This is a genomic window from Corynebacterium sp. BD556, from assembly GCF_038452275.1.
Lineage (GTDB): Bacteria > Actinomycetota > Actinomycetes > Mycobacteriales > Mycobacteriaceae > Corynebacterium > Corynebacterium mayonis.
The window spans coordinates 1,723,004-1,780,674 of record NZ_CP141643.1 but is presented as its reverse complement, the minus strand read 5'-3'; the positions used below and the strand labels follow the sequence as shown (position 1 = coordinate 1,780,674).

At 59.3% G+C, this 57,671-nt stretch carries 41 protein-coding genes and 2 pseudogenes (2 of these 43 running past the window's edge); 27 read left to right on the top strand and 16 right to left on the bottom strand.

Features of this window, described 5'->3' with window-relative positions; all coding sequences use genetic code 11:
- The 5 genes from VLL26_RS08235 to VLL26_RS08215 all read left to right on the top strand — a co-directional run.
- Positions 1 to 591, top strand: the 3' portion of a protein-coding gene (locus tag VLL26_RS08235; RefSeq protein WP_342318617.1) for a DUF5926 family protein. It extends 324 nt beyond the left edge of the window; the window shows 591 of its 915 coding nt (coding positions 325–915); its start codon lies beyond the left edge, outside the window; the stop codon is at positions 589 to 591.
- Positions 592 to 682: 91 nt separating this feature from the next.
- The gene (locus VLL26_RS08230) at positions 683 to 1,627 is read left to right on the top strand and encodes a carbohydrate ABC transporter permease (RefSeq protein ID WP_342320185.1); all 945 of its coding nucleotides are present in this window, start codon (positions 683 to 685) and stop codon (positions 1,625 to 1,627) included.
- The gene (locus tag VLL26_RS08225; protein ID WP_342318616.1) at positions 1,628 to 2,485 is read left to right on the top strand and encodes a carbohydrate ABC transporter permease; all 858 of its coding nucleotides are present in this window, start codon (positions 1,628 to 1,630) and stop codon (positions 2,483 to 2,485) included.
- Positions 2,486 to 2,517: 32 nt separating this feature from the next.
- Positions 2,518 to 3,819: an ABC transporter substrate-binding protein gene (locus tag VLL26_RS08220; RefSeq protein WP_342318615.1), complete on the top strand. Its 1,302-nt coding sequence runs from the start codon at positions 2,518 to 2,520 to the stop codon at positions 3,817 to 3,819.
- A gap of 44 nt (positions 3,820 to 3,863) precedes the next feature.
- Entirely contained in the window at positions 3,864 to 4,949 is a 1,086-nt protein-coding gene (locus VLL26_RS08215) for an ABC transporter ATP-binding protein (RefSeq protein WP_342318614.1), read from the top strand.
- Positions 4,950 to 5,043: 94 nt separating this feature from the next.
- On the opposite strand, the gene hutI is transcribed toward VLL26_RS08215, so the two are convergent.
- The 3 genes from hutI to hutH form a co-directional block, all read right to left on the bottom strand.
- Positions 5,044 to 6,231, bottom strand: coding sequence for an imidazolonepropionase (gene hutI, locus VLL26_RS08210; protein ID WP_342318613.1), 1,188 nt, complete (start codon positions 6,229 to 6,231; stop codon positions 5,044 to 5,046).
- A gap of 47 nt (positions 6,232 to 6,278) precedes the next feature.
- Positions 6,279 to 7,973, bottom strand: a complete 1,695-nt coding sequence (locus VLL26_RS08205) for a urocanate hydratase (protein WP_342318612.1) — start codon at positions 7,971 to 7,973, stop codon at positions 6,279 to 6,281.
- A 171-nt stretch (positions 7,974 to 8,144) separates the two neighbouring features.
- Entirely contained in the window at positions 8,145 to 9,698 is a 1,554-nt protein-coding gene (hutH, locus tag VLL26_RS08200) for a histidine ammonia-lyase (protein WP_342318611.1), read from the bottom strand.
- Positions 9,699 to 10,263: 565 nt separating this feature from the next.
- Between hutH and VLL26_RS08195 the strand changes: the two genes are divergently transcribed.
- The 3 genes and pseudogenes from VLL26_RS08195 to VLL26_RS08185 form a co-directional block, all read left to right on the top strand.
- Positions 10,264 to 10,560 (top strand): Abi family protein, encoded by a 297-nt coding sequence (locus tag VLL26_RS08195; protein ID WP_342318610.1) that lies wholly within the window; start codon positions 10,264 to 10,266, stop codon positions 10,558 to 10,560.
- Positions 10,561 to 10,832: 272 nt separating this feature from the next.
- Positions 10,833 to 12,060, top strand: a pseudogene (locus VLL26_RS08190) (IS110 family transposase).
- Positions 12,061 to 12,076: 16 nt separating this feature from the next.
- Positions 12,077 to 12,604 (top strand): annotated as a pseudogene (locus VLL26_RS08185) (Abi family protein); the annotation flags it as partial.
- Between the two features lie 131 nt (positions 12,605 to 12,735).
- Here the strand turns inward: VLL26_RS08185 and VLL26_RS08180 are convergent.
- The 4 genes from VLL26_RS08180 to VLL26_RS08165 all read right to left on the bottom strand — a co-directional run bounded on the left by VLL26_RS08180 (position 12,736) and on the right by VLL26_RS08165 (position 20,027).
- A complete protein-coding gene (locus VLL26_RS08180) occupies positions 12,736 to 15,930 on the bottom strand; it encodes a type I restriction endonuclease subunit R (RefSeq protein WP_342318609.1) in 3,195 nt (1,064 codons plus the stop codon).
- 2 nt (positions 15,931 to 15,932) lie between these two features.
- Positions 15,933 to 17,132, bottom strand: coding sequence for a restriction endonuclease subunit S (locus VLL26_RS08175; RefSeq protein ID WP_342318608.1), 1,200 nt, complete (start codon positions 17,130 to 17,132; stop codon positions 15,933 to 15,935).
- A complete protein-coding gene (locus VLL26_RS08170; protein WP_342318607.1) occupies positions 17,129 to 19,063 on the bottom strand; it encodes a type I restriction-modification system subunit M in 1,935 nt (644 codons plus the stop codon). The genes VLL26_RS08175 and VLL26_RS08170 overlap by 4 nt, the downstream gene beginning before the upstream one ends.
- Before the next feature lie 223 nt (positions 19,064 to 19,286).
- Positions 19,287 to 20,027, bottom strand: a complete 741-nt coding sequence (locus VLL26_RS08165; protein WP_342318606.1) for an IclR family transcriptional regulator — start codon at positions 20,025 to 20,027, stop codon at positions 19,287 to 19,289.
- Positions 20,028 to 20,124: 97 nt separating this feature from the next.
- On the opposite strand from VLL26_RS08165, the gene VLL26_RS08160 reads away from it, so the two are divergent.
- From VLL26_RS08160 to VLL26_RS08105, 12 genes are all read left to right on the top strand, one after another.
- Positions 20,125 to 21,543, top strand: a complete 1,419-nt coding sequence (locus VLL26_RS08160; protein WP_342318605.1) for an amino acid permease — start codon at positions 20,125 to 20,127, stop codon at positions 21,541 to 21,543.
- 14 nt (positions 21,544 to 21,557) lie between these two features.
- Positions 21,558 to 22,502 (top strand): formimidoylglutamase, encoded by a 945-nt coding sequence (hutG, locus tag VLL26_RS08155; RefSeq protein ID WP_342318604.1) that lies wholly within the window; start codon positions 21,558 to 21,560, stop codon positions 22,500 to 22,502.
- 131 nt (positions 22,503 to 22,633) lie between these two features.
- Entirely contained in the window at positions 22,634 to 24,214 is a 1,581-nt protein-coding gene (locus VLL26_RS08150; protein WP_342318603.1) for an alanine/glycine:cation symporter family protein, read from the top strand.
- 465 nt (positions 24,215 to 24,679) lie between these two features.
- Positions 24,680 to 24,955, top strand: a complete 276-nt coding sequence (locus VLL26_RS08145; protein WP_342318602.1) for a hypothetical protein — start codon at positions 24,680 to 24,682, stop codon at positions 24,953 to 24,955.
- 22 nt (positions 24,956 to 24,977) lie between these two features.
- Positions 24,978 to 27,554, top strand: coding sequence for a vWA domain-containing protein (locus tag VLL26_RS08140; RefSeq protein ID WP_342318601.1), 2,577 nt, complete (start codon positions 24,978 to 24,980; stop codon positions 27,552 to 27,554).
- Between the two features lie 28 nt (positions 27,555 to 27,582).
- Positions 27,583 to 31,275 carry a tubulin-like doman-containing protein gene (locus tag VLL26_RS08135; RefSeq protein ID WP_342318600.1) on the top strand — a complete coding sequence of 1,231 codons (3,693 nt, stop codon included), beginning with the start codon at positions 27,583 to 27,585 and terminating at the stop codon, positions 31,273 to 31,275.
- Positions 31,276 to 31,302: 27 nt separating this feature from the next.
- On the top strand, positions 31,303 to 33,930 hold the full coding sequence (locus VLL26_RS08130; protein WP_342318599.1) for a hypothetical protein: 2,628 nt from the start codon (positions 31,303 to 31,305) through the stop codon (positions 33,928 to 33,930).
- Positions 33,931 to 36,114, top strand: a complete 2,184-nt coding sequence (locus tag VLL26_RS08125) for a hypothetical protein (protein WP_342318598.1) — start codon at positions 33,931 to 33,933, stop codon at positions 36,112 to 36,114.
- Between the two features lie 7 nt (positions 36,115 to 36,121).
- On the top strand, positions 36,122 to 37,831 hold the full coding sequence (locus tag VLL26_RS08120; protein WP_342318597.1) for a hypothetical protein: 1,710 nt from the start codon (positions 36,122 to 36,124) through the stop codon (positions 37,829 to 37,831).
- Between the two features lie 13 nt (positions 37,832 to 37,844).
- The gene (locus VLL26_RS08115) at positions 37,845 to 38,822 is read left to right on the top strand and encodes a hypothetical protein (protein ID WP_342318596.1); all 978 of its coding nucleotides are present in this window, start codon (positions 37,845 to 37,847) and stop codon (positions 38,820 to 38,822) included.
- A gap of 3 nt (positions 38,823 to 38,825) precedes the next feature.
- On the top strand, positions 38,826 to 39,890 hold the full coding sequence (locus VLL26_RS08110; protein WP_342318595.1) for a TRAFAC clade GTPase domain-containing protein: 1,065 nt from the start codon (positions 38,826 to 38,828) through the stop codon (positions 39,888 to 39,890).
- A gap of 27 nt (positions 39,891 to 39,917) precedes the next feature.
- Positions 39,918 to 40,148, top strand: a complete 231-nt coding sequence (locus VLL26_RS08105; protein ID WP_342318594.1) for a hypothetical protein — start codon at positions 39,918 to 39,920, stop codon at positions 40,146 to 40,148.
- A gap of 17 nt (positions 40,149 to 40,165) precedes the next feature.
- Here VLL26_RS08105 and VLL26_RS08100 read toward each other — a convergent pair whose 3' ends face one another.
- The 5 genes from VLL26_RS08100 to VLL26_RS08080 all read right to left on the bottom strand — a co-directional run bounded on the left by VLL26_RS08100 (position 40,166) and on the right by VLL26_RS08080 (position 46,482).
- Positions 40,166 to 41,776: an Hsp70 family protein gene (locus tag VLL26_RS08100; RefSeq protein WP_342318593.1), complete on the bottom strand. Its 1,611-nt coding sequence runs from the start codon at positions 41,774 to 41,776 to the stop codon at positions 40,166 to 40,168.
- Between the two features lie 26 nt (positions 41,777 to 41,802).
- A complete protein-coding gene (grpE, locus tag VLL26_RS08095; RefSeq protein WP_342320184.1) occupies positions 41,803 to 42,414 on the bottom strand; it encodes a nucleotide exchange factor GrpE in 612 nt (203 codons plus the stop codon).
- 75 nt (positions 42,415 to 42,489) lie between these two features.
- Positions 42,490 to 44,448: a hypothetical protein gene (locus VLL26_RS08090; protein ID WP_342318592.1), complete on the bottom strand. Its 1,959-nt coding sequence runs from the start codon at positions 44,446 to 44,448 to the stop codon at positions 42,490 to 42,492.
- Between the two features lie 123 nt (positions 44,449 to 44,571).
- Complete coding sequence (locus VLL26_RS08085) at positions 44,572 to 45,738, bottom strand: LCP family protein (RefSeq protein ID WP_342318591.1); 1,167 nt, start codon at positions 45,736 to 45,738, stop codon at positions 44,572 to 44,574.
- Between the two features lie 36 nt (positions 45,739 to 45,774).
- Positions 45,775 to 46,482: a CPBP family intramembrane glutamic endopeptidase gene (locus VLL26_RS08080; RefSeq protein WP_342318590.1), complete on the bottom strand. Its 708-nt coding sequence runs from the start codon at positions 46,480 to 46,482 to the stop codon at positions 45,775 to 45,777.
- A gap of 16 nt (positions 46,483 to 46,498) precedes the next feature.
- Between VLL26_RS08080 and pheA the strand changes: the two genes are divergently transcribed.
- Positions 46,499 to 47,398, top strand: a complete 900-nt coding sequence (gene pheA, locus VLL26_RS08075; protein ID WP_342318589.1) for a prephenate dehydratase — start codon at positions 46,499 to 46,501, stop codon at positions 47,396 to 47,398.
- A complete protein-coding gene (locus tag VLL26_RS08070) occupies positions 47,399 to 48,001 on the top strand; it encodes a histidine phosphatase family protein (RefSeq protein ID WP_342318588.1) in 603 nt (200 codons plus the stop codon). It begins immediately after the preceding gene.
- Here the strand turns inward: VLL26_RS08070 and VLL26_RS08065 are convergent.
- From VLL26_RS08065 to VLL26_RS08055, 3 genes are read right to left on the bottom strand one after another with little or no spacing between them, the layout of a single operon-like run.
- Positions 47,998 to 48,345 (bottom strand): metallopeptidase family protein, encoded by a 348-nt coding sequence (locus VLL26_RS08065; RefSeq protein WP_342320183.1) that lies wholly within the window; start codon positions 48,343 to 48,345, stop codon positions 47,998 to 48,000. The genes VLL26_RS08070 and VLL26_RS08065 overlap by 4 nt on opposite strands.
- A complete protein-coding gene (locus tag VLL26_RS08060; RefSeq protein ID WP_342318587.1) occupies positions 48,345 to 49,376 on the bottom strand; it encodes a septum formation family protein in 1,032 nt (343 codons plus the stop codon). Before VLL26_RS08060 ends, VLL26_RS08065 begins: the two co-directional genes overlap by 1 nt.
- A 47-nt stretch (positions 49,377 to 49,423) precedes the next feature.
- Positions 49,424 to 50,152, bottom strand: a complete 729-nt coding sequence (locus VLL26_RS08055) for a GntR family transcriptional regulator (protein ID WP_342318586.1) — start codon at positions 50,150 to 50,152, stop codon at positions 49,424 to 49,426.
- A 67-nt stretch (positions 50,153 to 50,219) separates the two neighbouring features.
- Here VLL26_RS08055 and serS point away from each other — a divergent pair, with 67 nt between their 5' ends.
- Genes serS through glpK form a run of 4 tightly spaced genes read left to right on the top strand, consistent with a single transcriptional unit; the run spans position 50,220 to position 54,682 of the window.
- Complete coding sequence (gene serS / locus VLL26_RS08050) at positions 50,220 to 51,476, top strand: serine--tRNA ligase (RefSeq protein ID WP_342318585.1); 1,257 nt, start codon at positions 50,220 to 50,222, stop codon at positions 51,474 to 51,476.
- A complete protein-coding gene (locus VLL26_RS08045) occupies positions 51,473 to 52,345 on the top strand; it encodes a lysophospholipid acyltransferase family protein (RefSeq protein WP_342318584.1) in 873 nt (290 codons plus the stop codon). The genes serS and VLL26_RS08045 overlap by 4 nt, the downstream gene beginning before the upstream one ends.
- Positions 52,346 to 52,348: 3 nt before the next feature.
- Entirely contained in the window at positions 52,349 to 53,179 is an 831-nt protein-coding gene (locus VLL26_RS08040; protein ID WP_342318583.1) for a Cof-type HAD-IIB family hydrolase, read from the top strand.
- A gap of 30 nt (positions 53,180 to 53,209) precedes the next feature.
- Positions 53,210 to 54,682, top strand: coding sequence for a glycerol kinase GlpK (gene glpK, locus VLL26_RS08035; RefSeq protein WP_342318582.1), 1,473 nt, complete (start codon positions 53,210 to 53,212; stop codon positions 54,680 to 54,682).
- 6 nt (positions 54,683 to 54,688) lie between these two features.
- On the opposite strand, the gene VLL26_RS08030 is transcribed toward glpK, so the two are convergent.
- Positions 54,689 to 56,506 (bottom strand): N-acetylmuramoyl-L-alanine amidase, encoded by a 1,818-nt coding sequence (locus VLL26_RS08030; RefSeq protein ID WP_342318581.1) that lies wholly within the window; start codon positions 56,504 to 56,506, stop codon positions 54,689 to 54,691.
- A gap of 187 nt (positions 56,507 to 56,693) precedes the next feature.
- Between VLL26_RS08030 and glf the strand changes: the two genes are divergently transcribed.
- Positions 56,694 to 57,671 carry the 5' portion of a UDP-galactopyranose mutase gene (glf, locus tag VLL26_RS08025; protein ID WP_342318580.1) on the top strand. It continues 201 nt past the right edge of the window, so only the first 978 of its 1,179 coding nucleotides appear in the window; it begins with the start codon at positions 56,694 to 56,696; its stop codon lies off the right edge, out of view.

Here is a 57,671-nt window from a genome sequence, read left to right as displayed (position 1 = left end):
GACCTCGCCTATGCCCTGAACTGGGTGCTAAACGCAGCGCCGGGTGAGACTTTGCAATCCACCGTCGCCGACGGCAATCAGCCTGAGCTGTCCACGCTCATCAGCACCACCGCGACTCTCGACATCACCTCCCACCATGACTTTTCGTGGTGGTTTCCCGAGGGCACGCAGGTCCCACCCGAGATTCAACAGGCACTCGGGCGCGCCAACGAGGCCGTCATCCCCTCCCATCAGGTCGAGGCCGACGTGCCTGGCTCCGTGTGGTGGGTCAACCCGGGCGGCGGTAAGGCACACATCCGGTGGGTGCGCCCGGAGGAAAACGAAAACCAGATGCTTTCCGCCTTGGCCCGCATCGCAGCACGCGGCAATTTGCACCTCGGTGAGGGCACCAAATTCGCCGGAGCCTTCCGCACCCACGGCGTTGTCGTGCCGGTGTGGGACCTGGACCCGGCTGTAGACTTTGCCACCTACGAGGAAGCCCTCGTGGAGCTGAACAAACAGATTGAGGCTGAGTATTCCAATCCGGAGCAGCTCACCGCCGAGGAACGCAAGCAGCTCGACAACATCAAGTCCCGCCAGGTCACCATCTAAGGGATATTCGCCTGCAATTTTCCGGGGGGACTTTTTGCCTTCACCGGGTGTTCATGAAAACTGTTTAGCCTGATTTTTTATGAGCACGTCGATGGGTGGGCAGAGGATCCCCGCGGTCAACGCCCCGCTGAGCGTCCCCACCGGGACCCTCCGCTCATCCACGCGCACCCAGTGGCGCGACGTCGGCCTGGCAGCGCTGCTGGTTGGGCCGAACCTGCTCCTTCTGGGCCTGTTCACCTACCGCCCGTTGGTGGACAATATCCGGATCTCCTTTTTCAACTGGAACATCTCCTCGCCGACAATGACATTTATCGGCCTGGACAACTACATTTCCTGGTTCCAGGCCCCGGAAACGTCGCGGGTGGTGTTTAACACCGTCGTGTTTACGGCCGCCGCCGTCATCGGCTCCATGGTCATCGGGCTGGCGCTGGCCGTACTCCTTGACCGTAAACTTTTCGGCCGCGCCGCGGTGCGCTCCATCGCTTTTGCCCCCTACGTCATCGCAGGTGCGGCGATCGGCGTGGCCTTCCAATTCGTCTTCGACCCCAAGTACGGACTCATCCAGTACTTCCTTGGCCTGGTCGGACTTGATTCGCCGAACTTCTACCAGAACCAGAACTGGGCGTTGTTCATGATCACCACAACCTATGTGTGGAAAAGCGTCGGCTACGTCTTTGTCATTTACCTGGCCGCCCTTCAGGCCCGCCGCACAGACCTCGACGAAGCATCAGAGATTGACGGCACACCGCCGGCGCGCCACTTCTTCCGAGTGATCCTGCCGCAACTACGAGGCACGACCTTCTTCCTGCTGATCACCGTCCTGCTCAACTCCTTTCAAGTCTTCGACATGATTAAGGCGATGACCAACGGCGGGCCCTTCGGCTACGGCACATCCACCATGGTTTTCCAGGTGTACCAGGAAACCTTCGTCAACGGTCGCGCTGGTTACGGAGCCGCAGTAGCCACCATCATGTTTCTGGTGGTGCTCATTTTCACGGTGGCCCAGCTCAAACTGCAAGAAAGGCTGGAGAAGTAAATGGCGCAGCGGAAAAACCGGGGCGGGGTGAAAGGGGCGTCGACAAGCGCGAACGTGCTCGGCTACCTTGCGCTGGCCCTGACGGTGGCCGTCATCATGGTGCCGATGTACTTCATCGTGATCACATCCCTCAAGACCTACCAAGACGTCTACTCGGACCCGATCTCATTTTGGCCGCGCCCCCTGGTGCCCGAGAACTACTCCTACGTGTGGCAGACCTCCAGCTTCTCCAGTTACCTGCGCAACTCGGTAATCATCACCCTCATTCTCACCGTGGTCAAAGTCGTCCTCGGCGTCCTCTCAGCCTACGCTTTCGCCTTCCTGCGCTTCCCCGGACGCGACCTACTTTTCCTGCTCGTCGTTTCGGCGCTGATGGTGCCCAACCAAATCACCATCATTTCCAACTACGCCTTAGTTGCCTCGATGGGATGGCGCAACACCTACATCGGCGTCATCCTGCCGCTGGCCGGTGTCGCCTTCGGCACCTTCCTCATGCGCAACCACTTCCGCTCGCTGCCCGCAGAGATCCTCGAAGCGGCGCGCATGGACGGAGCAGGCTTTTTCAGCACCCTGTTCCGCGTTGTGCTGCCCATGTCGTGGCCCACCCTTTCAGCGTTCACGCTGATCACAGTGGTCAACGAGTGGAACGAATACCTCTGGCCCTTCCTCATCACCGACACCCCGCGAGCGGCGACGCTGCCGGTGGGTCTGACCCGCCTGCAAGACGCCGAGGGCCTGACCAACTGGGCGCCGGTGATGGCAGGAACCGTCCTGACTACCTTGCCCATGATCATCGTTTTCCTGCTCCTGCAAAAACCGATGATCAAGGGCTTGACCGCTGGCGCCGTCAAAGGTTAGCCATTTCCTACCCCCTCATCCAAGGAGAAACCATGAAGCTTTCCCGCCCGATTGCCCTTACCCTGGCAACCGTCACTGCTGCCGCGACCCTAACCGCCTGCGCAGGTGGATCGACCAACACCGCTGGCAGCGGCGAATCCGCCGGAGACGAAACCACCATCACTTTCTGGTCCAACCACCCAGGCAAATCACGCGACCTCGAACTGGAACTTATCAGCCGCTTCGAGGAGCAGAACCCAGAACTCAAGGTCGAACTTGTCGACGCCGGAGCCAACTACGAGGAGCTTGCCCAGAAATTCAACGCCGCACTGGCGGGCGGCGACCTCCCAGACGTCATCGTCGCCTCCGACGTCACCTGGTTCAACTTCGCCCTCAACGGAGCCACCACCCCGCTCGATGAGTTGTGGGACAAGTACAACATTGACACCTCCACCTACGTGGACACCCTCAAAGGTGACTACAAGTACAAAGACAAGCACTACGGGGTGCCCTACTCTCGCTCCACCAACCTGATGTACCTCAACACCGACGACCTGGCGGCTGCTGGCCTGCCCACCGACCGCGGCCCCGAGACGTGGGAGGAGTTCGACGAGTGGGCCGTCAAACTGAAAGAAGAAACCGGCAAGCCCGCTTTGACCATCCCGGATGGCTCCAACTACCTGGACTGGTACTTCGAGGGCATGAACTGGGCACACGGCGGCAGCTACTCCAACGAGTGGGAACCGAACTTCACCTCACCGGAAACAATCAAAGCTGGCGAGTTCCTCCAAGATCAGGTGCGCAAGGGCCACATCGAAATCTCCACGGACCCAACCGTCGCCTTCGGCAACGGCAACGCCTCCGGTTTGCTCCAATCCACCGGGTCGCTCGGTGGGCTGACTGAGTCGGCGACCATTCCGTTTATCACCACCTACCTTCCCGGCCCTGGACCTTCCGCCGCCACAGGTGGCGCGGGCCTGGCCGTGCCCAACGGCATTTCCGACAAGCGCAAGGAAAACGCGGTGAAGTTCATCGACTTCATCACCAACACCGAAAACACCATCTTCTTCTCCCAGAAGACCGGGTACATGCCGGTGCGCAAAGACGCCCTGGAAAACCCGGCCGAGCGCGCCTTCCTGGACGAAAACCCGAACGCGGAGACAGCCATCAAGCAGCTCAACGAGAACACGAAGCCGCAGGACTATGCTCGCGTGTTCGTGCCCGGTGGCGGCCAGCGAATCGGTGCTGCCCTTGACCGCATCACGGTTGGTGACGAGGACGTAGCCACCGTCTTTGCGGAGTTGCAGAAGGAAACCGAAGACGTGATCAAGCGCGACATCGAGCCGAAGCTCTAAGCGCCCGACCACGACCCGGAGAAGGCCCGAAAAGGACAGTACCCATGGCCACCGTTGAATTCCGCCACGCCTCACGCTTCTACGACAACGCCGACAACCCGGCGGTCAACCGCATCTGCCTCAACATCGCCGACGGCGAGTTCCTGGTGCTGGTCGGCCCGTCGGGCTGCGGCAAATCCACCACGCTGCGCATGTTGGCTGGTTTGGAGCCGGTGGACGAGGGACAGGTCTTCATCGACGGCGTCGACGTCAGCGAGACGCGCGCCCGCGAGCGCGACGTGGCCATGGTGTTTCAGTCCTATGCTCTGTACCCCAACATGACGGCGCGCAAGAACATGGCGTTTGCGCTGCAAAACGCGAAGGTGGACAAGGCGGTTATCGCCGAGCGCGTCGCCTTCGCCGCCAAGATGCTGGAGCTGGAGGACCTGCTGGAAAAGAAGCCCGCCGCGATGTCGGGCGGGCAGCGCCAGCGCGTGGCCATGGGGCGCGCTATCGTGCGCCAACCGAAGGTGTTCCTCATGGACGAGCCGTTGAGTAACCTCGACGCGAAGCTGAGGACGTCGACACGCGCGCAGATCCTGCAGTTGCAGCGCGAGCTGGGCACCACCACCGTCTACGTCACCCACGACCAGACGGAGGCGATGACGCTCGGCGACCGCGTCTGTGTGCTCGACCGCGGCGTGATCCAGCAGGTGGACACCCCGCGCACGCTTTACACCAACCCCGGTAACACTTTCGTTGCGAGTTTCATCGGCACCCCCGCCATCACGCTTATCGACGCCCTCCCCAGCTCGGCCGGCACCGCCACCCTCGGCCCGGTCGAGGTGGCGCTGCCCGCCAACGTGGCCGAGGACCGGGTGATCATGGGCGTGCGGCCGGAGAACTGGGACATCGTCGGCCCAGGTGAGGGCCTGCCGGTGGAGGTCAGCATCGTCGAGCACCTGGGTGCCGAGCAGTACGCCTACGGCACCTGCGCCGCCGACGCAGTGAACGTGCGCGGTGAACGCATCACCGTGAAGGTGCCGCGCGGCGTGGAGGCCGAGGCGGGCCAGGTGCTGCACTTGCGCCCGCGTGAGGCCGGTGCGCTGTTCTTCCACCCCGACACCGAGATCAACTACGCCTACCTTTAGGCTGCGCTGCCCTCCCGGGGCCCGGCGAGCAGGAGGAGGACGAACGGGACAGCGAGGTTCTTCCTGGCCAGGGCAGCGTCCTTTCCGTTGAAGTCTACGCCGAGAAGACCTTCTCGCCGGCCACCCAGGTCTGCCACGTGATGGGCATGCCGGGGCGGTAGGCCAGGTTGATGGCGTTGGCGGCGTCGAGCACGTGCAGGTCGGCAGCCGCGCCGGGCACGAGGGTGCCCTTGGCAGGCCGGCCCTGCGGGTCTTTACCGGCGCCCACGTTGTGGCGTCGCAAAGCCTTTGCCCCGCCGGTGGTGGCGGCGGCGATGGCCTCGTCGAGGGTGAGGTGCTGCTGCAGCACCGCGGTGGTGACGCAGAAGTTCATCGAGCTGGTGAAAGACGTGCCCGGGTTGAGGTTGGAGGCGATGGCGACGGTGGCGCCGGCGTCGATCAGCTTACGGCCCGGGGCGAGCGCCTGGCGGGTGGACAAATCGCAGGCCGGCAGGAGCGTGGCCACGGTATCCGAGCCGGCGAGCAGCTCGATGTCGGCGTCGGAGAGGTAGTTGACGTGGTCGACGCTGGCTGCGCCCATCTCCACCGCGAGGCGCACGCCCGGGCCTTCGCCCAGCTGGTTGCCGTGCACCCGCACGCCCAGGCCAGCGCTCTTCCCGGCCTCCAGCACGCGGCGCGACTGCTCCTCGGTGAACGCGCCGCGCTCACAGAACACGTCGATCCACTGCACGTGCTCCTTCACGGCGTCCAGCATCGGGCCGACGACCTCATCGACGTAGGCCTCGGCGTCTGCGCCCGGCGGGACGAGGTGGGCGCCTAAGAAGGTCACCTCGTCGACGTGGGCGGCGGCGACGCGGGCGGCCTGCGCCTCAGAGGCAACGTTGAGGCCGTAGCCGGTCTTCGTCTCAAAAGTCGTAGTGCCACCGGCGTGGCCTGCGGCGACACGCTCCGCGACAAGCCGGTGGAGGCGCTCGACAGACGCCGAGCGGGTCGCCTCCATAGTCACGGCGATGCCGCCGGCGGCGTAGGACTCGCCGGCCATGCGGGCCTCGAACTCCGCGGCGCGGTCGCCGTCAAAAACCATGTGGGTGTGCGAATCGACCCAGCCGGGCAATACGGCGCGCCCGCCCAGGTCCACCGTGTCGCCCACACCCGTCGGGGCGTCGGCGGCGGCGCCTGCCCACTCGATGACGCCGTCGTTTATCAGCAGCGCGGCGTTTTTGATGGTGCCGAGCTCGGAGACGGTGCGCAGCTCGGAGATACCGGTCAACAAGGTGCTCATGGGTGCCTTTCTACCTGGGGGTTGGGTGGGCGTCGTCAAGCGTGCGCTTAATCGCGCGCCTTAAACGGCATGGGGATGCGCACGCCGCGCTCCTTCGCCACCTCCCAGGCGCGGGTGTATCCGGCGTCGACGTGGCGGATGACGCCCATGCCAGGGTCGTTGGTGAGCACGGCCTTGAGTTTGGCTTCCGCTAGCTCGGTGCCGTCGGCGACCGTGACCTGGCCGGTGTGGATGGAGCGGCCCATGCCCACGCCGCCGCCGTGGTGAATCGACACCCAGGTCGCGCCGCCGGAAACAGCGGTCATCGCGTTGAGCAGCGGCCAGTCCGCCACCGCGTCGGTGCCGTCGAGCATGGACTCAGTCTCGCGGTAGGGCGAGGCGACCGAGCCGGAGTCGAGATGGTCGCGGCCGATAACAATCGGGGCCTTGACCTTGCCTTCTTTGACCAGGTTGTTGAAAATCACGCCGGCCTTGGCGCGCTCGCCGTAGCCGAGCCAACAGATGCGCGCCGGCAGGCCCTCAAACTCGACGTACTCGGCGGCGGAGTCGAGCCAGTGGTGCAGGTGCTCATTGTCCGGGAAGGCTTCCTTGATGGCTTGGTCGGTGACCTTGATGTCCTCCGGGTCGCCGGACAGCGCAACCCAGCGGAAGGGGCCAAGACCTTCGCAAAACAGCGGGCGGATGTAGGCGGGCACGAAACCCGGAAACTCGAAGGCCCGAGTGTAGCCCGCTTTGCGGGCCTCGTCGCGGATGCAGTTGCCGTAGTCGAAGACCTCGGCACCCTCATCCTGGAACTCGACCATCGCCTGGACCTGGGCGGCCATCGATTCGCGGGCTTTCTTGGTAAAGGTCACCGGGTCGGCGGAGGCCTCGGTGCGCCACTCGTCGACGCTAATCTCGGTGGGCAGGTAGGCCAGCGGGTCGTGGGCGGAGGTCTGGTCGGTGACAATGTCGACGGCGACCTCGCCGGCGCGGTGGCGGCGCAGCATCTCCGGGAAAACCTCGGCGGCGTTGCCGACCAAGCCGACGGACAGCGGCTCCTTCTTCTCCTTGGCTGCGGAAACCAAGCGGATAGCCTCGTCCAAATCGGTGGTGACCTTATCGAGGTAGCGCTTGGCCTGGCGTCGCTTCAAACGAGACTCGTCCACATCGACGATCAGGCAGGCGCCGCCGTTAAGGGTGACGGACAACGGCTGGGCGCCGCCCATGCCGCCGCAGCCGCCGGTCAAAGTCAGGGTGCCGGCGAGCGTGCCGCCGAAGCGCTTCTTTGCCACGGCGTAGAAAGTTTCAAAGGTGCCCTGCAAGATGCCCTGGGTGGCGATGTAGATCCAGGAGCCGGCCGTCATCTGGCCATACATCATCAGCCCCTCGTCCTCGAGCTGGCGGAAGTGCTCCCAGTTGGCCCAGTCGCCGACGAGGTTGGAGTTGGCAATGAGCACCCGCGGGGCCCACTCGTTGGTCTTCCACACGCCGACCGGCTTGCCGGACTGGACCAGCAGGGTCTCGTCGGCCTCGAGGTCTTTGAGCGTGTCGATGATCGCGTCGAAAGCCTCCCAGCTGCGGGTGGCGCGGCCGGTGCCGCCGTAGACCACGAGGGTGTCGGGGTGCTCAGCAACCTCGGGGTCAAGGTTGTTGTGCAGCATGCGCAGCGGCGCCTCGGTCTGCCAGGACTTGGCGGAAATCTCGGTGCCGCGCGGTGCGCGGACTTCGCGGGCGCCTTCGCTCCAATTCTTTTTGGTCATAGTTGTGTCCTTCACTCTTTGCGTTGCACTCCCGCGCTTCGGGCCGGTTTGACGGGGCTGTCCCCTCCGCGGCGAGATGTTCACGGCTGATGCTAAAGGTGGGGCAATGCGCTGGGAGACGAAAAAGAAGCAAGGTGTCTCGAATACGAGACACCAGAACATAAGTAGTGCTTAATGAAGATTCCCAACAAGCTTTTCGACGGCCTTCACATACGCACCGTCTTTTACCAGCGACACCGAATGCTCAATCTCCGGGGAGAGAAAACGGTCCGTGCCCGGGCCCTCGACCACACCGCGCAAAACATCGATCACCGCTTGCGTGCCGGGCGCCGCAGCGAGCTCACGCATGTCGATGGCGCGCGCCGCAGTGAGAATCTCGATGCCCAGCACGCGCTGCAGCCCGTCGACGCTGCGGCGCAGCTTACGCGCTGCCGACCAGCCGAGCGAGACATGATCTTCCTGCATCGCCGACGACGGAATCGAGTCCGCCGACGCCGGGTTGGCGTTGCGTTTCAGCTCGCTGACGATACCGGCCTGCGTGTACTGCGCGATCATGTGGCCGGAGTCCACGCCCGGGTCGTCGGCAAGAAAGGCGTTGAGGCCTCGGTTGCGCGCCGGGTCCAGGAAGCGGTCGGTGCGACGCTCGCTTATCGACGCCATATCAGCCACCACGATGGCAAGGAAGTCAAGCACATAAGCCACGGGCGCCCCGTGGAAATTACCGTTAGAGGCAACCCGTCCATCCTTAGCCACCACGGGGTTGTCCACCGCCGAGGCCAACTCGCGATTCGCAACTAGCTCGGCGTGGGCAACTGTGTCGCGGAAACCTCCCGCGACCTGCGGTGAGCAGCGCACCGAATACGCATCTTGGACCTGTTTTTTCTTAAAATCCTCCGCGGCCGCGGCGAGGATCTCAGAGCCCTCGGCAATGCTGCGAATGTTCGCTGCAGCAACCGCCTGACCCGGGTGCGGACGCAACTGCTGCAGGTCGTCGGCGAAAACAGTCAGCGTGCCTAGCAGCCCCTCCACGGTCATGGCGGTGGCGATGTCGGCCACCTTCGCGGCCTCGCGCAGGTCGACAATTGCAAGACAGAGCTGGCCCAACATCCCGTCGGTGCCGTTGATCAAAGCCAGGCCCTCTTTTTCCTGCAAAGACAGCGGTTGAATACCGGCGGCGGCCAGCGCGTCGGCGGAAGCGACAATATCGCCACCATTCACGCGCACCTCACCCTCACCGAGCATGGCCAGCGCACAGTGCGCCAGCGGCGCGAGATCGCCGGAGCAACCCAGCGAGCCGTACTCACGTACCACCGGGGTAATGCGGGCGTTGAGCACGTCCGCATACGTCTGGGCGACAACCGGGCGCACACCGGTGCGGCCCGTGCACAGCGTGGACAAACGCAGCAGCATCAGCGCGCGGATGACCTCCTCCTCGACCTCCGGGCCGGAGCCAGCAGCATGGGAGCGGACCAAGGAAAGCTGAAGCTGAGCGCGCATTGCTTCCGGAATGTGACGCCGCGCAAGCGCACCGAAGCCCGTGGAAATGCCGTAAACAGGAGTCGGGTCGCTCGCCAGCTCCTCGACGCGCCGCCGGGTCGCGGCGACCTCGTCGAGCGCCGCCGAGTCGATCTCGACGGTTGCGCCATGGCGGGCGACCGCGACAACCTCCTCGATGCTAAGCGCGCCAATACCGACGGAGACTGCGGAGGGGTAGGTGGTGGTCATAGCTGTCCTTTCTGCGGGATGCATGCGTGAACAGAGCCCTACAGGGCTCGAGTGGTTGCAGCGCGCGACAGCCAGACGCGACGAGGACTAAGTGTAGCGGGTAGGTGCGGTGGGGCGCTACGGGTGGGGTGGTGCGAGCCTTTGCGGCCCCGGACGTCGCCAAAAATCCGCCCGGGGAGCACTCGCCACACCCGGCAGTCGTCGAACCTCCGCCCGAGCGCTGTGGCTGTGTCCCAGCCATTCAAAACGACTTATCGCTGCTGCTTAAATGGTTGAACCGAGCCGAAAGTATCTTAATTTGTCAAAGACCAACGGGATTGACAACCGCACCCGAAGGCTATAGGTTGAGCGAGCCTGAACTTATGACGTAAGCTGATTAACAACATGACCGGTTCCGCTACCCATCAAGGTGGGAGTCCAGGGCCGGTCTTTGTTTATTGATAGGCCGATCACGGAGTCTAGCCGGGGGCACAGCCCAAACAATTCAAAACGTACCCAGAACAGGTCGATCTGCTGCGGTCACGCGGTATGAGCATCACTGACCGAGCGTACGCCGAACAAGTGCTTGCTCAGCTCAATTACTACCGGCTCTCCGGATACTGGCACCCTATGCTCGGTTGACGGATTCGTCGCTGGCCAAGCGCGCGATAAATTCGTCAACGGAGCATCAATCGAGCTAGTCGTTTCACTCTATGAGTTCGATGAACGTCTGCGCCACACGGTCTTTATGGAGCTCGACCGAATCGAGATGGCGGTCAAAACCATGCTGGGCCATGAACTTGGGCGCATTGACCCTATGATCCATCTCAACCCGGAACAACTGGGGCCCCGCGCTCGTCAACACAGCAAAAACGGACACTGATAATGGGAGTGCGGGACAAGAACCATCCGGAATGACCCACTAACGGACTGGCCACAATCTGATTGTGTGCCTTCGTTGCGATCTGTCTTCCGGGCTGGTTCTCGCCCCGCACCGCGATCCGGCGATTCGGTCATGACCTCATAGGAGCGTGACCTCTCACCGTGAGCACCCCGGCAGGTGCCATAGTAGTAGTCCCATCAGTGTCCTGTCTGCTCGAACCCTCGGATCAGCGGCTACCTTCATCACTTCCCTATGCGAAAGCGTTGACAGCCATGACCACAGACATCGACCTCTCCGCAAGCCCCGTCGCCGGGGTCGACACCCACACCGACACCCACACCGTCGCCGCGGTGACCCCAACCGGCCGGCACCTGACCACCGAAACCTTCCCCACCACTAGGCCCGGCTACACACCTCGCCGAGTTCCTCAGCAAGCACGGTGTCGGCGCCGTCGGAGTAGAAGGAACCAACTCCTTCGGTGCCGGATTAACCCGGCACCTCATAGACCGTGGCTACACGGTCGTTGAAGTCCTGCGCCCGGCCCGCAGCATTCGACGCCGGGATGGGAAATCAGATCCGGTGGATGCCCTTGCCGCCGCGCGACAGGTCCTGACCGGGGAAGGGCTGAGCACGCCTAAAGATTCCACGGGCCCGGTGGAGTCGTTACGAGCGTTACAGATCACCCGGAAACAGCTGGTGTCCACCACCGCGAAACTCATCACAACGATGAAGTCGTTGCTGGTCACAGCCCCTGATGACATCCGCACCCGCTACGCCACGATGACCAACCACGCTCTGGTCAACGCGTTGGTGTACTGCCGACCGTCGTCGGATGGTACTGATCCGCGAAATGGTGTGCTGACCAGCCTGAAGATTCTGGCCACGACCTACCGCGCATTGCGGGTGCAGTGCGATGAGCTGGAAACCCGGATCGCTGCCCTGGTGTCAGTGATCAATCCCCATGTCAGCAACATCGTGGGATGTGGGGCTCTTGTTTCCGCTGATCTGCTGATCAGCATCGGCGATAATCCGGAGCGCATCCACTCCGAAGCAGCGCTGGCGCACTTATGTGGAGCGGCTCCACTGCCGGCAAGCTCTGGGCGAACCAACCGGCACCGGCTCAATCGTGGTGGTGACCGGCGGGCGAACTCAGCGTTGTACCGAATCGCTATGGTGAGGATGAAGTGTGACCAGCGCACCAGGGAGTACGTCGCCCGGCGTACCGAGGAGGGGTTGTCGAAAAGGGAGATTATTCGCTGCCTGAAGCGCGCGATCGTCCGGGAGATCTACCGGGTCATATGCACCAGGCGCAGTACGCCACAGCCCAGGGATCTTCGTCGGGATGAGTTGAAAGAACTGCGTATCGCGAAGCATCTCACCCAGGTGGTTGTAGCGAAGCATTTGGGGTGTGCCCCGGCGAGGATCAGTGACATCGAGACTGGAAAACGTCCGTTGACGGAATTAGCATCGGCCTACGAAAAATTTCTGAAAAGCGCTTGACACAATATAGGAGCATCGCCCCGTGTACGAGAACTGGCTGGCGAAATACACGTCCGCGGTGAATAACTCGAAGGAGGACTTCGTCGCCCACCACCAACAAAAGTACGGCGGTGCTATGCCAATCTGGGCTTCCGTGGAAGTCATGGACTGGGGCATGCTGTCGTACCTTTACGGAATGTCACCGACCCCGGTGCGCAACCGCATCGCCGACCACTGCGCGCTGAGCGCTGCCCAACTTGAGTCCTGGCTCAAGTCACTGAATATTCTGCGCAACTTCGCCGCTCACCACGCCCGCATGTTCAACCGTGTCTATCACATCAAACCCAAACTCAATAAAGACCCCCGGCTAGTGGCTGTGGCCGGGCAGATGAACCGCGCTTTCGGTCAACTCTCGCTCGTGCAATACCTTCACCGCCAACTGGGATTATCCCCCGCCGATAAGCTACCCAGACTATTCGACACCTACCCGCACAATCCCACCGTTTCGCTCTCGCGCACCGGAGCACCCGCTGACTGGCAAGACCTTGATCTTTGGCGCAGCTAACCCGCGCGGTCCCAGGCCAGAGTTCACCTCGACGCAGGCGGTAGTGGCTTTCTGGGGCATCGAAGTTGCGCTGAGAGGGTTCCCCGCATCGACTCGGGGAAGGTGGTGTGCTTGATCGTTAGCGGGAGCGGCTACCGGGGCAGGGAGCGATCGTTCACCACAACCGTGTGAATTGGGTACGGGAGCTCCCCCTCCACAAGTGTGTGGTGGCTGGCTGCATCCTGTTCCGCGGCGACAACCATCCGCGCCAAGGCCTGAAGGAATGTGTCGAGGTTATCTGGATCGGCGGTGACGGCCTCGAAGACTTCCTCAGACTTCCGTGCGGCGGTGACGATTGCCCCAAGGCCTTTAGTCTTGAACAGGTTCGTGCCCGCGACCTGGGAAGCGTCGTTTTCTCGCGCGAGCGCCTGCACCAACTCATCCTCGACGAGTATCCCGTAGCTGGCGCGGATGGCGGCTCCCGCCGCTTCGGATGCTCCTTCAATTCCTAGGGCGGCCATGAGCTGGTTAACCTGATCCACTGCCTCGTCAAAGGCGGCCTGGACCGGGGAGTGTTCACCCACCGGGCGGCCGTCGAAGCCGGGAAGTTCTAGCTTGCTGCTAGTCTCCTGACCCGCTAGCTCGAGATCGGTGGCGTTGCTGATCGGCTCCACGGCAACCCCGACCAGCTCGATGCCGGTGGTGTAGTCGTCGTCATCGTCTTGGCGCTCGAGGTTGAGGTTTTTCGACAACAGGCCGGCCACGATCGCCCGCTTGTGGAGCAAAGCGTCCTGGAAGTCGACAATCTGGCTGAGGAACTCCCAGGCGTGGGCGTATTTGATGAGGTTGGACCGGAAGGACTCCCCTTCTTCGTAGGCCTCCTTGTTCATTGTCATGCGCGCGTTACGCATGTGGGCGTTCCAGCGGGCACGCATGGGTGAAACCAAGCTCTGAAGCGCTTCGCTGTCTGCCCGGGCGATGTAGGCATCTGCAAGCTCGTTAAGCTCTTCCAGTGTGTAGAACCCGGAAGCGTCGAGGAGATCTCCCAGGTCGGCCAACGCGTTGGCCGGAATTTCATCTTCGATGTGAGCGTCGCGGTAGTAGGGAGTGAATGCCTCGAGGATCGCTGAAGGCTCATTGATGAAGTCCACGACCATCGGCTTGGGCTTGTTGGGAAAGACCCGGTTCAGCCTTGAGAGCGTTTGCACTGCTTGAACGCCGGAGAGTTTGCGGTCAACGTACATCGCGCACAGGCGGGGCTCATCGAAACCGGTCTGGAACTTGTTGGCCACGATCAGCACCTTGGCCTCGTTGTGCTCTCGGAAGTGCACAGCGGTGTCGCGGACACTGTTCATGGAAGCCTCGGTGACCTCAATGACTTCTTCGCCTTCGCCGTACGTCAGCGACCCAGAGAAGGCCACGAGGGTTGTCATGTCGCCGTAGCCGCGTTTCGCGATGTACTCGTTCATCTTGTGAGACCACGTCACCGCTGATCTCCTGTTGGTGGCGACGACCATGGCTTTAGCGGTTCCGTCCAGGTGGTGCATGACGTTGCGGCGGAAGTGCTCGACCGTGACTTCGACCTTTTGGGCGATCGAGGTGGGGTGCATCCGGACAAAGCGCACCATGTCGGTCACGGCTTTGCCGAAGTCGACGGTGTCTTCGCGGCCGAGCTCGTCGCGGATGCGGGCGAACATGGCGTAAGTGGAGTAGTTGGACAAAACGTCGAGGATGAAGCCTTCCTCGATGGCCTGGCTCATCTGGTAAGTGTCAAAGGCCACCCGGCGGTCGGGATTCTCGGGGTCCACGGAGCCGTACGCTGCTAGGGTCTTGGCTTTGGGGGTGGCGGTCAGGGCGATGAAGCTTAAGTTCGACGCGTTCGCTACGGCTTTGTCCATCGCGAGCAGCATGTCGTCTGCTGAGATGTCTTCGTCCTCTGCCGCAGAGGTGTCTACATCGACAAGGATCTCGCGCAGGCGGGTGGCGGCCTCGCCGTGCTGGGAGGAGTGGGCCTCGTCCATGATGACGCAGTAGTTGCGTCCGTGCAGCGCGGGGGATGTCTCCATCATCTTCGCCAGGGCGGGGAAGGTCTGGATGGTGCACGAGATGATGTGCCCGCCTTTAGTCAGCGCCGACTCCAGGGTCTTGGATTTGGACCCCAGTTTGTTGTCGACGTTGACAACCAAACCTTCGGAGGCCCGGAGGAGGTCGAGGCCCTCCTTGACGTTGTCGTCGAGGGCGGTTCGGTCGGTGACCACGATGACCGAATCGAACACGGGCTTGCCCGCGGGGTCAATGAAGCGTCCCGCCCGGTGGGCCAGCCACGCGATGGTCTTGGTCTTTCCGGAGCCGGCGGAGTGCTGGATCAGGTATCGCCCGCCCGCGCCGCTGCCGGTGTTACGGGCACGCTCGTCGATGTCGCTAATGACCTTCTCGGTGGCCCGCAGCTGGTGGTAGCGGGGGAAAACAAGCCGCCCGGCATTGCCCTTGGAGGCCGGCTCCCACAGAGCGTAGTCCCGCAGGATGCGCAGAAACAATTCCGGCTCGAGCACCTCGCGCCACAGGTAAGCGGTGTCGGAACCGTTCGGGTTGACCGGGTTGCCGGCGTGGCCGTCGTTGCCCTTGTTAAAAGGCAGGAAGAACGTATCTACACCTGCCAGGGCGGTGGTCATGTAGACTTCCTGGTTGGACACGGCGAAGTGAACCAGTGCCCGGCTGGGCTGCAGCAGGGGGCGGTTCTTGGTCGGCTTGCGGTCGACCTTGTACTGCTTGATGGCGTCGCGCACCGCCTGGGTGTTGTCCGTCTTGAGCTCGAGGGTGGCCACCGGGATGCCGTTGACGGTGAGCATTAGGTCCAGGGTGTCGGTGCCGGTGACGTCGAAAGGTACCTGGCGCATCACGCGAAGTCGGTTTTTCTGTGCGTCCTCGACCGCGCTGGTGTAGAGCGGGTTTTCCGGGTAGAAGGCCACCATGTTGGGGAAGGTGGCCTTCATCTGGCCGCGCTGGGCGTGGGAGAAGCCGCTTCGCAGCGTTCCCAGCAACCCGTGCTGGACTTTCTTGGTCCGCGCGTTGAGGATCGGGGCCTTGTCCAGCATCTGGGCAAGCCTGTCGAGCAGCTTGGAGACGTACACCTCGCGCTGCACGTCGGCCGCCCCCTCGGGCACCGCCTTTGCGTACTCCTCCGGGTACTGGGTTTCCAGCCAGTGCAGCACGTCGGGGACGTAGAGCGCCCGGGCCTTGTCCCACCCGGGATTGGTGGTGTCGGTGTCGTGCAGCCACCCGGAGCCGATCAGGTGGTTGACAATAGCGTCCTCGAACGCCTTCTCCATCGTGGACTGAATACCCATGACTACACCTTCTTCCGGCCGGTGACGACCTCAGTGATAAGAACGGAACGACGCTTCAGGAGGAGGTCGCGGAGCTTAGTGGACTCGGAGATGAGGGAGTCGAGTGTGGCAGTCTCGCGGTCGATAGTGTCTGAGAAGCGAACCTGGTCCGCCAGAGAGCAAACAGGTATACGAAAACGAGACAGTTTTTCTGCTGTGAAATGCGGAATGGTAGCGGTGTCGGTAGCAAGGTCGATGGAACCGTTCTGCAGAGCTCTCATTAGCATGTAGTTGACAAAGCGGGGGTCGGCTTTGCTTGGTTTGACCCGGAGCCGGTTAATTGAGTTTTGAAATCCCCAGTTTGGCAGATCGGTATCAAGAATGGCGCTTCGGCCGAATCCAGCACCACCCTCCACTACGACAACGTCGCCTTTCAACAAGTTTAGGCGATAAGCTTCGGAAGCCGAGAAGTACATTCGTCTTTCAGGTGCCGAGAAGTCTAGGCGGCCACCAGGCTGCACATGTGCAGCTCGAAGGTAGTTTTGTAAGACGCCATCGTCTTGCGCTTTTGTGGATACCATTTTTCCCAGCGTTACGTTCGCAAGGAGTCCTATTGGACACATCTCGTAACTTGCCTCGACTAAGCGACGCTCAACAATGCTAATCCTTCGCAGAGAGAGTAGCTCCACATACCTATCCAGGTCGGCCACGGCAGCGTCGATCTCGGCGGTCTCCCGGTCCAGGTAGTCGGCGATGCGCTTCTGGTTAGGGATACCTGTCTCGACCACCTTGTAACTGCCAAGGTAACTAGAGGAGATGCGCTGCAGACCACCGACTCCATGAACAGCACCGCGCGCGCGATCTAGGAACTGACTTGAGAGGAGGTTATAGGTAATCCACCGTGCGTCAGCGCCATTCTTAGGGCGGAGAACATGAACCTCCGAGGTGGCGAGTCCAACTTCTGTCTCCGTTTCGGCAATCATTGAGCGACCGTGAAAGACAGTAGGGGTAACCTTTGGTACCAAAATATCTCCGCGTCGGAATTGTGTATAGCTGGTGTCCGTGTTTTTCCATGCTTTGGTCTGCGAATAGTCTGCAGACCCGGATGGCCAAATATTTTCAAGCGGAAGAAACGCTAGTGACTCCCCCTCAGCTACTTCCTTGAACTCGTTGGTGCGGGGATTGACGTCTGCATAGTGTCTGAGACTGACTGTGCGATTCACTCCTTCACCTCCTGAAAGCGCGCACGAATGGACTCGAGAACGCTCTCGATCTCCGCATCGAGCTCCTCCAGCGTGGGCATTTCCTCCGGCTTGTAGAACATCCGGGTCATGGGGATTTCATAGCCGACCTTTGCTTCGGTCATGTCCCAGATGAGATCGGGGGCGAAGGGCAGGACCTCACGGTCCATGTGCTCGTCGATGTCTTCGGTGAGGGGGATGCGCTCGGTGATCTTCGATGCCTTATCGATCACCTTGTTGCCTTTGTGGTCGACGGCTTCCGGTGCGTTGTCATCCTGAACCGCCACCGAGGCCATGATGTGGCCGAGCAGGGGTGCCCCCATCTTGAGGCCGGCTGCCTTGGCCGCCTCTTTCAGGTGTGCGGGAAGGTCGTTCCAGGTCACACCCTCGCAGGAGCGGATGACGGCTTCATGCCCGGTCAGCGCCTGCTTGTGGCTCATGGCCGCAGCGACGGTCTCATCGGCGATGCGAGTGGAGTAACGCATGATCCGGTACATCGGGACATCGGTAAAACCCAGCTCATCAGGGGCGACAACCTTAGAGTACTCTGGGTCGGCATCTTCGAAGGCGTTGTAGATATCCAGGATGAACTTACGATCGGCATCGGAGAATTCGCGGCGTTTGTTGCCCATGCTCTTGCGCATCGGGGAGAAGGTCCCGGTGGCGTCGATAAGCTGGATTGTGCCCTTGCGCCTAGGTTCCTTGTTCTTGTCCAGGATCCACACGTAGGTTGCGATGCCGGTGTTGTAGAACATGTCCGTCGGCAGGGCGATGATCGCGTCGATCACGTCGCTGTTGATCAGCCAGTTACGGATCTGGTCCGGGCCGGAACCGGGGCCGCCGGTAAAAAGGGGCGAGCCGTTGGTGACCACACCAGCTCGACCGCCCTTGGTGGTGCCGTGCTCCTTGTCCTTCAGCTTGTGAACCACATGGCTGAGAAACAGCATCTGCCCGTCAGAGACCGGGGGAAGCCCATGGCTAAAGCGGGAGCCCTCGATGTTGGCTTCGCGGGTGACAGCGTCTTTGGAACGCTTCCAGTCAGACCCGTAGGGCGGATTGGACAGCACGTAGTCGTACTGCTCGCCTTCGTAGCGGTCGTTGGCCAGGGTGTCGCCGTCGCGGATAGCGTCCGGCGAGATGCCGGAAACGATCAGGTCGGACTTGCCCAGAGCCAGCGACTCCGCCATCATTTCCTGCCCGTAGACGGAGACCTCGATCTTTGGGTTGAGCTCCTCCATCGCGCGCTTGCCCACCAGCAGCATGCCGCCGGTGCCGGCCGCTGGGTCGTAGATCGTTCGCGCCGGGGCCTGGCCGTAGAGGCCGTCGTCGTCGCTGGAGAGCAAGACATCAACCATGAGACGAATGGCGTCGCGCGGGGTGTAGAACTCACCGGCGACCTGTCCATTTTCGGAAAACGAGCGGTACATCAGATTCTCAAAGAGATCCGCCATGGCGTTTTCCTCGAGCGCCTCATCGGACAAGTCGATCTCCGAGAAGTGCTTGACCACACCCCATAGGACGTTGTTCTCCTCGAGCTTGGTCAGAAGTTGCGGGAAGTTGAAGGCAGCCCACACGTCGCGCACGTTGTCCGAGAAGGCGTCGAGGTACGTGAGCATGCCCTTGCGGACGTGGTCGTCGCTACCGCCGATCGTGGCCAGGGACAACTCGGAGGTGTTGTAGAACGACAAGTTGTGCGTGGACTGAATGATCGCACTCCACATCGACTCGGGAAAGGTGGTGTGCTTGATCGTCCGCAGCACATCGTCCTTGGTGGGCTCGAGGAGACACTCGAGCCGACGCAGCACGGTGAAAGGGAGTATGTAATCGCCGTAATTCTGCCGGGGCACGACGCCGCGCAGGTACGTGTCCGCTGTTTGCCACACGGCCTTGTCGAGTGAGGCGGATGAAGCCATGGAGTGGTGTCTCTTTCGTTCTTTGTTAAGTGCCGAGGCGGTGCCCCGGCTGGCGGGTGTGCGCCAGACGTAGATAACCCTAATCGTCCTTAACTATTCTTCTGCCGAACTCTGCCTGACTAATCCGACATGATGTTGCGGGGCTTCGAAAGGGAAGACGGCTGCAGCGTGAAACGACCATTTATGGGGGTCTGCGCCCGGCAATCGGCCACAGAACAGCGGCCTACGGACCGAAAAACTTCCCCGCCACCCGCCGCGCGGCAGTGGACAGGCGGCTGATCACCTCGGCCCGCTGGGCGTCGTCAAGGCTGCCGGCCTCGAAGGTGGCAGCAAGCGCTGCGGCGGGGCGGCCGAGGTGGTCGACGAGCGCGACGGCGACGGATTCCTGGCCGCGGGAGACCTCCTCGGTTTCGCTATCCCAGCCGCGTTCGCGGGCGAGCGCCAGGTGCGCCTTGACAGTACGGTAAGCGCGTTGCTCGCCGGAAGCGGAAAAGATGGCCTTGACCTCGGGTTCAGGTAAATGTGCCACCATGATGCGCCCGGAAGCCGTCGATAAGGCGGGAAGGCGCACGCCGACCTCGGTGACGAGGGAGACCGCGCGGGGCGCGCGGGCCTCGTGCAAATAGACGATCTCGGAGCCCGCCAATCGCGACAGGTGTGTGGAGCCGCCGACGAAGGAGGCAATCGCCTTCAAATCCTTCGCTGCGAGACGCACCAGTGGCTGCTGTGTCGTGTAGGACGCCGCTATCTGATAAGCCGCCAAGCCCAGCCCGTAGGTGCCGGGGCTGGGCAGATGCACAACGAAACCAGAATCCTCCAACTCCCGCAGCAGGTGATAGGTGGTTGAGCGCGGCAGGTCAAGCTCACGCTGGATGCGGGCGGCGGAGATCGGGGCGTCGGTCGTTGACAGCAACGCAAGAATACGCAGCACGTTATTGGCCGCGGGAACCTGACGCTTCTTCATACGGACCTCCTTTCCAGGTGCCGCGCGCTTACATGAAAGACTAAGGTCCGATCACCTGATGATTAAGCACCGGTGCGTGAACTCGGAAAGGAATCGGATGGTTAAGAAACTTCCTGCACTGCCGGAAGCGAAAACTCGTGGCGGTTTTTCCGCCAGGCACCTGCATTTTATTGCGTTGGGCTCAGCCGTTGGTACGGGCCTTTTCTATGGTTCAGCGGGAGCTATCCAGGCGGCGGGACCTTCGGTGCTTTTGGTTTACCTCCTGGGCGGCGCCGTGGTGTATTTCATGTTGCGCGCCTTGGGGGAAATGGCGGTGCACCATCCGGTAACTGGTTCCTTCGCTGAGTACACCCGCGCTCACCTGGGCGGTGCGGCAGGGTACCTGACCGGGTGGATGTTCGCTTTTGAAATGGTCATTGTGGCCTTGGCGGATCTCACAGCCATTGGCATTTATATGGGTTTTTGGTTCCCTGACGTTTCGCGGTGGGTGTGGATCCTCGTTGCGCTTCTCATCGTGGGAGCGGCGAACTTGATGTCAGCGAAGGTTTTCGGAGAGTTGGAGTTTTGGTTCACCGTTGTCAAGGTCGCAGCGGTCATCGCCATGATTGTGGCGGGGGCAGCGGTGCTTGCCTTTGGGTTGTCAGGTTTGGACAGCACAGGGCCACAAAACCTGGTCAATGACGGTGGTTTCTTCCCCAACGGGGTCGGCGGGATGGTCAGTTCCTTCATTTTGGTGCTTTTTGCCTTCGGCGGCACGGAAATCATCGGCGTGGTGGGCACGGAGGCGCGGGAGCCGGATAAGGCGGTGCCGAAAGCTATCAACACTGTTCCGGTGCGTATTTTACTTTTTTACGTGTTATCTATCCTGGTGATTTTGATGATCAATCCGTGGCGCACTGTGACGGGTGAGGAGTCGCCTTTTGTGCAGATTTTTTCGGCCCTCGGTGTGAATTGGGCGGCGGGCTTGCTCAATGTTGTGGTCATCACGGCTGCCCTATCCGCGATCAACGCCGATGTTTTCGCTGCGGGTCGCATCCTGACCGGGCTAGCTAAGCAGCAGTTGGCCCCTAAGATCATGGCTCGCACCGTCCGCGGCGTGCCCGCGATGTCCACTGTGATTTTGCTTGCGGTGCTTACCGTCGGGCTGGTGCTCAACGTGGTCATCCCGGAGTCAGTGTTTGAGCTGGTCGCGTCTCTTGCGACTTTTGCCACCATTTTTGTGTGGTTGATGATTCTGCTGGCACATATTGCTTCGCGCCGCCGGATGAGCGATGCGCAGGTTCAGCAGATGTCTTATACGGTGACGCTGTGGCCTTATGGTCAGTACTTCGCCGTGGCGTTTATTTTGTTTACGTTTGGCATCATGGCTTGGCAACCGGCCTTCCGTCCGGCGTTGGCCGTGGGTGTGATCTTCAGTGTGGTGTGCGTGGTTTTGTACTACCTCACTGGCCGCAACAAGGTTGAAGCTGGCACGGTCGCGGAGCTGGGTTCGCCCCCGGTGAAAGCTGATGAGTAGGTAGGCTGACCGCCATGAATACAGTGATAGGCGATCTTTTTACCTGCCCTGCTGCGTGGTCGGGCCGTGATGACGGCCCTGGCGCCGAGCACGCCCGTTGGCACAGCGTGATTGGCACAGGCGAGGCTCGTGACGCCGTGGCGGTGCTTGGATTCGCTACCGATGAGGGGGTTCGGCGCAACGGTGGGCGTCAAGGGGCAGCGAAGGGTCCGGAGGCGCTGCGCGGTGCGTTGGGCAGCCTGGCTGTGCACCATAACTACACGCTTGTCGACGCTGGAACCGTCGTCACCCAGGGAGAGGACCTGGAGCAAGCGCAGAGAGAGCTAAGTGATCGCGTCCGCGCTCAGGCTGCGGCGGGCAACCTTGTGGTGGTGCTCGGGGGTGGGCACGAGACATCTTTCGCCTCTCACCGTGGCGCCTACGAGGCCCTCGGGGCGATGCATGTGATCAACTTCGACGCCCATTTCGACCTGCGGGCTGCCGCCCAGCCGACCTCTGGGACCCCATTTCGCAACATTGCGGAGCTTGTGGGCGATGAATTCGATTATTCGGTGTTTGGTATCTCGCGACCAAATAACACGAAGGTACTGTTCGACGCCGCCCGGAAGCTCAACGTCCGGACCGTGCTCGACACTGAGCTTGCGGAATTGAGCCCGCACCAAGCGGCGAAGCTGGCGGTGGCAGCGGTAGACGGGGACCTACCGATCCACGTGAGCATCGATTTGGATGTTCTACCGGCCGCTGTCGCGCCGGGCGTGTCCGCGCCGGCGGGGTTGGGTGTGGCGTTAGAGCATATTCACGCGATGGTCACTGCTGTTGCCGCCACCGGCCGGGTCGCGCTTTTTGATGTTGTTGAGCTCAATCCGGTTTTCGATGTGGATAACCGCACCGCGAGAACGGCGGCACGGCTAATCAACGATTTCGTCGACGCGCATGTCGCTGCCGTCAGCCGCGGTTAGTGGTCCTGCCCTCCCACACGGGTGGGTGACATAGGACACAATTTATTCTTCAAAACGGGTACGTAACAGTATTCTCCTGAATATCTTTGACATCACGTGAAAGAATTCACCCGTCTTTTGAAGGAGGACCCGTGGAAGGGTTTATCTCAACAGTCAACAGCATTGTCTGGTCAAATTGGTTGGTGTATCTATGCCTCGGCGCGGGTGCCTACTTCACCGTTGCCACCTTGTTCCTGCAAATCCGTTGCATCCCCGACATGTTGCGGCAAATCACCAAAGGTGAGAAGTCGGATTCCGGCATTTCCTCCTTTCAGTCTTTGATGATGTCCCTTGCAGGCCGCGTGGGCGTGGGCAACATTGCAGGCGTGTCCACCGCCATCGCTTTCGGAGGCCCGGGCGCGGTGTTTTGGATGTGGACCGTGGCTACACTCGGCTCCGCTACTTCTTTCGTGGAATGCACCCTGGCCCAGGTGTATAAGGAAAGAGACCGTGACACCGGCGAATACCGCGGCGGCCCGGCTTATTACATCGAGAAAGCATTCCGCCACACCGCGGCGCGGCCATTCATGTTGGCCTACGCTATTGTCTTTGCCATCTCGATGATTCTGGCCACCTCCTACTTCCTCCCGGGCATCCAGGCAAACGGCGTTTCCGCCGCGGTTGAAAATGCGTGGAACATTCCGCCGATGACTACCGCAGTGGTGCTGGCGGGCCTTCTCGCAGTCATCATCATCGGCGGCGTCAAGCGCATCGCCACTTTCACGTCCTTCGTGGTGCCGGTGATGGCGTTGATCTACGTCGTCATTGCGCTTTTGGTCCTGTTCGCCAACGCCTCCCAGATCCCGGAAGTCTTTGGCCTGATTTTCCGCTCCGCCTTTGACAAGGAAGCAGCATTCTCCGGCATGTTAGGTGCCGCCATTATGTGGGGCGTTAAGCGTGGCATCTACTCCAACGAGGCCGGCCAGGGCACTGGGCCGCAGTCCGCAGCGGCTACTGAGGTGTCCCACCCGGCGAAGCAGGGCTTCGTCCAGGCTTTCGCTGTCTACATTGACACCCTGTTTATCTGCTCCGCAACTGCGTTCATCATCATCGCGACCGATATGTATAAGGTCTTTGAGGGCGAGTCTGAGGACGGTATGGTGCGCTACTCCGGCGCGCTTCCCGACGGCATCCCCGTCGGCCCCGGTTTCGTCCAGGCTGGACTGGACTCCTACGCGGCGGGTATTGGTCCGAGTTTCGTCGCGCTAGCCATCGCTTTCTTCGCCTTCACCACGGTGCTGGCTTACTACTACATGTCTGAGGTGAACTTCACCTACCTGAACCGCTGGGTGCGCAACGAGGTTGTGCGCCGCGCGGTGATTTGGATTCTGCGCGTGCTGATCGTCGTCTCCGTCTTCATCGGCGCAACCAGCACTCCGGGTGCCGCCTGGGACCTGGGCGACATCGGCGTCGGTGTCACCGCGTGGCTTAACATCGTGGCCATCCTGTTCCTGCAGGGCCCGGCCTTGAAATGCCTGTGGGACTACCGCCGCCAGAAGAAGGCGGGCCTGGAGCCACAGTTCGACCCGGAGGCCTTGGGCATCAAAAACGCTGACTTCTGGGTGGAGCGCAAGGCCGCGATGGTCGCTAACGGCACCTGGAACGTGCCGCTCGGCGTCGACGACTCCGTCATCGCCACCCCGCCTGAGGTCACCGGATCATCCGAGGGCTGACGGCGCCTAGCCGACGCGGAATGGAGCTTTCGCGGCTCGGTGGCCTGGTGTCCGCCCAGCCGCGGGGTGAGGGTTGCTTCCACAGACTTCCTGCAGGTTTTTCCAATATGCCTTATAGTTCTAGGGTCAATACCTGAAGCCTGTTTCCCATCCGCCTGCTAGCTTTCGATTAGGTGGAGCAGCACCGAGAGGAGCGTCGCATTGTCCAGCCAGCTTCCACCGTGGCAGCAGAATCAGCCGCAGCAGCAGCCGAGCGGCCAGCAACCCGGGACTCCTCCATGGCAGCGAGGTGGAACTACACCTGCGGCGCCTTCACCAGCTCCGGCTCCGTCGAATTATTCCGTGCAGCCCCGACCACAGCAACAGGCATTGCGAGCATCCCAGACTCAACTCCCCGTTCCCGCGGCAGCGGAGGGAAATTCAGCGCCCATTTTGAGACTGATCCCGAGCCTTGTTCTCGGCGTTGTGAGTGTGGCGTTGTCTCTGTATTTGTTCCTTTCAGCTACGTCTGCAGTTGAGTCTTCCTACATTGGTGTAGCGATGACAGCATGGGTGCTGGCGGGAATTGTCGGGATTGGCGTCCTCAGCCTCTACTTTGTCGCTGATGCGAAGGCGCGAGCTCGCGGCTTCTACTCCACGGCAGGGTGGCAGGAATTTCTCTACTGGGGCACTCTTGTGGCCTTGGGAGCTGGTGTGGCACTCTCCGCGATCCATATTGGTCTCTGGTTTGGCAAGCTCTAAGGCAACACAGGGGATCCAAGAGATGAAACTAAACACAATGTTCCGTGTCACCGCATTCGCCGCCACGCTATCTTTAGCAGTGTCTTCCGGAGCCTTAGGATTTAGCGTTTCCCAGGCGCAAGGCATCCAGCCCGGACTCGCTCGACTTGGTGCCTGCATTGCCGAACAAGAAGTACTTGATGTGGTGCTGCTCATGGATGAATCCGGCAGCCTCGCCTATGAGGTGAAGGATGGAGTTTCAAACAGGGGAAAGCCCGGAGCAGACCCCGACGCCAATCGTGTCGATGCTGCACAGCGCTTCATTGACGAGCTTGTCGCGCAACAGGAAGCAACGGGATTGAAATCCAATGTCAAGATCGTCGGTTTCGGTCAGGACTACAAGTCAAACGCGACTCATCCGGATGCGTACGGCGACTGGATTGCGCTCAACGCTTCGACAGCCAAAGATGCAAAGGACGAAATTTCGAAATTCGTCGACCGGACTGAGGAGGACTACACCAACTACTCCAATGCGCTCACTGGTGCTTACAACGACTTGACCCGCTCCGGTTCTGAACACCCTTGCCGCATGGTTGTGACTTTTACAGACGGCGAACTTACCTCAAATCCGGCACAGGAGCCGGTTGATCAAGTTAAACATGAGCTGTGTCGCCCGCGGGGCGTCACAGACCGTCTCCGTGGTGCTGGAATTACCAACGTGGGCATTGGCCTTTCGGCACCACACGTGCCCAGCAATTTTGCCCTGTTACGAGGCGTAACAGAAGGCGGCGGAGAAAACTGTGGCTCCGCCGAGCCCAACGGTGCCTTCTTTGAAGCGCAAAACGTTGGCGGCCTATTTGCATCCTTCCGCCGTGCGCTGTCAACCGGCAACGACGTTCAACAGAACACAACAGCAGATCAAGCGATGAGAGTCGTCCTCGATGACTCCATTACCAAGCTTCGTATGTCGGTGGTCGCGGAAGACAATCTTGGCCCAGACGCATTCGTCCTCTTGACTGCGCCTACGGGCGAGACGCTTGAGCTAAAACAGTCGGGTGAGCAGGGTTTGGGCGGAGCGGATGTGTCGTGGCAATCGACTTCCGCGCCGGCAGCTACAGCGGAGGTCACCATGACGCTGCGACAGGGATCCTCTTGGGAGGGGCCATGGACTGTTCAGTTCAGCGGCTACGACGAATCTAGGTCGCAGGGGAAGGTTTTTTCGCTTATCCAACTTCAACCTGGATTGAAAATCACCGTCTCGGGGTCTGATTCAACAGATGGTGGGCGCTTGGCGGTCACTGACGAACAAGACATCACTTTGAAGCTGAGTGACGGTTCTGGTGAGCAACGCGCCGTCTATGGAGAGGCGATCACCAATGTCTCCTTCCACCCCGAGGGCGGTCAGCCGCAAGTTCTCGCTGAAAACCTTGATATTTCTTCCGGATCGGCCACGATTCCGGCGACGGCTATCACTAATCTGCCTGTAGCGGGTCGCCTGGAAACGGTAACAACCATCACGACCAAGGGTGAGCCCGGAACGACACTCAGCCCGTTTACCAACTCCACCGAACTTTCCGTCTCATTGCAGAATTTGCCCCACGTTGCGAGCTCAGTCTCGTATTCGACGACTGAGGAAACTGCAACTGTCGCCTTGGAAGTCGCGGGCCCGGGGCGAGTGTGGATCAAGCCAGGCACGACGGTGCGTGCGGAGGATGCACCTGAAAGCAATGGGCAAATCGCTGTGTCCTCCGTTCACGACTCCGAGGACAATGCTCTCGTGCTCGACAGAGGGGAGAAGGCGACGCTGCAGATTCAGTTTGCAGTTGATGAACTTGCTGAAGGCATTGTCGATGGCTCATTTCCGGTGACCATCTCAGATGTGGACAAACAGGAGGTCCCTGTCGAGATCAACACTGCTGTTGACGCGACCTACTCGATTCCTGTAAATAAAGCGGCATTCGTTGGGGCAACGATCCTCGCGATGCTGTTAGGACTTCTCATTCCGCTCGGAATTCTTTATCTCGTGCGTTACTTCACCAACACGATCCCAGACGCAAAATTTGGTGCGATCACGCGCACGGTGGTACGCGAGGGAGCGGGGGTGTCCTACGATGGAGCGCCAAAGCTCAGCTATACCTCGAGCGAGGCATACCAGGGGCAGATCCACCCCTCGGCGCGGGCGTTCGCCGCCGCCGGCACTACATATCGGGTGCATGCTCTAAGCCTGAACCCCTTGGTTCCGGCCTCGATTATCGCTGATCGCGGGCCATCCGTTGGGCCATCCGGCGAGCATCGGAAACACCGCGCGAAGTTGCCTCTTGAACTTCGTAATTCCTGGACGCTCACGCGTAGCCCCCATAACTCGAACCAATACGAACTGACCATCTTTCCGGGGCTTCCCTTTGAGCAAACCGAGCAAGACAATCTCATGGCGGAAATAGCGAGAAATGTGCCATCTCGAATAGCAGATCTTGAGTCCATGGGTGGAACCGAAGACGAGATAGCCAAGGGGCCTTCTGGGCTGCAGCAGTTCCAGAAGCCGCCGCAAAGTGATCCGCCACGGTTCATGCCGCCGTCGGGGAGTCCTTCCCCCGACCGTTTCACACCTCCCCAACACTAAGTATCAATCAGCACAGGAGAAACTACCTATGTATAAGATTCTTGCCGTTGGCTGCGGCGGATCCGGTGCGAAGTCCCTTTCGTTCATGATGGACCAGCTCAAGACCACTCTCGCCGAAGACGCTCCTGAGTGGTTCGAGGCAAACGGGCGACGCCTTCCGGCGGCATGGCAATTTGTGCTTGTTGACGTCCCTACCCAGCCCGAGGAAGAAAAGGCAGTTCCCAACGTGCCGAACGCGGGTGGGCGATACATTTCGACTGGCTCCTCCGCTGGTTTTTCTCACATCGACAAGAGTGTGATGTCGCAGCTTGGCCGCAACGAAGCTTTGAGCGCCATTGCAACTTGGGCGTATCCGAATCCGGAAAATGTCACTGTCCCCGTGGACGCGGGGGCCGGTCAGTACCGTGGTGTGGGTCGTATGCTCATCTTGAGCAAGCTTCGTCAGGTGGCAGATCAACTGGAAGCAGCTCGGAACCGCATCAACAGCGCTGAGGCGGCTTCGGAACTTGATGCGATCCGCTCAGAAATGGGGCAGGGAAGCCCGAAGGGTGAGCAGGCTGCAGACCCTGTGACATTCGTTGTCTCGTCCATGGCTGGTGGCGCTGGCGCCTCTATGGCGCTTGATGTGTGCCGCCTCCTGAGCGGCTTAGGCCTGGGAAATTTCCAGGGGCGTTCCGCGTTATTTATGGTGACCCCAGATATTTTCAAGAAGGCTGGCGCTGCTGACGACTTCATCGGCACAAGCCCGAACACCCTCGCGCTTTTCGGCGAGTTGGCCGCCGCCCAGCTCGGCCAAGGTACTGCGGCAGACCGATTCCTGTACGAAGGGCTCGGTTATAACGCTAACCTGACTCCGATGCCGGTTTCGCGTGTCATGCCAGTCGGCATGTCCGCTGGAACCGAAGCCGTGCCGATTTCAGATGACGCGAATCCGTCGACGGTTTATCGCGCTTTGGGCCGGGGCCTGGCGGCGCTGACCACCGACACCGGCATGATGAATAACTTTGTGCAGTACCAGCTCGGTAACCCCGGCAGCACCCCATTCAACAAGGAGTACTACGGGTGGGGCGCCGACAACGCAGAAGCGGACGCGATCCCCTGGGGATCTTTTGGATACGCTCGTTTGGCAATGGGGCGCGACCGTTACGCCGAATACTCCGCCCAGCGACTGGCTTACTCCGCCGTGAAGCGTGTCGTCGAGGGATACAAAGACCCAAACAATCCCGGCTTAAGCGATGATGAGCAGCTCCGGGAGCGCCTCGACAAAACGTGGCTCTATGTGCAGAGGAGGCTTGGCGACGCCCTCCCGCTGCCGAATCCGAACACCATTGGCCAATGGCGGGGAGACGTTGATGTTTGGCTTCAGAATATCGGCGGACAAAAAGCCTGGGATTGGGCTCAGCAGTGTGTGAGTCAGATGCAGCAAGAAAACCGTATTCCCTCGCCTAACGGGCGTAGAGCGATGGACTGGATCACCGAAACTCGCAGCACGCTGGTAAGCACGTTTAACAATGAATTTATCCAGGCAGACCTAGGGGGACTTGAAGGGGGAAGCGGCGATCTTTATCGTTTTGTTCACTCGTGGGCGACAGGTGATCTCCAGCGCAGCGTTCTTGAAGTCCTTTCGGAGCAGATAGCCAATTTCGGTATTGCCTACGGCGCCGAGCTCTTAGCCGACATCCGTCGAAAGCTGGAAAACCCCATCACTCATCTTTCGCAGAATGCGGTGGCCACGACTCTTGTGATTCCTCAAGACATGGATGGGGCCCTGGCAACCTCCAAGTCGAAGTTGCATGGTGATGATCAGCGAGACAGACTTTATGACGATGTAAAAAAGCAACTTTTCACCATCGCGTTGGTGAAAATGGGCCGCTTGATCAGCGAAGTTCTTGCTGATTTTTCTCGAAATTTCCTCTCCACCGTCATGTCCAACTGCAAGGACGCCTACTCTGAGCTCAACCATGACCGTTCCAAGAGCAACGATCCTGACCTTGGCGTCGCTCAGACGAAGACAGACGTTCCCCGTCTGTGGCCCCAGGAGGAGACCGCCGATACGGTTCCGTCGCGTTTCAGCAACGCGGCTAATGAGGTTATGGTCACGAGCCCGAAGGAGTACCCGGAACGCTTCAAACACGACGTAATCGGCTCGACGCACAGCGACGAAGGCGGCAATCTCGATTACACCGCCGCGCTTGAAAAAGCGACGAAGGCAATCATCCACGGCGAGTGGAACGACGAATCCGACTCGGAAAAGGCTCCGAAAGATCTTCTCGTTCTCGTCGAACCGTGGCTGCCGAAGGTGTTGTCGTTCGTGCCTGATACTGGTGAGCTCGTTCCCGAAACGAGTGGACGAGTGGCCCTCAAGATTCGATCCGGCCAGATCTTGGATCGCGCCCGCCGGTATGTTCAGCGCAACGGCTACTCCTTTGAGCGTTTTATCAACCAGTCGCTGAAAAGCTTCCTGCTTGAGACGCAAACCGAGCAGGAACGCGAGGCGCACCGTGCCACCATCGCGGCGAAGTTTGAGCAAGCCATGACCAAGTCGTTGCCGCTGGCGCAAATCAACGAGGCTTTGCTAAAGGAGCTCTACCCCACACTTTCCGGCGTGAAATATAAGTTCAACTTCTCCTCGATTCCGTTTTTAGGAGACAAACCGCTGGCAGACCGACTCATCCACATTGAGCGAAATTACCCCAACGCTGACTACAGCGATGCTCAGCCGCTAAGTGGAAGCTTGGTTTCTGAGGGTGAGCAGCGAGCTATTGATATTTATGGGGCGTACCCGAACTACCTCCCCGTGGTTTTCGATTCCATCCTCCCCGATGCAGCGAAGGAATGGGATCGACTGACAATGAACAACGCGCGTCAGAGTTTCTGGCAGATGCGACGCGCCCGCCCGATTGGCGCGTCAATTCCTATGTCTAAATCGGAGCGCTTGGCCATGATACGTGGTTGGTATGTCGGCAGACTTGTTGGGTCAACCATTTTCCCAGGTGAGAAAGATCGCGCGGAGGCTACCGATCCAATCCACGTCTTTGACCCGAAGCAACAAAAGTGGGCGAAGTTCGATATGCCACTTCTCACCCCTCCTGCCAAAATGCGTTATTCGTTCGACTGGCTTCCAGCGATTCTAGAATCGGTGAGCATGGCGTGGGCGAAGGCGCCGGAGGCCCCGCAGTTGCATTCGCTAGATCCCTATCTTGCTCTCCGCCGTAACTGGGATACTCGTGACGAGCCTCAAGACGTTATTACAGCGACTCGGGGATACGATATCCTCCGCGCTTGGCTGTTCAATGGAGATCGAGTCGGCGCAGAGATGGCTTTGCCGCTGATGATCCCTGGCACGGATCCGTCCGTGACACCACAGGATCGCCTCGAAGCTTCTAAGAAGTGGCTGCAGGAAGAAAGCAAACGCTCTCTCATGCTTGTCTCCACCAAGCAGCTTCCCGGGCACTTCCCGCCGACGAGCACAAAGCGCACTATGGCAGATATCGCTGATCGGGAGACAGCAATGAAGGTGCCGCTTCTCATCGATATTTCATTGGATGTGCATCAGGCCTGTGAGGACATTATGAAGGCGCTCGACGAGGCACTAAAGGCTGGCCCTCCGATCGAGGAAGCTCAGGACTCCGGTGGTCTCTACGAGGCTTCGCAAGTTTCGAGTAAGCAGGCCGCTCAAACCGAGGCCGAAATCGACGATCTGTTCGGTTCCGGGTTCTAGCGGGCAGAGTAGAAGGAGAAGTTATAAATGGCCACAGACTTTCCCGTCATCGCAGGCCGCGGCCAGCTCGCCCGCATGATACGGCAGTGTCTTGAAGACTTGGCTGCGTTGAATTTTCTCCGAGAATTCGTCTGGATCGATTTGGACGCACTCGAATCGGGAATGAACCAAGTAGTTGTGGTTTCCCCGGGGCGCAGTGCACGCACTCAGCGACTTGAACAGGCGATGGGGCTGCGTAACGGTTCCCGAACTGCTCTCACTCTCCTTAATGTTTTTGGTCCGGATAGCCTTCTGAGTCCGGCGCAAGCGAACAAGGTTCGCACGGCGTTAATTAACGCAAATGCTGAACTTAGCGAGCACTCGAACAATTTGCTGTTCGCTACGGTCGGAGAGGCTTTTGACGGAGAGTTACCAACCTTCGATGGCTACCGAAACCTCATGGTTGCTCCTGAGGATGCGGCCTCTCCGGGCGACGCCACCACTATTTTTTACGATCCGCCTCAGGAATCGGGAGGGCTGTCCTTCTGGGTGTGGGCTGCAACTTCAGTGGCCAGCATTACCGGGCTGTGGGACGGATTTGAGGAGGCGCCTGTGGCCAAGTGGGAATCGAATCCGCGGGCTCGCCTTGTCCGGGCATATACCACGGTCATTTCCAGCGCTGCTTTCGAAAAGGCGCTCAGGGAACGGATTTTTCGCACCGACCCTGTCCCGGTCCCTACGGTTCGGGACAAAGATACTAAACAGTTCGTTACCGTCGCAACGGAGCACGAAAAGGGAAGCCTGGCTAAGGAAGCGTCGGAACATTTCATTCAGGATTACGCCCGAGAGACGCTCCTTTCCACGGAAGCTGAAGCGCGTGTTACTGAAACCCGTAATGAAACCTCCGGGCAGGCATCTCTCAGAGTGTTTAAGCGATGGGGAAAGAATATCCTCGTTCACCCGTTGACGGTTTTAGATGCCATGAAGTATTCCGCAGGTGAATCGCTGGACGCAACAATTCAATCAACTGTTTACGGGTATGACTCGACGACGACGGTCGGGCGTGTCACGCACTACGCGGAGGTAAATCGTGAGGTCGACCGTGGAAGCGCGTACACCTCGGAGACAATGGCTCGGGAGTTAGCACCTCTGTGGCAGCATTACAGGGGAATCGCTTGCACGCTTATCGACGCCTCCCCGTACCGCATCAGCGGAAGCGATGAACTATACGTTTATAACGGCACGTTGCAGGGGAAACGGCGCAATGATGTCGGTATTGTGAATTCACCCTCGGATGTAATTCCCGGTCCGCAGGAATACTTCGGGGCGTCTTTGTCTGAGCAAAATCGCGTGAGATTGTCTGACACCGACTTCGCCCCTTACGACGTCCGTGCGGCTAAAGAGTTCGAGGCTAGTCTTGACCAGACCTCGACGCATCAAGACGTACTCTCGGTGAAGCATGCGTTTGGTCGTTGGCGCAACAGATATGATGCCTCTTTTGCGAGCCAGGTGGGAGCTGGACTTGAGGGGCTGCGGCAAGAACAGGAACAGCGCCGGGCGGATTCTCAGGCGGAGCTTGAACGTCTCCGAGCTATGAAAATGCGAGAGCAAAAGAATAATGCCTTGTACAACTCCATGCGGTGGTTTGGATGGGTTTTGTTTTGGTCGCTGTTGATTGTTTCTCTTGCCTGGGGATTTGGCGCCTACCGTGAGACTGGTTGGTTGTGGGTGGAGAATCTAAGCGGTGCTCCTTCGCGGACTAGATGGTGGATGTTTGGCGCGTGGTTCGCTTTGTGGGTGATTACCTACTTGGTTCAAACGCTCGCTGAGTCGCTTTCAGGGATTCAGGTCGAGGAGGAGCGTTTCAAGTTGGATTCGCAGATCCGCACTGCACAGGCGAACCTTGAGGCAGCAGAGGCAGCTCTCGACCGGATTGAAGTTGGGTACCAGCAATTCCTATCTGTTTCCATGCTGTATGGAGCGTTGCTTGAACGCCCCTTTGGCACCCTTTCTCATAGAGAAAGCCATAGGCGAAATCCCACGAATCAGCTGCCAAAGTCGATTCGCTTCGCGGAGATCGATCCCTCAGATGAGACGACGGAGGAGCTGTCCAAGAAATACAGCAAGGATGTTTACAAAGACGGCTGGATGCAGCGACAGATTGAGACGCGATTGCGTGAGGCGACAGAACAGTTAAAAAACCACGCCTCTAAACCTGTCCACATTGATTACAACAATGTATTTGCTGGCGAAGGCAAAGATGCTCGTGGGCACTTGGACATTTTAGCTCGGTTCGTTTCTTCGCCCGAGTTCATGGCGCAAGACCGAAGCGAGAAGGTTTGGCAAGAAATCGTCAGGCAGATTATGTCGGACGATGAACAACGCCAACAGATTCAGCCGGTAAGTCAGATCCGAGAGGGCGGATTCTTCCACCAGGAAATTTTGTCGAAGGCCGATACTAATAAGCAGCTTCACGTTGTCGAGGACAGCCACCTTCTGGAAGCGACTGGTCTAGAGGGCAAGGGCCTTGGAGGTGGGTCGATCACGGTACATGTAGGACCGACTGGTGCGACTGCAGATGATTTCGCTTTCACGCGAACGAATCGTCCACAGCTCCAGCCAGACGCTGCAGATCCAACGCCAGACGTTGACAGGTTTTTTGGAGAGGGATTTTAGATGGATAAGAAGGATCTCTTTCGGATTTTCTACGACTGGAGCACTCAGGCGCGCAAGCAGGCTCCGGACACCGTGATTCCCACGCCCCAGGAACTAGCTCGTTACGCTTCGAACTCGGATTTAGACAGCAGCAGTGACTATAAAGCGCTCCAGTACTGGGCGCCCGTCCTCCGCCGACTTCGCAGCCTGGCCGAGTCGGGGTCAATCAACAGTGGTAAGGATTTGTCTCCAGACTTTTTTGACCCTTCCTCTAAACCTGAAGCATTTGAGGCTTCTCCGAAGCCGCGTTCCGAGTCGCGGCAGGGACATCAAACACCGAAGACTCCACCTCCCGTTGAGGGGATGAATACGAAAGCGAGGAGGAGCCAGCAGCACGGGCTGGGGAGCTATGGGTTCGAGGATTTCGCACCGATTGATGAGTTCTCGCTTGATGATTCTGAGCTTCCTTTGGGGCATGTTCGGCTACGGGAGACAGACAATGGGATTGCGTTGTCGTGGACTCTTCGATCTCAGTTGAAAGGTGCGCAGATTTTCCGCGTCTTCAGCAGTGATCAAGATGAGACTCCGCGCCTCGAAGAAGCAACCATGCATGTGGCGACTTCCGCGAGGGAGGCTGAAGACGAGCGAGTGTTGAAAACTGCGGCGCGTCACTACGAGGTGTGGATGAACTCCGGCGAAAACGAATCGGAGGCGCTCATCTCTCAACCTAGATTCGTTGGCCGCGCCACCTATGTTGCTCCGGTGGAGTTACCTAAGCTCGATTACCTTGATTCCTATATCAGCGCCCAGTGGCCGGAGCTTCCCGGCACGGATATGGTTCAGGTTTATTACACCACTGCCGTTGGAGAGCGTTTAGACACGTCAGCGAATGTTCTCAACGATGACCAAAGATACATCACGGGTTTTCGCTTTGAGCCTCCGTTGCGCGGTCACACTTATCGGATCGCCGCGAAACGCTTCGTCCAGGTGGGTGGAGAGCGCATTGGTTCGCGCCTATCCAATGAGCAAACAGTTGAAGTTGGTGCGAAGCTTTCTCAGTTAGATTTCTCGATTGAGGAGATCGACGATAGGACTCTACGGGTTCGCTGGGAGAGACCGGAGTCCGGCATCGTACGGATTTATCGGACTGAACACGAGCTAGATCCAGGGGCGCAAGACAAAGATTCTCTAGAAACGAAATTGCTGGCGAATTATGGGCTAGACAACAATGACTGGGTTAATCACCTAGATGTGGAGGAGAGGACGGAAACGCTGGTCATCCTGCCCGAGTTTTGGTACACGGTTCATATAACCATTGTGAATGTCGTTGGCGAGCACGCGCGCATTGGCAAAACGCACCCGGTACCTCGAGTTGGAGAGATTGGAAAAGCCAGGCTTGTCGAACGTGTAGAGGAACAGGCCTTGAGTTTCGGATGGCCACGGGAAGCCTCGTTTGTCCAAGTTTACGTCGGTCCGCCAGGAGGTCCCCATGAAACCAGCGCGGTGGGTCTTCGTCCTAATGACGTGATCTCGCATCAAAATTACCGTGCTCGGGGCGGGTTGAGCCTGGACTTAGACAGCGCTCAAGCTCTCTCGATTGCTGTGTATCCCACTCGGATTTACGCTGGAAAAGAAATCTCGGGCTCCCCAAAGATCATTAACTATCCAGGTTTGGAGAAGTACCGATACGACTTTAGATTGGAGAGCTTAGTTAACCCTGCAAACCCTGCTGTTCAGCCAATGCAGGAACTTGTCCTGACAGTTACGGCAGACCAGCCGGTGCACGATCCATCCCACTACTTTGTGTTGGTGCATCAAAAAGGGCGGATTCCTTTAGAACCTAACGACGGAGAAAAGATTCCGACGATCCAGGTAGGCCAGGACAAAGCAACCGGGTATCTCAACCCTGTTTCCTACACAGAGGAAGAACGCTGGTTGATTGATCAAAGTTTGTGGGGGAACTTTGAGTTCGGGAAGGATTTTCTCCGCCTTTTCCTAGTCGAGACATCTGGGGATGTTTCGGAAGCTATCCCGAAGGCGTTGATCGACCCGGAGCCATGGAAACTTTCACTTGCAGCGTTCAATCAACCAGAGCCGAGTTACGAACCGCCCCCTCAGGAATCGCAACAGCCGTACCCTCAGCCGATCCTTGATGAGGACTCGAAGCAAAGGAAAGGCATCTTTGGAAAGCTTTTCGGGAGGTGAGTGAGAGATGAGCGACATGCGGTGGTCCCACTTAACGTACTCCTCGTTTCTCAATGCATCTGGGGGCGGTTGGCAAATCGGTGAGCGCCTCCACACCCGGACCGGCGATGACGAGTTAGCCCGCGCGTACGCCTTCACCGCAGTCAGCGTCGACGCACCTGTGGATGATTTCGCCTCCAGCGAGGAAATCGCCAGACTGCCCCGCAGGTGCGAATACCATATCGATGGGGGAAAAGGTGTGTTTGTGCAGGCGCTGCCTGTTGGTAAGGACGCTACTCGGCGGCCGGGCAATGTCTTTAATCACATCGTCATCGATCACGAGCCAGCGGGCCCGGCGCAGAGCTATCCGATCCAGTGGTATCGTTCGCGAGATCTTATTGAGCCTTTTGGTCACCGGGCGGTGAATAAGGCGCGTCTTGACCAAAGCGTTGGTGAACCGAGGGCGAGTGAAATCGGCGATATATTTGCCGCGTGGATTGAAGTACGCGGCCTAGATGAGGATCGCATTGGGGCGCTTTACGCTTTGATGAACCTTCTGTCGGAATCTGCAGCAGCCTCAGCGGTGATTGCGACTGTATCTACAGATGAAGCGGCCGTCTGGATTACCGCTTTGTCGTCGACCCTTCCGAGAGACGTCGCCGCGCAGTTATTGCAGTTTTCGACCTTCTCCCGCGCATCTGATGTGGAAGCCGCGAATCCGACTATGCCGACAGTCTTCGCGATTCCGCTGCAGGACCTCTCAGCCCTTTCGGGAAGTGTACGCACCCGGGTGGTTAACCCGGCGGATTCAGCGACGTGGGCGGAGCCGAAGTGTGAGTGGGCGCAGTGCATCGCCGCTGCTATTGCTGCCGGCAAAGACGGTACGGAGCTTACTGGTCTCGCTTCTGCCCCACCCGAGTGGTTGGGAGACGAGCGTGAAGAATTACCGGTTTACAAGGGGACACCAACAATCCGAGAAAAGAAGGAATTCGAGAACATACTGAACAGTTCCAAGGATCCGCTTGAGGTTCTGTCTTTGGCTGACGCATGGCTGCAGGAGGGGACCTTAAATGCAGAGGAGCTGGAGCTTTTCGACGAATACTGGTTTTCGCGCGATGGGCGAGCTTCCCTTGCCCTAAGTAGCGTTCTTGATGTTGAGTGGGAACCTGAGCATCCAGCGATGGTGGAGAAGTGGGAGCAGCTTCGTCGAAAAGCGGCGTTGGCGAGCTTCTTGATTGGCACCGTTTGCAGTGGCATTAAGCTGCGGAGCAGAGAATACTGGTCGGGTGACTGGCCACTGCGTGATCTTGAGCCTTTTAGTCGCGAGGATCTGTGCGGAGATCTTCTTGCTGAGTGCGGGGTGGTTGACACGCAAGTCCAAAATGCACTCGAGTACGTGTGGTTGCAGTTGAATCACCCCCATCAGACCCGCCTCTTTGATCTTTTCGCTTGGATGCAGCACCTTAGCGACAATTTTGTAGTTGGTGATCGGTACAGCCAGCTTCGTGACATTGGGAGACGCTCGGGTAAGACTTTAGATCCAGATGGCGAAGCGAATGTACAGCGGGTGTGCAGTCTCGTCTCGAATAGCCAGCCTGCGGTACAAGCGGTTGCTAAAGGGTGGCTGGATAATGTGGAATCCGACTCTAAGCAAGGACCTGGAATAGACGTTAATCCTCGCGGCAGGCTTGCGGGAGGACGAACTTGGCCAGCCGCGGCTGAAGAAGACGCTCAATAGGAAGGTATCGCAAATGAGTACAACAATTAAGCTCGACGCTGGCGAGCGCCACTCTGTTGAAGCCGAGGGTCTGAGTATTCGCGTCGAGATCTCCATTAGTACGGGTGAGGCTATTACTCTTGTGCCCACTCCCCTGGCGCGGAGCAAGTACACACCGCGAAGCGGAATCCTCGTTCAACAAATTACGGGGGATACCGAGCTAATTATCAAACCGGCGAATCGCAGCGCTTTCGGATCCGAGGCCGTCGCTTATTCCTCGATTGAAGTAAGCAGCGAGGGCTTGCGGATTGAGGTCCCTTCGCTTTCCATTGGCGAACAGACGAGTGCATCTATCGCCACGCTGTTTCGCAGGGGTGGCACAGTTGATATTGCCGTCCCCCTTCGTTCAGGGCCAGAGAACCTTGATCGGGCTGCTGCGGCAGCGAGACGCACGGTCAGCACAATGTCGACGCCGTCTCAAACTGTTGAGACGAGTAAGAAACTTTCGATCCTTGTCATTGTGGACGAATCGGCAAGTTTTAGCACTCAACTGACCAGCGATTTGTCCAAGGCCATTACATCATTTGCAGGAGGTGTGCTTGGCGGCAACTCGGTATTTGAGGTCGACTTGGTGGGGACATCGAAGAGCTCAGTTGCTCGGCCGCTCACGACGCCTGAAAATGTCGCATCCGCATTAGAGGAGGCGAAGCGCTGCGCTGAAATTGGATGGACCCGTTCAGACGCCGAATTTCGCTCAGATGGGATCAGGGAAAAAGACGCGGTGGTTGTCATCAGTGACGACCTTCCCGGTGAATTGTTCTCCTTAAGCTGTCCTGTTCATGTTCTTAGTCCGCGGCCGTTGACCGCACCTGTAGGAGACAACGTGACCGTAACTGAATTTAGCGATGCTTTTGTCAACAGTGTGTGCAATGAGGAAAGTGACATAATCCGCGAAGCCAGTAGAGCGATGTTCGGTGCCCTCACTTCTGTGAACGAAATCCAAGGAGTCTGAGTCATGGCGATCCCAACCCGATGCCCCTACACCTTCAAGGAGATCGATCCAGCGGCGACGGTTTCTCCCTACGCGAAAGAGAAACCGCTTCCGGAGGGATGGCAGAATTCCGGGGTCATTACATTTGCTATGGCAGGTGCTCGAACTTCAGGAAAAAGCGTTTATATTGCATTAGTTGTCAAGCTGCTTGAGCATTTGAGCATTAACTATGGGGGTGTATTCGAACCCGCCAACGAAAGCACGCGTCAATCGTATAATGAAAACTATGGCGTCGTTCTTTTCGGCGATGAGAACGGGGAGCAGCGAGTTCTTAGCCCCACCAGTCCTGCTGATAGCCCGAGCGCATATCAATCGGTGCCGCTGATTTTCCGCCTTGGTCGGCATAAGTTAGAAACAGGCGAGGAACAAAACATCTTCGTCGTTTTCCGTGATGTTGCAGGAGAAGACTTAGAAGCCGATAATTTTGACGCCAACAAACACCACCTTGAGTTTTTCAAGCACGCCGATTGCGTGATCTATTTATATGATCCGCTGGCAGTCCCCGAGATTCGAAGTTTGCTCGCTGGTTCCGTCTCCATTAATTCGGTTTCAGAAGCGGAGCCGGTGGATGTGCTGAAAAACGTGGTCCGCGCCATTGGAGATGCACATCCTTCGATCGCCCTGACACTGTCAAAGTTTGACATCATGCAGAAGATCTCTGAATTGAAACTATCCTCCACCTCAGCTCTCAGCTCTAGCGACGGGGTGAACTGGAGCGTTGTGATGAAAAACCAAGGCGCCGCTTTCCGGCGGGCCGGGTCTGGAGCTAGCGAAGGCTACTCTGCAGCTGATTCTGCACTCGTGCACGAAGAAACTCGCTCCATGCTAATGAGTTTGGGAGCACGAGAGATGTTCAATGTCCTGAGACAGCCGGCGGCCACAGACTCTAGCCACGAGTTTCGCTGCTTCGTCGTCTCCTCGTTGGGAGCTTCTCCAGCGGGTGACACTATTGACGAAATTGGCATCGCACCCTTCCGGGTACTTGATCCGCTCCGGGCGCAATTCTACAGTCTTGGTCTGTTCGCGTAGGGCTTGCAGTTGAAGGAGAATAATCCCATGACTTCTGTACCAAATTTTGCTAACCCCAACGGTTCCATTACCGCTGCGGAAGCTGCCGCCGAGGAACAAGCCCGCGTTGAGCGTGCTGCACGTGCCAAACGTAACCGGCGGATGACCGTGGCCTTTGTCGTTAGTGTGGTGGTGGCGGTTGAAATAGTCGTTACTGCGACGATCGTGCTGTGGCACTATGCGCCATGGGTCGACCAAGCGGTCCACATGCTTAGTTAGTTTGTGGCTAGCTAACGCTACTCCCAGCGCTGCATTTCGCCAACAAGGGTGCGCGCTTCTTGGACCTCATCCGTGCTCAACGCAGACACCTGAGCCTGGAGTTCGAAGATCTGGTTCGATGTTGGCTCGTGGCCTTGTAGCGTGACAATGCCGTCTGAGTTTACGTTCATGATGAGGTTCACCACGGAGCCCTTTGGAAGGTTCGGCAGGTTGTCAAGCAAAGCGCCGCCCTCGGGCGAAATCTCCTTGTTGGCCTCCAGATCTGGCGATTCAACCTCGCCCAGCTGCTCAAAAATTTCAAACCGCAGGGATGTAGTGTCATCAGACAGGGTGTACGCTACCGTCGAAGCATCCTTAGGCAAGGGATCGTTTGCGTGGAGAAGGTGCGAAACATAGTGCTTCTGCAGCTCATTGTCGAAGAATTTCACACCCACTGATTTCGGCAGCACGTTAGTGATTGTCCGTGTTTTCTTTGCTCCGTTTGGCCCCGCAGCCGTGATAAAACCACCTTCGACAGCGCCGGACTCTTCTTCACCTACTTGGTTCGCGTAGTCCATCTTGCCTTGCCCATAAAGCGCTGCGCCTTTAGCAACAGCTAGGTCGTACTCGGTGGGGGTAAGTTCCCATCCATAGCGTTGCTGGAGAGCGGCGGGGATCATCGGCATCTTGGATGAGCCGCCCACGAGAATGAATTTTTCGATGTTGAGGTCCGGCCGTACCTTCTTGGCTTTCTCAATGGTGCGGTCAACCACGCGGAGAGTTTCCTCAACTTTGTCACGGGTGCGATCCTCGAACTCTTCACGGGTGACTTCGATCATTTGGGCCTGGTTTTGGTATTCGCACCGAATGTGTACCTTTTTGCGGCGCGACAGTGAGATCTTGGCCTGCTCAACGTTTGAGAGTAGGTCCTGGTAAAAGGCATCGTCGTTAGTAGGATCGTCGGAGATTCCGGTTTCAAGAACGAATTTGGCTGCGACGAGATCAAGAAGTTCGTTATCCCAATCAGCGCCTCCCAGCTGACGGTCGCCGTCAACAGCGAGCACTTCGACGCCGTCGTCGTTAAGTTCCATGACAGTGCAGTCCATCGTTCCGCCACCCAGGTCGTAGACAAAGATGGTTGTATTCTCGCCGGGTTTGAAGCCCGCAGAAAGTGCGGCGGCGACCGGCTCTGCGATGATGCCACGAACGTCTAGCCCTGCAATCTCTCCGGCATGCAAAGTGGCTTGTTTTTCGGCGGTGCCGAAGTAAGCGGGAACTGTAATCACAACAGCGTTGGATTCTTCGTCCTCGATCTCCTGGGCGGTTTCTACCAGGTGGCGCAAAATGAGTGCGGAGATAGATTCTGGGGTAAAGACTTTGCCGTGGAAGTCTAGGTTCAGCCGTTCGCCCATAGAACGCTTGATCAGGGAGACAGTGTCGTCAGGGTGCAGCTTTTGTACGTTCTTCGCTTCCTGTCCGACGATGAAGGTGGAGTCGTCTTCGAAATAAACCACTGAAGGAGTGGTTGGCTGTCCGTCCTCGTTTTCGATGATTTGAGGCGTACCGAATTCATCGACGTGGGCGATGGCTGAATAGGTTGTGCCGAGATCAATGCCGAAAACCTTGTCAGAACCGTTCGCGTCGCTCATCGATGAACTCCTTTGTAATGAAACACTTACAGATTCGAATCGTACCTGTGCACAATAACCCGAGCCGGTGAGACTGCCTTTTTGGAATTTGCGTAGATGAAGCCGGGTGCAACTTCTTCGGCAATGGTCTTGTCCGCTTCCGGATCGGACGTGGGGGTGGTGCCTGCAGCGTAGTGGAACCGCTTGTCAAAGGACGTGCCGGGTGCGGCTTGAAGGAGCTCAAAGCCAAACGCGGTGATTGCTTCGTCAAGCTGCTCGAGCGCAAGGTTAAAGTCCTCGTTGGGGTTGATCTGCCCAGCACGAGTGTAGTCCCGCACGGAGCCGTCGATTAGCGAACGGCGAAGGGAAACGAGCTTTTTAATTCCAGGGTTGAGCAGAAGTGCTACTTGGTCGCGACGCGCCTCTTGGAGCTCTTCTTGGAGGTAACGGTTTCGCTGGCTTTGTTCGTCGAGGCGCTTTTGAATTTTCTCGAGATTCTCATCCAGATTCCGCAGCAACGCCCGCGGAACAGATTCTGAAACGAGGTGTTCGACACCTTCACGGATATGGGAAAGGTGTTGTGTAACTTCAGCGGACAATTCTGCGCACTGTTGATCTTGGGATTCAGATGATTGCGTGTGCTCAGGTTGACCGCGCATTCTTTCCTTATCCCAACCATGAGAGGGCATAGTTACTGTCTACCTTTCTTAACTCTAGGCCTTGGAAATGGTGCATTAATTGAGCGGGGGAAGCTCGTTATTCGCAGGTCGATTTTGGGACTCTAACCGTTCGATGGTGCCCCCGTTTCCATCGACAAGCAGCAAATCTCCTGGAACGGCGGCCACGGAGTCTGGTGAAACCTCATTGTGCAAAATTGCAGGAAAAATGCGTTCGGGCACGTCGTCTTGGCGGATTCGGTAGACTCCTGCGGTTTCGTTCAACAGCCCGAAATTCATCGTGTTTTCGCGAATCTTCCAGATAAACGCGTTCCATGCTTCAATCTTCTTGGAATGAATGGTGGAGGCGATGAGGCGAGAATAGAACAAGGAGAACCCGATTCCCGCCAGACCAGCGAAAAATAGGCCATTTCCCCACAGGAAAGCCGTGCCGATTATTCCGACCACCACAGGCAATTTGGTTTTTCCGGTTTTGATGCGATGCTTGCCTGCGAAATCATAGGCTAGGAACACCAGAGGGAGCAGCAGGAGGGCCATGGTCAAAGCTCCGGGCAGTGAGTGCGTAGGGGAAGGGAGCTTGACGATTAAATCGAGGATGGTCAACGGGACGACGATTTTTTTGATGAAGCCTGCGCGCGACCTAGTCGCGCTGTCTTGCTGTTGAGGTATAGGAAGCTGAACGAATTGGATTCGCTGCATGGCACTGTCCATAGTTTCCTGTTTGTTGGCGTAGATTGGGAACATCTGTTTCCAGTCTTGCAGTTGCTGCATGTCGGCAGCGAACTCTAGCCCCTGGTTAGTCTTGTTGACCCACCCGATGAAGTTTTTCGCGTGTAAAGCACCGTTGGCTTCGGAGCGACATATGTTGGCCGCATTGCAGCGTTGCTCCAACTCATGGTGAAGGTTCATTGCCACTTGTGATGATTGGAGCTCGTAGAGATCAAGCTGGTCGAAACGTTCTTTGGCTGCAAAAACTCGACCTTCGTTTTTCAACTTTGTGATCAAATTGAGCTCAAAGGCGAGTTTGTCTGCGATGCGATTTCGCTTCTGTTCCGCAGATTCTACTGCTGAGAGCATCCCGCCCGTTCCGCGCAAGCGGTCCCCTTCACTGGTTTTAAGGCCCGCAGCCTGGAATTCATCGATGATTCGCCCTGGGAAAGAGGTGTGTCGGGCCTCTCGCACCTTAACAATGTGAAATGCGAGGACTAGGTCTCGAAGTTCTTTATCGGTTGCGACACTGCTTTCAATGAGTGAAACCGCTTCCTTTTCGGGCTGCTTTTGGCGGGCGTCGAAGAAGGCTCGTGCGGCTTGCAGCTCCGAAACCGCGACTGGGGGTGCGCCTTCGGGGGCTGCTTCGTAGGCGGAATACTTTAAATGCGGATTGTCAACCCATGCTTGCGGGCGAATCAGCTCAACAACATTTGAGACGCTTGTGGCTTCAATACGTCGCATGAGCTGAGGCTGCAAAGTGGCCACGAGCCTTACTTTTTCGGGCTGTAGAGAATTTAGAACCTTTTGCTTACTTGCGGCGCTAAGGCCCGTGCCTTCTAGTCGCTGCATGAGATCTTCGTGATCCACAGCGCCAATCCTGCTGTAGTGTTCGTAGATTTCCTGCACGGTGGAGGCCACTGACTGTTCTTCCAGCGCGCTAAGCTGCGGGAAGTACCAAAACCAGAAACTGGGGCTCGAGGGACGGTATTTGGGATCAGCCGTTTCGAGGGTGGATAGGCCTTTCAAAACCGCCTTTGCGACAGCCGACCAGCGTCCCTTGGTTAGCTGTTTGGAGACGGCGTTTTTCACCTCCGCAGTTCGCGATTCAAGGGCTGTGGCATCGGTGGTATTGCCTTGAAGCTGAAACAATTCGTGAAGCTGGGCTTTTATTAGGGCATCTTTGATCTGCTGGTCATTCCGCTTCTCGAGCGCCTCGGAGACTTGGCCCCAGTTGCCGCCGTGGCTAGAAGAGCTCAGGTATGCGTTGAGCTCTTTGGAATTGAAAGATTCAACAGAATTTGACACCTGCGCCCCTCGAATCACGTCGGAAGTTATTTCAGATTACATATCATTGCATACCGACGAGACACACGGTCATTGACGACTGAATTGGGCTTCTCAGCTGCGAAGCCTGACATGTCCACACACTTAGCGCAGCGAGCTAAACAGAGCTTCTGCGGCAGCGTCGTCCCACAAGATGACGCTGCCTACTTCTGTGTCCATGAACCCTCCTAAAGGCACTGTTTCGGTGTTGAGGCCGCCGCGCATGGCGATGGCGATGCGGGCAAGGTTCCACACGTGGTCGCTGGTGTTGACGGTGAACATCCTGGGCAGTGTCAGCACCAGCGGCACGAGGCGAAGCGGGTTGAGAAGGACGCCGGGGGAGACGATGGTGTTCATCAGCGCGCTGAGGAACTCACGTTGGCGCACGACGCGGTCGAGGTCACCTTGGGCGGTGGCGCGGGTGCGCACGTAGCCTAGTGCGGTGGGCCCGTCGAGTTTTTGGCAGCCGGGTTGGATGTTGAGGTTGGCTAGGGGGTCGTCGATGGCTTCGGTGACGCACATATCCACCCCGCCGACTGCGTCGACGACGCCAGCGAGGCCTCCCATGCCGATTTCGGCGTAGCGGTCGATGCGCAGGCCGGTGGATTGCTCGACGGTTAGCGCTAGCAGTTTCGGGCCGCCGTAGGAAAAGGCGGCGTTGATTTTGTCGAGGCCGTAGCCTGGGATGTTGACATAGGAGTCGCGGGGGATGGACACCAGGGTTGGTGTGCCGGTGCGCGGCAGGTGCAAAAGCATGACGGTGTCGGTGCGGGTGCTGCCGATGTCGCCGCCGGTGCCGAGTCTGTCGACGTCTTCCTGTGTCATTCCTTCGCGTGAGTCGGAGCCGACGAGCAGCCAATTGGTTCCGGCCGTGTTTGCGATGTGGGTGTCAGCTAGCGCGTCAATGCGGTTCAGGCGCATGTCGACGACGAGGACCATCGTGACAACGAGTGCAAGGACAAGGCTGAAGATTGCGGTGCAGCCGGGCGCTTTTCGACGCCTCCTGCGCGGCGGGGGAGGCGGCGGTTGGCGGCGCTTCGACACCCGCATCCTCGGTTGCGGGTACTGCTGTCGTGGAGGTGTACGGCGCGGGGTGTACTGCTGTCGTGGCCGCGCGGGTTGTGGCGCGGGCCGTAGCGTTTCGCGTTGCACGTGTGTCCCGCGGCGGCGCACTGGCCGGCCGTAGCGGTCGACGATGGGGGTGCCGTCTTTGCCCAGTACGTAATCCTCGAGGTTGTCCCGAGGGTCGTTCGAGTGTGGGGTATTTGGCATGGGGATCAGCCTAAACCACCCGGCTGAAAACGGGTGTTATAGCTTGAGCCAGCTCACGTCAAGGAAGTGGTAGCCAAGGTAGGCGGTGGCGTCAATGAGGAAGTGCCCCAGAACCAGCGGCCATACTTTGCCGGTTTTGTGGAAGTAGGTTGCGTACACCACCCCCATGACGATGTTGCCGAATCCGGCGGAAACGCCTTGATACAGGTGGTAGGTGCCGCGTAGTACCGCCGAGGCAGCGATGAATTTCGCCGGTGAATAGCCAAGCTGGCGCAAACGGGTGCATAGCCACATCACCACCACGATTTCCTCGGCAAAAGCGTTGGCTGCCGACCACAGCACAAGAGTTGGTAGGCGTGCGGCCTCGGTGGTTACAACGATCTCCTTGGTCCACCCGAAGTGCAGCGCGGCGATGTAGAGTACAAGACCTGGAATACCGATAACCGCGGCCAAAATGGCACCGTGCCACCAGTCTCCCAGATGTGGGCGGGGCAGGCTTTGGCCAAGCAAATACAAGGCGAGCGCGCCCCAAGCGATGAGGGTCAGGGCTGAGGTGGCTTGGAGGGCGAGGTCGAGCCAGGACAGGGTGGAGTGGGCGTCGTTAAGCGTCACGCTTTGTTCGTTTAGGGCCTGCGGTGAAAGCAGTGAGTCGACCAGCCGCAGGGCGGCGCGCACACCGGAGGTGCCAAAGGTCACCGCGAGAACAATGAGGATTTCGATGCGCAGCATCCGGCGAGTGGGCATGCGATAACTTTAAGCCATGACTCGCATCAGCTACCTGGGCCCAGCCGGAACGTTTACCGAGCAGGCGCTCATACAATTCGGCATTGAAGATGCTCAGCCGCTGCCCGTCGATTCGCCCGCTGCGGCGCTTAATGCGGTACGTGCAGGCGACGCGGACTACGCCGTCGCCGCGATCGAAAGCTCCGTCGACGGCACGGTGACCTCCACCTCCGATGCGCTGGTCGAGGCCCCTGGGGTGCAGATCTACGGCGAGACTGAACTCGATATCTCCTTTGCCATTATGACCCGACCAGGAGACACGCTCGGCAGCGCCGCCACAGTAGCCACCCACCCCGTTGCTTACCAGCAGGTCAAAAACTGGCTCGCCGAGAACATGCCGAACGCGACGTTGCTGCCCGCCGCCTCGAACGCGGCAGGCGCGCGGATGGTTGCAGAGGGCGAAGCCGACGCGGCTGCCGCGCCGCGCCGCGCCGCGGAACTGTTCGGGCTCTACGTCCACGCCGATGGGGTGGCCGACCTGGAGACTGCCCGCACCCGCTTTTTGCTGGTCGGGCCGAAAGGCGTGCCCACCGCGCGCACCGGCAACGACCGCACCTCTATCGTCTTTCAAACCCCCAACGAGCCGGGTACGCTCGTCGGCGTTCTCCAGGAATTTGCCTACCGTGGGGTGGACATGAGCCGGATCGAATCACGCCCGACCCGGAAGGTGCCCAATACTTACGACTTCCACGTCGACCTAGTAGGACACATCGACGACGTGCCGCTGGCCGAGGCGCTGCGGGCAGTTTACATGCGGACCTCGCAGCTGGTTTTCCTCGGCTCGTGGCCTCGCGCCCATGGCGAGGAAAGCCAGGTTGACCAGCGCCGACTCCGTGAAGCGTGGCAATGGCTTGAGCGTGCAAAGAAAGGGATGTAGATGCTGATTTTGCTGCGTCACGGCCAGACCTATTCCAACCTCGACCACAAGCTGGACACTCTTTTGCCCGGCGCTGAACTTACCGAGTTCGGTCGCGAACAGGCGCGTGAAGTCGGACGCGAGATCCTCAACGACTACGACGTCGACCGTGTGATTACCTCCGAAGCGCTGCGCGCCCGCCAAACGGGTGAGATCGGCTTTGGTGCCGCGTTCGCTGACATTCCCGCGGTGCCCGGCCTGCAGGAAGTAAACGCGGGCCGCTGGGAGATGATGAATAGCCGTGAGGCCCACGAGGCATACCTGAGGGCCTTTCGTGGCTTCTACCGCCGCGACCTTGCCTCGCACATTGAAAACGGCGACTCCCTCAGCGCTTTCCTCACCCGCTATAAGGCGGGACTAAATCCCTGGGTCGACCCGGAAAAAACGACCGTGGTGGTCAGCCACGGAGGGGCAATTCGAGCGTTTGCAGCCAACGCCTCGACAGTCGACCCAGGGTTTGCAGAAGCCTCCTACTTGCCCAATTGCTCTTACGTGGTGCTCAACCCCGTCGGCGAATTTGGGTCTTGGCAGGTGGAGAAGTGGGCGCGCTACCCGCTGCGCTAGCCCCACCCCAAGGCGTGCAGCTCGTCCTCATCGAAACCGAAATAGTGGCCCACCTCGTGAAAGACCGTGACCTTGACCTCCTCGCGCATTTCCTCCACCGAGGAGCAGAAGGCCTCAAATGCGTTTTTGTAAATAAATACCGCGTCCGGCAGGTAGCCCGAATGGTTGGAGTGCTGCTCGGTTAAAGGCACTCCCTCGAAAAGTCCGAGCAGCTCGGGATTGTCCTCGTTGAAGTCGCGGGCAAGCACAACAAGGTTGGTCATCGCGCGTGCGAAAAACTCCGGGATCTGATCGAGGGCGTCGTTGATCATGCCCTCAAACTCAGCGTCGCTGACAGGCGCAATCACGGCGCCGGTTCCAGATCCTCCCGCAACGGGAGACGCTCGGGACGCTCGGGCGGCGGGTTGCCGTCGATAAGCAAGCCCCCGCGGCCCTCGGTGGCTGAGCCGGTTAAGGTGGCGAAAGAGCCGTCGTTAGAAAAAACCAACGCACAGTTCACGCTGCGCGAACCCCCCTCCCAACTAGCTGCGGAAAGAGCCGTCCAAAAAGGCTGCAAGGAAAGCTGGTAGAGGTTTTCCTCCCCGCCGAGATAGTCGTGGGCGGCCGCGGTACACACATCACCCAGGTGCATATCCTGCTCCTCGACGCTGGGCGTGCGGCCTGGAAAGACCTCATTTAAGCTAACCTTCTTGGTAAACTCCAGCTGGTGCGGATCCGCGCAATCAACCACCGTGATGGAGTTGGCAGAATCGACAGCAGCGCACTCACCGACCGCCATGGTGCGCGCCTGATCCTGGGTAGCGGCCGCGCCCGTGGTCAAAGTCGGAGCCCCGGAAGCGTCGGTGACTTGCAGACCGCACAGCATGGTGCGGTCGCCGCGCGCCCAAGCATCCGCGGGCGGAAGAATGGAGGCCACGGAATAGCGCCCGTTCGGGTCGAGTACCCCGTTCATATAGCGCAAGGTGGCCGAACCGCACAGTTCCTCCCGTAGCTGGGCCTGCCTGGTCTGGTTCGGCGGCTGCGCATCGGGTCCGAATTCCGAGGAAGGGAAGGTGCCCAAATCCTCGCGTGTGGACACCTCGAAGCGGTGCTCGTTTTCACAAGCCGTCTGCTCGAAGCCGGACAGTGCCCCATCCGGGCCCACCTGCCAGGTCAAACAGGAACCAGCGTCGGCAGTGGTGAATGGGGCTACGGGTTGCACACCGTTGGAGGAGCCATCTCCACCGGGGGTGGCGGGTGCCGTCGCCGCTGAACCGTTCCCGCCGTTGCCGAAAAAAGCGGGGGAGTCAGACACAGCCGTGTACGTCGCAACGCCCACAGACCCCGCGAGCAGGGCGATGAGCGCAGCGCGTGTGCCGGTTGATGTGGAAGCCATGGACACCATTGTGCCTTATGGCGCTGGCAAGCTCGGTGCCGACGGTGTCACAGATGATCCGCCGAGCGGCCCACGCGGGTAGTTAAGCGGTAGCGATCAGTGCGGTAAACCGAGGAACACAGCTCCACGGCGTGATCGCCGCTTTTGGCGTAGCGCTGGATGTGCAACAGGGCGGAGCCGGGGGAGACGTCGAGAAGCTTCGCGTTGCCGGCAGTGGCCTCCACCGCGGTCACAGTCTGGTCGGCCTCGGTTATGCCCAACTCGTAATCCTGCTCCAGCAGCTCGTAGACGGAGTTGTAGACGTCGTTTTCCAAAAGGTCGGGCACGAGCTCACAGTTGTACCAGGCGTCGTCGATCGCATAAGGCTGCCCATCGCCCAAACGCAGCCGTCGCAGATGGATGTGTTGTACTTGCGCGTCGGTGCCGAAAAAGGCGGAGACATCGCCCGGTGGGGTGGCCCGGCCCGACAATAAAATCTTCGAGGAGGCCTTGACCTTTTGCGCTTTCATCTCATCGGAAAAACTTGCCAAGTGCAGGTGGCTGACCAAGGGGCTGGGCGCGACGAAGGTGCCCTTGCCGCGCACGCGGCGTAGCTTTCCGGCCGCTACAAGATCCCCGATCGCGCGGCGCACGGTGATACGGCTGACCCCATAGTTGTCCTCCAGCGAACGCTCCCCGGGGATGGGGTCGCCGGGGCGAAGCTCCTCGTCGCACATCCGTTCCAGGATGAGACGAAGCTGCGCGTGCTTTGGCACGGGCCCATCGGATATCAGCATGTGAACAATCTTAGCGCAACTGGTTATTACCAGCGCTGAGGCGGAGTGACACGCTAAAGTGGGGCGCGTGATTGATCTGAAATTTTTGCGCGAAAACCCCGAAGTGGCCCGCGAGTCTCAGCGGGCCCGCGGCGAGGATCCAGACCTCGTCGACCAGCTCCTCGCCGCCGACGAGACGCGCCGCTTAGCTATCCAAAAAGCCGACGAGCTGCGCGCCGAGCAAAAGGCATTCGGAAAGAAGATCGGCCAGGCCGCCCCGGAAGACCGCCCGGCGCTACTGGCAGGCTCCAATGAGCTCAAAGAGCGCGTCAAAACCGCCGAAGTCACACAGGCGGAAGCAGAGGAGAGGGTGCGGGAGCTGCAATACGCCCTGCCCAACATCACCGAAGGTGCGCCCGCCGGCGGCGAAGACGACTTCGTGGTCTTAGAGCACGTCGGTACGGTCCCGGAGTTCGACTTCGAGGTCAAAGATCACCTCGAACTCGGCGAATCTCTAGGGCTGATCGACATGAAACGCGGCACCAAAGTCGGCGGCGCCCGTTTCTACTACCTCACCGGCGACGGCGCCTGGCTGCAGCTCGGCATGATGATGCTCGCCGCCGAAAAAGCCCGAGAAGCAGGTTTTAAACTCATGGTCCCGCCGGTGCTGGTGCGCCCCGAGATTATGCGTGGCACCGGCTTTCTCGACGAGCACGACGAGGAGGTTTACTACCTTGAGCGCGACGACATGTACCTGGTGGGTACCTCCGAGGTCGCCTTGGCCGGCTACCACCGCGACGAAATCATCGACCTAGGTGATGGCCCGCTGCTCTACTCGGGCTGGTCGTCTTGCTTCCGCCGCGAAGCCGGCTCCTACGGCAAGGACACCCGGGGCATCGTGCGTGTTCACCAGTTCGACAAGTTGGAGATGTTCGCGTATTGCAAGCCGGAAGACGCGGCGGAAATCCACCAAAAGCTTCTGCAGATGGAGCGCGAGATGCTCTCCGCCGTTGAGGTGCCATACCGCATCATCGATATTGCCGCCGGTGACCTCGGCTCCTCCGCCGCCCGCAAGTTCGACACCGAGGCGTGGGTACCTTCCCAAAACACCTACCGTGAGCTGACCTCTACCTCGAACTGCACCACGTTCCAGGGCCGGCGCTTAAACACCCGCTACCGCGACGCCAACGGCAAGACCCAGACCGCCGCCACGCTCAACGGCACCCTGGCCACCACCCGCTGGCTAGTCGCCATCTTGGAAAACAACCAGCAGGCGGACGGCTCCGTCAAGGTGCCCGAAGCACTGCAAAGATTCGTTGGAAAGGAAGTGTTGATTCCCTCATGACTACCCTCGAGGGCCTATTCGTGGTCGAGCCCGGATATATCGCTCCACCGAACCACGCGGTGGAGATCGAGGACAGCTTTTACCAGCGCGTCATCGGCCTGATCAAACGCATCTTCAAAGCGCAAGGGACAGTGACCACCATCCACGGCACCGAGCATCTGCCGCAAGAAGGGGGGGCTCTCATCGCGGCGAACCACACCGGTTGGTTCGATTTCATCTTCGCCGGCATGGGGCCGCATGTCATGGGGCGGCGTTTGGTGCGCTTCATGGCCAAGAAGGAAGTGTTTGGTATTCCCGTTATTGGCTGGTTGATGCGCTCCATGCGCCACGTCGCCGTGGACCGCTCCGCCGGGGCCAGCAGCGTCGATGAAGCCGTCAACTTCCTGCAAAACGGCAGCCTTGTCGGCATCTTCCCGGAGGGCACCATCTCGCGTTCCTTTGAAATCAGAACCTTCAAAACTGGTGGCGCCCGCATCGCCCAACGCGCCGGCGTGCCCTTAATCCCGTGCGCGATCTGGGGCTCCCAGCGTATTTGGACCAAAGACATGCCGCCGCGCCTCGGTCGCACGCACACCCCGGTGATCATCCGTTACGGCGCCCCCGTGGATACCGCAGGCACACCTGAGGAAGTCACCGCACGCCTCGAAGACGCGATGGGGAAGTTACTGGAGGAAAATCGGCGGGAATATGAAGACAAGTTCGGCCCCTTCGCCGCGGGTGAGCGCTGGATGCCGCACTCGATGGGTGGCAGCGCGCCGTCAACGGAGGAGGCAGACGCGATCGCCGAGCAGCAAAAGCAGGCCCGCGCGCTAAAACAGCGGCAGAAGAAAGCCCGCGACTCCCAGAAGAAAAGGAAGAAAGCGAGCTAGAACATGGCCCCGCGCTTGATCGTCAGCGACATCGACGGCACGTTTCTCAACAGCAATGGCCGGGTGACGCCCCGTCTGCGCGACACGGTCATGCGTGCTGTGCGCTCCGGCACGCACTTTGCTTTCGCCACCGGGCGCCCTCACCGTTGGCTTCTGCCGGTGCTGGATCAGGTGCCTTTTACCCCGTTGTGTATCTGCGCTAATGGTGCGGTGGTCTACGACCCCGCAACCGACCGAATCATTCGTGCTTTCGAGCTGGAATCCGAGCTCATGAAAGAAGTTGTTGAGGCCGTTGAAAAGGTCATGGCCCCGCTCGGTGTGGTGTATGGCTTCGGCGTCGAGCGGGTGGGACAATCGGCGCTCGACCCGGAAAGCGAAGTTTTCCTCGTCACGAGGTCTTATAACCCGGACGCATGGGACACCCGCTTCGGTGTCGTCGACATCGCCGAGTTGATCAGTGTGCCCGCCGCGAAGCTTTTGGTGCGTTGCCCGCAGATGTATTCGGCGGAGATGTTTGACTTAATCGCCCCAGCTATTGACCCAACCGCCGCCCACGTGACGTATTCCATGGATGAGGGCCTCATTGAGATTTCGCCCCCGGGCGTGAACAAGGCCACGGGGGCGTCTATTTTGGCGGCGCATTACGGTGTGGGAGCCCACGAGGTCATTGCCTTCGGTGACATGCCCAATGACTGCGAGATGCTCGCTTGGTCCGGTTTGGGTGTGGCCATGGGCAACGCCGCGCCTATCGTGGCTGATGTTGCCGATTACGTCACGGCCTCTAACGATGAGGACGGAGTCGCTGCGGTTTTGGAGAAGTGGTTTCCGGCCTAAAACCTGTGGCCTTTTCCTACAATGAGGCGCATGCCCTACATTGCCGCCATTGATCAGGGAACTACCTCGACTCGCTTCATCGTCACCACCCTTGACGGGGAGGTGGTGACCCAATCCCAGTTCGAGCACGCACAGATTATGCCGCGCCAGGGCTGGGTGGAGCACGACCCGGTGGAGATCTGGCGCAACACCCGCCGAGCCATTGCGGCCGGGCTGGCGGAGAAGGACATTTTGGAAGGCGAGGTGGCGGCCTTAGGCATCACCAACCAGCGTGAGACGGCGGTGATTTGGGATAAGCGCACCGGTATCCCGATCTATAACGCGATTGTGTGGCAGGACACCCGCACCAACCACGACGGCGATCCCACCCGGCATCTGGAAAAGACGGGCCTGTTGCACAACTCCTACCCGGCTGGGCCGAAGTGGGCGTGGATCTTGGACAACGTCGACGGCGCTCGCGAGCGTGCGGCACGTGGGGAGCTAATCGCCGGGACGATGGACACGTGGCTGTTGTGGAACCTCACTGGCGGGGCGAAGGAGCCGGAGCACGCGGTGCACGTCACGGACGTAACCAATGCCAGCCGCACCCTGTTGATGGATTTGGAGACTTTTGAGTGGGATGACGGGTTGTGCGCCGAGATTGGTGTGCCGCGTCAGATTTTGCCGGAGATTCGGGCGTCGATAGGTGAGATCGCGCGGGTGCGTCCTCGCGGGCCTTTTGCTGATACCCCGATCACTGGTGTTTTAGGGGATCAGCAAGCGGCGCTGTTCGGGCAGGGCTGCCTCGCTAAAGGCGGGGCTAAGATGACCTATGGTACGGGCCTGTTTATGCTGCTTAACACGGGCAGCACCCCGCAGCGCAGCGAGCACGGCATGCTTACTACGGTGGCGTACCAAAAGGAGGGTGAAAAGCCGCTCTATGCCCTTGAAGGTTCGGTGGCGGTAGGCGGGTCTTTGATTCAGTGGCTGCGCGACCAACTAGGTATTCTCCGCACTGCGGCGCAGTCTGAGGAGCTGGCCGCCGAGGTAGAAGACAGCGCCGGAGTAGTTATTGTGCCTGCTTTTTCCGGGTTGTTTGCGCCACGGTGGCGCCCGGACGCGCGCGGCGTGATCACTGGTCTGACGCGCTTTGCGGACCGGCGTCACATTGTCCGCGCTGCGCTTGAGGCGACGTGTTTTCAAACTCGCGAGGTGGTGCGCGCGATGGAGCAGGACTCTGGCACCGCGATCACGCAGCTGCGTGTTGACGGCGGCATGACTGGCAACGACCTGCTCATGCAGATGCAAGCCGATCTTCTCGGTGCCCGCGTGACCCGCCCCGCCAACATTGAGACGACGGTGATGGGGGCGGCGTCGGCAGCCGCGATCGGTGCCGGGCTTGCCGACGCCCCCTTAAACCTCGGCAAGGAAACATCGTGGGACAGCACAATAGCCGGACCCGTGAGGGACCGGCTTGTTGCTGCGTGGAATGACGCCGTCGAGCGTTCCTATAACCTGAATTAAGCGGGCTTAGCTTTCGACGTCTATGTTGATGTGTTTGGTCAGCGGGTTGAAGCTGACGTGGCCGCCTTGGAAGTCGACTCGGACCAAGTCTTTGTCGGGGGAGTACAGCTCGGAGGTGGGCAGGCCGAGCGGGCCGCCGTCGAGGCCTTGTTGGAGCCAGGCGTTGGCCAGCTCACCGATGAGTGTGTAGATGTTGCCGTCGGCGTTTTTGATGGCGATGCCGTTTTCAAAAAAGGCGTAGCTGTTGCCGCCGACGCCGGCGGTGCCTGTGAGTTTGCCTAGCTGCGGCTCAAGCGTGGCCCAAGTGCTGGCGGCGTCGGTTTTGCCGGCGAAGCGCAGGATGGGGCCGATGTACGGGGTGAGTTTGTCCAGGGTCAGTCCTGGCACAAGCTCCACACCGCCGACGGTTTCGACGCCTTCGCCGAGCAGACCGTACTCTGCGGCGAAGAGGATGAGCACACCGGCGAGTGTGCCGGCGGCCATGGCGATGGCGATTGGGTCGCCGTCGGCTAAGCCAGCTAGGTTCAGGTTGTCGGAGCTGCCGTCGAGGGCAGTGGTGACTGTTGTTGTGGTGCCGTTGTTGCTGGGGTAGGTGGTGGTGAGTTTGTCGCCGGGCTGGTTGCCTGGCGTCGGAGCGGTTGGCGTGCCAGGGTTGTTTAGCACGCCGCCGGTTTTGACTTGGGCTGCTTTGGCTGCCGCGATGGTGCGGATGGTGCCCATCTGGTTGTAGAGGTTGTCGCCGGGGCAGGTGTTGTAGTGGAAGTCGCGGTGGGCGTTGATTGTGTTGAAATACGCCCCCTGGCCGGCTTTGTAGCGGCTGCCGTTGAAGGTGAAGTCGGCGGAAAAGTAGTCTTTTCCTAAGGGGTCGAAGCCTGCGACGGCTGCCTTCCACCCGATGATTTCGCCCATTGCGCGCAGGGCCTGTTGCGTCGGCTGTGCTTGCTGGTAGTTGCCAAGCATGGACACGCCCCATGTGTTTTGGTTGAAGCCGCCGACGTGTGCGCCTTGGACGGCTTTGTCCATTCCACCCGCGCGGCCTTCGTAGATGTTGCCGTACTTATCTACGAGGGCGTTGTAGCCGATGTCGCCCCAGCCGAGGGTGTTGGTGTGGTAGTTCCAGATGCCGCGGACGATGCCTGGTGCGGCGGATTCCGAGTAGTTGTTGGAACCGGCGGTGTGGTGAACTGTTGCCGCATTAACTGGGTCGGTGTAGGTGGGGCGTCTGCTTTGGCCTGCGCCCCATTGGGCGCGGGAGATCACCTTGGGCATTCCGCGGGTGTAAGAGTCGGCAACTGGGTTGATGTCGCCTTGCGCGGTGCCTTCACCGCCGTCGATGAAGATTGCGTCGAGGTCTTTGGCGGTGGTGGGGGATTCGGATTCGGTGCGTCCTCCTTCGAGCAGATCGACGTTGCCGGTGGAGACTTGGATTTTTGTTGTCGGCTCTACGTAGATCGGGTCGGTGCCGGACTTCTCTGCTTGAGGTACGGTTTCCGCTGGGTCCATTTCGAACCATTCGGACCAGGAACCGTTCTCGCGTTGGGCGCGTACGAAGGCGACGATGTCGCGTTCGCCGGTCCAGGTTAGGGCAAAGATGGAGAAGGGTGTGTCGCGGGTGAACTCTTTGACCACCCGGTTTTCCTCGCTGACGCCGCCTTGGGTTTGTACGGCAGCGTCCGGGATGGTTACGTCGGAGCCTGTGGCGAAGGACTCGGAGGCGGAGGCGATGTCCAGTGAGCCGTGTCCGATGGATTGGACGTGGAGGATGTGGTTTCCGGCTCCGGCGGTCACGGCAACGAGTGCTGCCGAGACTAGGGCGGCCACCACGGGTTTGACCCGAAGGGGTGACCTGGTGAGTCGTCGTCTTTGGTGCACGGTGGAAGCTCCTGTTGCGCTTGTTAAAACTGTTAATTACTGAGCAGTTTAGGGCAGAAATAAACCTAAAGGAAGCATTGAGACTTGAGGGTGTGTCGGGCGGGCCGGCACACCCGGGCGGATGTGAGAAAATGGGCCCATGACTTACGACCTCATCGTTGTTGGATCCGGGTTCTTCGGCCTCACCGTCGCCGAACGCGTAGCGAACGAACTGGGCAAACGCGTCCTCGTGGTAGAAAAACGCAACCACATCGGCGGCAACGCTTACTCAGAAAAGGACCCGGAGACGGGCATCGAGGTACATAAATACGGCGCGCACCTGTTCCACACCTCCAACGCCCGCGTGTGGGAGTACGTCAACCGCTTCACCGATTTCACGGACTATCAACACCGTGTCTTTGCCATGCACGACGGCACCGCCTACCAGTTCCCCATGGGCCTGGGGCTGATCAACCAGTTCTTCGGCCGCTACTTTTCGCCGGACGAGGCCAAGGCGCTTATCGAAGAGCAGCGCGAGGGCCGCGACCCGGCCGAGGCCACCAACTTGGAGGAGCGCGGCATCGCACTGATTGGCAAGCCGCTCTACGAGGCCTTTGTGAAGCACTACACCGCCAAGCAGTGGCAAACCGACCCGACCGAGCTGCCGCCGGAGATCATCTCGCGCCTGCCGGTGCGCTACACCTTCAACAACCGCTACTTCAACGACACCTGGGAGGGCCTGCCCGTCGACGGCTACACCGCGTGGCTGGAAAAGATGGCGGAACACGAGCTTATCGACGTCCACCTCGACACCGACTGGTTCGACGTGCGTGAGCAGTACGAAGGTATCCCGGTGGTCTACACCGGCGCCCTCGACCGCTACTTCGATTACTCGCAAGGCCGCTTGGGCTGGCGCACCCTCGACTTTGAAAAAGAAGTGCTAGACACCGGCGATTTCCAGGGCACCTCGGTGATGAACTACAACGATGCCGACGTTGCCTACACCCGCATCCACGAGTTCCGCCACTTCCACCCAGAGCGCGGCGAGTACCCGAAGGACAAGACGGTCATTGTCAAGGAATACTCCCGCTTCGCCGACGACGACGACGAGGTCTACTACCCCATCAACACCCCCGAG

What these genes read in the sequence shown, in the direction of transcription:
- VLL26_RS08230 (WP_342320185.1), top strand. Translation starts at nt 683, where the DNA reads ATGGGTGGGCAGAGGATCCCCGCGGTCAACGCCCCGCTGAGCGTCCCC.
- VLL26_RS08225 (WP_342318616.1), top strand. Translation starts at nt 1,628, where the DNA reads ATGGCGCAGCGGAAAAACCGGGGCGGGGTGAAAGGGGCGTCGACAAGC.
- VLL26_RS08220 (WP_342318615.1), top strand. Translation starts at nt 2,518, where the DNA reads ATGAAGCTTTCCCGCCCGATTGCCCTTACCCTGGCAACCGTCACTGCT.
- VLL26_RS08215 (WP_342318614.1), top strand. Translation starts at nt 3,864, where the DNA reads ATGGCCACCGTTGAATTCCGCCACGCCTCACGCTTCTACGACAACGCC.
- hutI (WP_342318613.1), bottom strand. Translation starts at nt 6,231, where the DNA reads ATGAGCACCTTGTTGACCGGTATCTCCGAGCTGCGCACCGTCTCCGAG.
- VLL26_RS08205 (WP_342318612.1), bottom strand. Translation starts at nt 7,973, where the DNA reads ATGACCAAAAAGAATTGGAGCGAAGGCGCCCGCGAAGTCCGCGCACCG.
- hutH (WP_342318611.1), bottom strand. Translation starts at nt 9,698, where the DNA reads ATGACCACCACCTACCCCTCCGCAGTCTCCGTCGGTATTGGCGCGCTT.
- VLL26_RS08180 (WP_342318609.1), bottom strand. Translation starts at nt 15,930, where the DNA reads ATGGGTATTCAGTCCACGATGGAGAAGGCGTTCGAGGACGCTATTGTC.
- VLL26_RS08170 (WP_342318607.1), bottom strand. Translation starts at nt 19,063, where the DNA reads ATGGCTTCATCCGCCTCACTCGACAAGGCCGTGTGGCAAACAGCGGAC.
- VLL26_RS08165 (WP_342318606.1), bottom strand. Translation starts at nt 20,027, where the DNA reads ATGAAGAAGCGTCAGGTTCCCGCGGCCAATAACGTGCTGCGTATTCTT.
- VLL26_RS08160 (WP_342318605.1), top strand. Translation starts at nt 20,125, where the DNA reads ATGGTTAAGAAACTTCCTGCACTGCCGGAAGCGAAAACTCGTGGCGGT.
- hutG (WP_342318604.1), top strand. Translation starts at nt 21,558, where the DNA reads ATGAATACAGTGATAGGCGATCTTTTTACCTGCCCTGCTGCGTGGTCG.
- VLL26_RS08140 (WP_342318601.1), top strand. Translation starts at nt 24,978, where the DNA reads ATGAAACTAAACACAATGTTCCGTGTCACCGCATTCGCCGCCACGCTA.
- VLL26_RS08135 (WP_342318600.1), top strand. Translation starts at nt 27,583, where the DNA reads ATGTATAAGATTCTTGCCGTTGGCTGCGGCGGATCCGGTGCGAAGTCC.
- VLL26_RS08130 (WP_342318599.1), top strand. Translation starts at nt 31,303, where the DNA reads ATGGCCACAGACTTTCCCGTCATCGCAGGCCGCGGCCAGCTCGCCCGC.
- VLL26_RS08125 (WP_342318598.1), top strand. Translation starts at nt 33,931, where the DNA reads ATGGATAAGAAGGATCTCTTTCGGATTTTCTACGACTGGAGCACTCAG.
- VLL26_RS08120 (WP_342318597.1), top strand. Translation starts at nt 36,122, where the DNA reads ATGAGCGACATGCGGTGGTCCCACTTAACGTACTCCTCGTTTCTCAAT.
- VLL26_RS08115 (WP_342318596.1), top strand. Translation starts at nt 37,845, where the DNA reads ATGAGTACAACAATTAAGCTCGACGCTGGCGAGCGCCACTCTGTTGAA.
- VLL26_RS08110 (WP_342318595.1), top strand. Translation starts at nt 38,826, where the DNA reads ATGGCGATCCCAACCCGATGCCCCTACACCTTCAAGGAGATCGATCCA.
- VLL26_RS08105 (WP_342318594.1), top strand. Translation starts at nt 39,918, where the DNA reads ATGACTTCTGTACCAAATTTTGCTAACCCCAACGGTTCCATTACCGCT.
- VLL26_RS08100 (WP_342318593.1), bottom strand. Translation starts at nt 41,776, where the DNA reads ATGAGCGACGCGAACGGTTCTGACAAGGTTTTCGGCATTGATCTCGGC.
- grpE (WP_342320184.1), bottom strand. Translation starts at nt 42,414, where the DNA reads ATGCGCGGTCAACCTGAGCACACGCAATCATCTGAATCCCAAGATCAA.
- VLL26_RS08085 (WP_342318591.1), bottom strand. Translation starts at nt 45,738, where the DNA reads ATGCCAAATACCCCACACTCGAACGACCCTCGGGACAACCTCGAGGAT.
- VLL26_RS08080 (WP_342318590.1), bottom strand. Translation starts at nt 46,482, where the DNA reads ATGCCCACTCGCCGGATGCTGCGCATCGAAATCCTCATTGTTCTCGCG.
- pheA (WP_342318589.1), top strand. Translation starts at nt 46,499, where the DNA reads ATGACTCGCATCAGCTACCTGGGCCCAGCCGGAACGTTTACCGAGCAG.
- VLL26_RS08070 (WP_342318588.1), top strand. Translation starts at nt 47,399, where the DNA reads ATGCTGATTTTGCTGCGTCACGGCCAGACCTATTCCAACCTCGACCAC.
- VLL26_RS08060 (WP_342318587.1), bottom strand. Translation starts at nt 49,376, where the DNA reads ATGGCTTCCACATCAACCGGCACACGCGCTGCGCTCATCGCCCTGCTC.
- VLL26_RS08055 (WP_342318586.1), bottom strand. Translation starts at nt 50,152, where the DNA reads ATGCTGATATCCGATGGGCCCGTGCCAAAGCACGCGCAGCTTCGTCTC.
- VLL26_RS08045 (WP_342318584.1), top strand. Translation starts at nt 51,473, where the DNA reads ATGACTACCCTCGAGGGCCTATTCGTGGTCGAGCCCGGATATATCGCT.
- VLL26_RS08040 (WP_342318583.1), top strand. Translation starts at nt 52,349, where the DNA reads ATGGCCCCGCGCTTGATCGTCAGCGACATCGACGGCACGTTTCTCAAC.
- glpK (WP_342318582.1), top strand. Translation starts at nt 53,210, where the DNA reads ATGCCCTACATTGCCGCCATTGATCAGGGAACTACCTCGACTCGCTTC.